We start from the raw sequence: 57,671 nt of genomic DNA on the forward strand, positions 1-57,671 counted from the left end.
AAAGGTTCAACCCGATCCCGAACTGTAGTGTTGCAACGTATCTGGAACATCTAGTTTCGCCTCTCGTTGATCGGCAAACCATCCCCCGATGGCAAGTAAGGCTGATAGCAAGACAACTATTTTTGCAAAAGGTGGCATAACAAAACTCTACAATAGAAACATTTATCAATCAAAAACGTACCTAAAATTACAAAACAAACCCTAAACCGGAAAGTCTGGTTTTCATCACCTCCAAGGGATTTTGTATTCTGATATCCCATTCCTACTTGCCGAACCGGCCGTGAATGTGCTGAGTGACCTTGCAAGGGATCATGTTCCCTGCCCTGTTCTGCTCGAGTTGGATCAAAGCGATGCCCAAAGCTCTTATCATTCTTTTCTTTGCCGTAATTGCTGAAACAATTGGCACCACTGCATTGCAGGCCAGTCAGCAATTTTCTAGGTTTTGGCCTTCTGCTCTGGTCGTCGTCGCCTATGGAGCCTCTTTCTACCTCTTGGCGTTGACGCTCAGAACGATGAATGTCGGCGTTGTCTATGCCATCTGGTCTGGCTTAGGCATCGTCCTAATCGCCATCATTGGTTTTTTTGTATTTGGACAAAAACTCGACCTACCTGCGCTGGCTGGCTTGGGGCTCATCATTGCAGGTATTTTGATCATTCAGCTTTTTTCCACCTCGGCCGGCCACTGATCAACGACTGATTTCATACCGTTTGGGGGGCTAGAATCCTTATTACCCCTTCGAGATGCGTATTTTCGCTGGTATCTTTTCCCGTGCCGCGGTATGGGCGCGGCAACTTCCCGTTCAAAGGCTGACCTCTCATGGACCTGCGTAATATCGCAATCATTGCTCACGTGGACCACGGTAAAACGACCCTGGTTGACGAGCTTCTCAAACAATCCGGTACATACCGGGAAAACCAGGCGACGACTGAGCGCGCTATGGACAGCAACGATCTGGAGCGTGAGCGCGGCATCACAATCCTTGCCAAAGCGACTTCAGTCGAATGGAAAGGCACCCGGATCAATATCGTCGACACCCCCGGCCACGCTGATTTCGGCGGTGAAGTTGAGCGGATCCTGTCTATGGTTGATGGTGTTGTTCTTTTGGTGGACGCGGCCGAAGGCCCGATGCCACAGACCAAGTTCGTGACCTCTAAGGCGCTGGCCCTGGGTTTGCGCCCCATCGTGGTTCTGAACAAAGTCGACAAGCCCGATGCCGAACCTGATCGTGCGCTGGATGAATGTTTCGATCTGTTTGCCAACCTCGGCGCCGACGACGATCAACTGGATTTCCCATCCATGTACGCGTCTGGCCGCTCTGGTTGGGCTGACATGGAGCTGGATGGCCCACGCAAAGATTTGAACGCGCTGTTTGATCTGGTCGTTGATCACGTTCCTGCTCCTAAGCAGATCGAGCAGATGGACGAACCGTTCCGCATGCTTGCGACCACGCTTGGCAGCGACCCGTTCATCGGACGCCTACTGACTGGTCGTGTCGAAAGCGGCACGCTAAAGGTTGGCGAAACGGTCAAAGCTCTGTCCCGTGACGGCACCCAGATCGAAAGCTTCCGCGCCACCAAAATCCTGGCATTCCGCGGTCTTGCTCAGACCCCGATTGACTTGGCCGAAGCGGGTGATATCGTCTCGCTGGCCGGCATGACCAAAGCAACGGTTGCGGATTCCCTCGTGGCGCCGCAGGTCGAAGAGGCCCTGCCCGCACAGCCAATCGATCCACCCACCATCACCGTAACCTTTGGCATCAACGATTCGCCGTTGGCGGGACGCGATGGCAAAAAAGTTCAGTCTCGCATCATCCGAGATCGCCTGATGAAAGAAGCGGAATCGAACGTTGCGATTCAGATTTCTGACACTCCCGGCGGTGAAGCCTTCGAAGTTGCCGGTCGTGGCGAATTGCAGATGGGCGTTCTGATCGAAAATATGCGCCGTGAAGGATTCGAACTGTCAATTTCACGTCCGCAGGTATTATTCCGTGAAGAAGACGGCAAACGGATGGAACCTGTCGAAGAAGTCACCATTGACGTTGACGACGAATACTCCGGCGCTGTGATTGAAAAAATCACTGGCGTGCGCAAAGGTGAGCTTACTGAAATGAAGCCTGCCGGTGCTGGCAAGACCCGCATCATCGCGCATGTACCTTCGCGTGGTCTGATTGGCTATCACGGCGAATTCTTGACTGACACCCGCGGTACCGGCGTTCTGAACCGTGTGTTCCACGGTTGGACCCCGCACAAAGGCACGATCCCAGGTCGTCGCGCTGGTGTTCTGATCTCGATGGAGAACGGCACTTCGGTTGCTTACGCTCTGTGGAACCTCGAAGAACGTGGCAAGATGATGATCGGCGCACAAGCCGACGTTTATCAGGGCATGATCATCGGTGAACATTCACGTGAAAACGATCTGGAAGTGAACCCGCTCAAAGGTAAGAAACTGACCAACGTGCGTGCTTCGGGAACAGACGATGCTGTCCGCCTGACAACGCCAATCACATTGTCTTTGGAAGAGGCGATTGCCTACATCGACAATGATGAGTTAGTTGAAGTAACACCAAACGCTATCCGCCTTCGGAAGCGGTATTTGGATCCGCATGAGCGCAAGCGCATGGCCAGAAGCATCGCCTAGTACTGCGGTCATTAGCTAACACAACGGGGCGCTCTGAGAGCGTCCCGTTTTTGTTTGGAAATAACCCAACATTTACGTGTGAACCTAGTCCATCCCTTGCTGGAAAAAGAAAAAGGCCCGGTCAAACCGGGCCTTTTTCTTCAGTGTCACCTCTTATTCCGAGGTTTCGATTACCATCAGTTCTCGCTCTGATGCGCCTCGTGCATGGTTCAGAGCCTCCTGATATTCTGGTGAATGATAACAAGCTACAGCCACGTCAACAGACGGAAATTTTGCAACGACATTGCGGGGCCGCTCTTTGCCCTCAAGCTGCACGAATTTACCACCTCTTGCGACAAATTCGCCTCCATGCTTGGCAATGGCAGGCCCTGCCAGTTCCGCATATTTGCTATACGCATCAACGTCTGTAACAGTCACATGCGCAATCCAAAGTGCACCCATTTTATTCTCCTATCACCTGTTCTGCGGCTTTGATGGCTGCGTCGGCATTGCTGGCATCTTTACCACCGCCCTGTGCCATATCAGGACGACCACCGCCGCCTTTGCCGCCCAATTCACTGACTGCAGCCTTGACCAGATCAACAGCAGACAGTTGCTTAACCAAATCCTCGGTAACGCCAGCCGCTACAGCAGCCTTGCCACCGGTGTCCGCAATCAACAAAACAGCACCCGACTCAATGCGGGATTTGTGTTCATCAATGAGGGCAGGCAAATCTTTTCCAGTTACGCCGCTCAAAACCTGAGCCAGAAATCTAACACCATTGATTTCCGCAGCTTCCGGATTCGACTGTGCCCCTCCGGACATCGCCAATTCACGGCGCAATTGCGCAATTTCATTATTCAGATCTTTGATTTTGGATTGATCGCCCTTGATCCGCTCCAACAAACGATCAGGAGAGGTTTTCAGCTCAGTTTGGACTGCGTTAAGAACGGTTCGCAGTTGAGCTGAATGCGCTTGCGCATCGATACCTGTTAACGCTTCAATCCGACGCACACCTGCGCTGCTGGCACTGTCGCCCAGCAGTACAAACTCACCAATGTCACCCGTCCGCTTCACATGGGTCCCACCACAAAGTTCGAGCGAATAGGTTTCGCCATCAGCCCCTTTGCCAGAGCCCGGCTGCACACCCATCGAAACAACACGCACTTCATCGCCATATTTTTCGCCAAACAAAGCCTGTGCACCCAAAGCGCGGGCATCATCAGGGGTCATGATCCGGGTTTCAACGGGTGTGTTCTGGCGAATATACTCGTTCACTTCGATTTCAACTTGTGCCAGTTCATCCTGGGTCAATGCCTTTGTATGGCTAAAATCAAACCGCAAACGGTCTTGAGCATTCAAAGAACCGCGTTGAGCGACATGATCTCCGAGGGCACGACGCAGTGCTTCGTGCAACAAGTGTGTCGCTGAATGGTTTGAGCGGATAGCTGTACGACGACCATGGTCGACCTCTAACGTTGCAGCAACCCCAGCGGAGATTACACCCTCGACAACTTCTGCGAAGTGTTGAAAGACACCGGCCGTTTTGCGTGTATCCGTTACCTGCGCCATTCCAGCATCTGTCCGGATCAGGCCACTATCGCCAACCTGACCACCTGACTCAGCATAAAACGGTGTTTGATTCAAAGCGATCTGAACCTTACCACCCAGCTTAACCGTTTCTACCTCAGCGCCGTCTTGTATCAAAGCGACGATCTGACCTTCGGCAATTTCGGTATCGTAGCCAAGGAAATCAGTTTTGCCATGGGTATCAGCGATATCATACCAGATTGTCGCATCTGCTGCTTCACCGGATCCGGACCAAGCGGCACGTGCTTTGGCTTTTTGTTCCGCCATCGCAGTTTCAAAACCTTCGGTATCTACATCCCGGCCCTTCTCGCGCAATGCATCCTGCGTCAAATCGAGAGGGAAGCCAAAAGTGTCATACAACTTAAACGCCGCCGCACCAGGCAACGGCGTCCCATCAGGCAAAGAACCCAGTTCATCATCAAGCAGCTTTAAACCCCGATCCAGAGTTTGCTTAAACCGCGTTTCTTCAAGTTTCAGCGTTTCTTCAATCAGCGACTGCGCCTGTCCTAGTTCAGGATAGGCCGCACCCATCTGTTGCACCAGCGATGGAACCAGGCGGTACATCACCGGGTCCTTAGCCCCTAGCAGATGAGCATGGCGCATTGCGCGACGCATGATCCGGCGCAGAACATACCCACGACCATCGTTCGACGGCATAACGCCGTCTGCCATCAGGAAAGAAGTTGAGCGCAGGTGATCCGCGATCACCCGATGATGAACGTTGTGATCACCATAGGGATCGATACCCGTCGAATCCGCACTTGCTTCGATCAAGGCTTTGAACAAATCTGTGTCATAGTTATCGTGGCTGCCCTGCATAAGCGCGCCAATCCGCTCAAGCCCCATGCCCGTATCAATCGATTGCATGTCCAAGGGAACCATAGATCCGTCTTCGAACTGCTCATTTTGCATGAACACGACGTTCCAGATTTCGATAAAGCGATCGCCGTCTTCGTCGGGAGATCCCGGAGGGCCGCCCCAAATGTGTTCCCCATGATCATAGAATATCTCGGTACACGGGCCACAGGGTCCGGTTGGGCCCATTTGCCAAAAGTTGTCACTGGTGGCTATGCGGATGATGCGATCTTCTGGAACGCCAACTTTTTTCCAGATTTCATAGGCTTCATCATCCGTGTGATACACGGTGGTCAATAGACGGGACTTATCTATCCCAAATTCCTTGGTGATCAGATCCCATGCAAAGGTAATAGCCTCTTCTTTGAAGTAATTCCCAAAGGAAAAGTTCCCCAACATCTCAAAAAATGTATGATGGCGCGCAGTATAGCCCACATTATCAAGATCGTTGTGCTTGCCACCAGCTCGAACACATTTCTGCGCCGTCGTCGCCCGGTTGTAATCTCGCGTTTCAAGACCAGTGAACAAGTTCTTGAACTGGACCATACCCGAGTTCACAAACATCAAAGTAGGGTCATTTCGTGGGACCAAGGGACTAGAGGACACGATTTCGTGCCCTTGCTTGGCAAAGTAGTTCAAAAAGGTGGAGCGGATATCATTCAGCGTCGGCATGAGGCTCTCTCGGCTGGCAATCTATTGGTTCCGAGCAGGTTTATCGCCCTGCCAACAGACTGTCCACAGTCCGTAGGCCCTGAAACGAAACAAGACGACCTGCTAGGCCGCCTTGTCTTGCCTAACAATAATAGGCAGTCAATATCCTTCGTTTTTCAGGCGTACCGCCCAACGCAGGCATTACCCTTCAAGGATATCATCCTCTTCCGCTGTTTCAGGTGGCATCTCAAAATCCAGCCCATGTGCTGCGCGGATTTTGTCTTCGATGTCGAAGGCCATTCGTTCGTTATCACGCAAGAACTGCTTTGCGTTTTCACGCCCCTGCCCGATCCGTTCGTCGCCATAACTGAACCACGAACCCGATTTCCCGACGACCCCCGCTTTGACACCAAGATCCAAAAGTTCACCCATTTTAGAGATTCCTTCGCCATACATGATGTCAAATTCAACCTGCTTGAATGGTGGCGCGACCTTGTTTTTAACAACTTTTACACGGGTTGCGTTACCAACAACCTCGTCACGGTCCTTGATCTGACCAATACGACGAATGTCCAAGCGTACAGAGCTATAAAACTTCAGCGCATTACCACCAGTCGTCGTTTCTGGTGAGCCAAACATAACACCGATTTTCATCCGGATTTGGTTAATGAAAATGACCATACATTTAGAGCGGCTGATAGAACCGGTCAACTTACGCATAGCTTGGCTCATCAAGCGCGCTTGAACACCAACGCTGCTGTCTCCCATATCACCTTCAAGTTCTGACTTTGGGGTGAGAGCCGCAACCGAATCCACAACAACCATGTTTACCGCACCGGACCGGACCAACGTATCAGTAATTTCCAGAGCCTGTTCGCCTGTATCTGGCTGCGAAATCAGCAGTTCATCGAGATCAACCCCCAACTTGCGGGCATATTGGGGATCCAGAGCGTGTTCCGCATCCACAAATGCACAAACACCGCCTCGTTTTTGTTGTTCAGCAACACAGTGCAACGTCAATGTTGTCTTACCAGAACTTTCTGGGCCGTAGATCTCAACAATACGCCCCATCGGCAAACCGCCAATCCCAAGCGCAATATCCAACCCCAAAGACCCGGTAGAGCTGGCTTCAATTTCCTGGATGGCATTACCATCCCCCAGCTTCATAATTGACCCTTTGCCAAACTGACGTTCGATCTGTGCCAGAGCGCTGTCTAACGCCTTTTTCTTGCCTTCGTTCTGCTTGTTGCTCATCGTCAGAAGATCCGCCATTATCTCGTTCCTCTTCCTTGTGTCACACCCGAAGTCGGGCGGCAATCCTAGGTTTGTTCCGCTAATGTTCTTGATAGGACCAAAGCAAGAACATTTCAAACAAATATTGAATTGTGCGCTATCTTTTTCACTTCGCCAGTTCTCTCCTGGTCGGATCACACGCCAATTCTTCCAAAAAGTTTAGGATACGAGGGTTAAGACTTCATAAACCTTAAACGAAGACGGCCGCAAAAGTTCTCCACCCATACTCCTCATCCGAACTTTACAAGAGTGACCCCACCGGAAATCCATTGCCTATACGACGAGCTTGGGCCAGTATTTGGAGTAGCGATATCCTAACAAGGCTCAGCAAATGCTTGTTTTCTTTAAAGAACGTTTGGTTCTTTTTTCGGTGCCTAAAACTGGCACCACTGCGCTTCAAACGGCTTTGCGGGATCGTGCAGAAATTGTCATAGCCAATCCGCCTGAACTGAAACACACCCCCCTTTACAGGTACAACCAGTTCTTCAAACCCATGTTTTCAGAAGTCAGCAGTGTTGAAATGGAGACCATGGCAGTGGTACGGGAACCCATAGATTGGCTGGGCAGTTGGTATCGTTACAGGCGACGCCAATATATGAAGGGCCGTCCCAATTCGACGCACGAGGTCAGTTTTGACGACTTTGTACTAGCCTATATGAAGGCTCCGCGCCCTGGATTCGCAAATGTTGGTAGCCAAGAACGATTCTTGCGGCCTCCTACTGGGAGCGCACCTGTAACACATTTATTCAAGTATGACTCTCTGCCTTTAGCGATACAGTATCTTGAAGGACGACTTTCCGTGAAACTAACCCTAGAACGCGAGAACCTGTCGCCCGAGATGACGTTGTATTTGTCGCCAGAGATTGAGCGCAAATTTCGTCAGCACCACGCTAGAGATTTCGAAATCTACAATTCGGCTTCGTAAAACCCACCTACAGAGCGGTGACGGGTGGCGCTTGGATGTTGTAAATTTCTTAAAGGCCTTCCTTTTGCCATTAGACAACGTCCGCAATGGCGTCCCAGCACAACTCCTTCCTGGCGCAGATACACTGCAATCTGGCGCTGAACGCACGCTCGATCTTTTTCATTCCTTCCTGCTTAACCGCATATTTTCCAACGGCGAGTAATAAAACGCTGAGCAGAACCGGCTTGCGCTGCAGGCTGTTACTAAGCTTGGGATGGTCGTGATGAACATCGACCATTTCTTTGTCGGGCTCGCCTATTGAGCCCTTCCGTCAAAAAAGCTCTCCATTGCCAACCTCCCAATCTTGTCATGAAACTCCTTAACCTTTGCCACAGTCAGGCCGTTCAGCTTCCTCCCTCAGAACCCGTCAGCCATGCAGTAGATGGCCCGCTGTTTCCACGTGCTTAACCCGTTAGGGTGAAGCTGTTTCTTCTTCGCGGCAATCTCTTGCACCGCCTTGTTGCAGCGCATCGCTCCCAACGCTACCTTGGCCTTAAACTGATCTGAAAAGTTCTGGCGTTTGGCCAAGTTCGCATCCTTTCAAAGGTATGGGACACTCCTTAGCCAACTGTTCGATCACAAGGGCTACTTCACTTGGTGTGTTTGGATCTCCAAAAAAACTTGGGTAATTGTACGCCCTATACTGTTTCAGATTAGCGGTTTCTTACTGCCAATCTTACTCGCAGTAGCCTTGTTATCGGGTATTATAGGCCTATTGAGAAAATTACCTAAACTCGAAACCACCCTATTACTCACGTGTTAGAGGGATTTTCTTTGCCAAGAAAGGATAATGGCGGACAGACAGAAAACACTACAGTTCTCGAAAATAAACGGAAATAAATCAACCTGAACAAAATTCGACCATCTTAGTTTTCAATATCTTATCTAAGGCGCTGTTCAGGTGTTCTACATCAGAGCGGGTGAAGGACGAAGCCATCGGGATGTAAGCGTTTCGCGCCCCGATGAGACCACTTACCGATCATCTGATAGCATTGCGCTGAATGACAGCAAACAGCCCAAAGCGGACATTCGGAGCTCCAGCAGCAAACGTCCGCCTGGAGCTCGTTTTCTAAGTTGCTACAGATCACGGCCTGAAGGCTCCGCACTTTGGAAACTAGATCCGCAGACAAAAAAATGATTAAGACAAAGGTGTGTTTTCAAAGTTTTGTTTGCCGGTAGAGGTCAGATAGTTCTCCTCGCAATTCTATGAGGCAAACAATGCCATCGGATGGAAACAACTTGCCCTACACTTAGACGCCTTCGTCTCCCTCATCATCTTCATCACCCTCATTTCCTTCATCTTGCTCGTCATCCTCGTCGCCTTCGTCATGTTCGTCGCCTTCGTCATGCTCGTCGCCCTCGTCGCCTTCGTTACCTTCGTTGCCATCAGCGAACCGAGACGGGTGTGCAGGCTCTTGCTGTTCGTCGCCTTCATCGCCTTCATCGTGCTCGTCGCCCTCGTTCTCTTCGTCGTCCTCATCGCCCTCGTCATCTTCGTTGCCTTCGTCACCTTCGTCGTTTTCGGCCCCTTCGTTGTTCTCGTCACCCTCGTCGCCTTCGTTGTCTAGGCCGCCTTCATCTCCCTCATTGCCTTCGTGGCCTTCATTACCCTCATTTCCCTCGTTGCCTTCGTCGGCCTCGTTGCCTTCGTTGTCTTCGTCGGCTTCGTTGCCTTCGTTGTCTTCGTTGCCCTCGTCGCCTTCGTTGTGTTCGTCACCCTCGTTATCTTCTTCGCCCTCATTGCCCTCATTGCGTTCGTTGCCCTCATCCTCCTCGTCGCCTTCGTTGCCTTCATTGCCGTCGTTCAGCGCATTGCCCACGTTGCGGTCATCATCTTCGTTGCCTTCGTCGCCTTCGTTGCCCTCGTCACCCTCGTCGGCATAGACGATTTCGTCGCCCTCATCGCCCTCATCTTCGAGAATGACATTGGCGTTCTCGTCGCCCTCGTCGTCTTCGTTACCTTCGTTGCCATCAGCGAACCGAGACGGGTGTGCAGGCTCTTGCTGTTCGTCGCCTTCATCGCCTTCATCGTGCTCGTCGCCCTCGTTCTCTTCGTCGTCCTCATCGCCCTCGTCATCTTCGTTGCCTTCGTCACCTTCGTCGTTTTCGGCCCCTTCGTTGTTCTCGTCACCCTCGTCGCCTTCGTTGTCTAGGCCGCCTTCATCTCCTTCATTGCCTTCGTGGCCTTCATTACCCTCATTTCCCTCGTTGCCTTCGTCGGCCTCGTTGCCTTCGTTGTCTTCGTCGGCTTCGTTGTCTTCGTTGCCCTCGTCGCCTTCGTTGTGTTCGTCACCCTCGTTATCTTCTTCGCCCTCATTGCCCTCATTGCGTTCGTTGCCCTCATCCTCCTCGTTGCCTTCGTCGCCTTCATTGGCAAAGCTGACAGGGCTAAACAGGTCGATATTCTGCAGCGTGGATTCCAGGAGAGTTTCGAATTCGCGTTCAGATAGATTGGGCATGAAGGTCTCCAAAATGTGTTGACTTGCAATGGGCCATTTGTCAGACACTTCCACTGAGAAGCCAAAGGAAAAAACAAGAATCTCAAACCTGACCTGGCCAGAAACGAACACTCCCGGGCCAAGTTGAAGGTAACCACACCCCCAAATGCATCTTCAAAGGGGCCGGTTCAGGATGATTTCCTAACCCAGTTCGCCTGAATTCGAACTATAGTGATGACAGACTACTGCGTAGCTAGGCGATTGATTACAGAAAATTTGCAAAGGTCGCTAACTGCGTAAAGCAGCTTTACGCAGCGACACCTTCAAGACCACGATAAGGCCCGTCAAAGGCTCTAGGAAAGCCGCACCTTCTGGATAGTTCAGCACCACCCCCAGCGAAGCCCGCGCTCACGTCAACCTTACCCTTGAGGCAACGCCAGTGCTACGCGGGGAAGAGATCCGCAACGTCTACGAAGCGCTTGGCGTGTCTCGCGAAGAATTCGCTACGGTCCTTGGCTATGGCGGCAACAGCAACACCCTGCACAAGCAGATTATTAAAATTGAGAATGAATCCACAGACAAGAAAAGCGGCAAACTGCGCATCATGAACGCATCCGCGACCTTGCCTTTGCGTTCCCTGATGGCTGAACACGGGTTGCTTGGTGAAAAAATAGAGTCAGTCTAGGTCATCATGACCCTTGCCGCCCAGCAACCGATCATCACCGGCTTCACCATTCAAGTGATCTTGACCGATCCCCCCAAGCGCGAAATCATCACCTACACCCGCGTAAAGTGTGTCGTTGCCTTTACCGCCCGATAGCAAGTCATTCGCATCACCAGTGCGCGGTGCATCTTGGCCTTCACGCCCATGCAGCGTCGCAGAAGTTGTGTCATATTCAGGCGTGAGAGTGTCATTGCCACCGCCGCCAACTGCCCGTTCAAAGCCATTTTTATAAAGATTAAAGCTCAGTCCCGTGGTGTCCGTGTATATGGCTGTATCGATGCCTGCACCGCCAGAGATATGTGCATTGATACTGTTAATGTCGGCATGGTCAAAAAAGACGACGTCGTTTCAAGCTCCGCCTGAAATCTGGTCGAAGCCTGCGTCACCCGTCAAATAGTCATTTAACCGTCCACCTACCAGTGTATCGTTTCCGGCTCCGCCTGCCATCACTACAGAACGAGTGTGCCCCGAAGCGGTCAAGGTGTTAGCCTATTCCCACTTGCGCCATCAAGCCACCCAGCAACCAGATCGGGCATGGCAGAAACTGACCCACCCAAAACTGCATACTGTTGAACTGCGCCGCTCTCAAACTCGATACTATAACCGATGGCGGTCGGTGTCCGTCTCCACCCGAGGGTGTTGTAAGACAACGTCATATCTCCAACACCGCCAGACACGGCCTCTCCGTTCCGAACATACGAACTCAGGCCATGAAGTGTATTGCCAAAGACAACGATGTCATTACTGGTATCAGCATACATCGCAGCGGTGTCAGCATCGGTTGTGGGACTTTCACCATCATAGTTCAGATTGATCTGAGTGATTCCCCACTGAGAAAGCGTTTTTAACTCGCCTTCATCCGTTTCACCGTCCTGATCCAGATCTTGCCAGATCTTTAACTCGGACCAGACCGCATCCAGAGCATTGAGAATGTTGTCATTATTGTCATCAAAGGCCCGCGCCAAAGCCTGAAGATCAGTATCGCCCTCATTGCCCCATAATGAAAATGCCAACTCCCGCGCCTGGTCAATCTTTCCATCGCCAGAACCGCGTGTTCCGTCTGTATTCAAGTCAAGAACAAGGAAGCCGTCGTCAGGAGTAACCCAGGATGTTTTCTCTCGAAACCCATCGGCATCCCAATCAAAGTAGGTGGGGTTGTCATAAGTTATTTCAATGCCATTGCCCTCGAGATCAATTACTATCGGATAATATGATGCCTCCGCGTCCAGTGCTTCAGGGTCGAATGAATCTATAGACTCAACTTCGCCTGAAAATTCATTACTCCAAGAATCATCGTGACCATCATTATCAGTATCAATTGTCTCGAAGTATGAGTAAGCATCAAGGTCCAAGCTTAAGACACTGTCGGATCGAACAAGAGTACCATGACTAGTAAGCGAATAAGAAACCCCGTTTATGCTAAGACTCGATGTCGCGGTTAAAGAAGCAAGTGCGAAATCCACATTTCCGGGCGTTACAGGTTGATTAATCTCAGCTAAGAACGAGCCAACTTGCACAGCCAACTCGACAGCTTCACTAGCGCTAAAGTTAGCGTCATTGGAATAGTCGCCAATCGTTGTTACACCTGACTTAGATATTTTACCTAAAAGGTCACCTAAAAGGTCAGTTTGATTATACACATCAGTCCAAGTATCAATATTATCCTTAAGTGTATTTAGTCGATTTTCCAGTTGAGAGCTTGTTGGATTTTCCTTAAAATCCCTCAATGCTTCATTGTATTCCTTGGCTAATTCATCAGCAAATATTCGGCTAGTGGCAGCTTTCATTTCATCTTCTACATGGTCGGTGACCGCCTTACCTATATCTCTTATCGCTTCACCAGGGGTAATAGAAAACTCTGGCTGAGAAATAGATATACTAACCTCGCCGGTCTTTGAAAAACTGGTATTCGTACCCATAGCGATTTACCCCTTCAACTCAATACAATCCAAATATACTTTCGTATTCTTTATATCCCTAATTTTTTTGTCTGGGAAACCTGCCAAAATAAAGCACTCAAGCTCTTGGGTGCTCTTCAAACCAGCCCTCCCAATAGCGTCCTTGAACGCCTTATCAATCCAAAATCCAGAAATGCCGTTTTGAGTTTCCTTCGCCGTCCAGTACTCTGACAAAATATATGAAAGATAAAAACCCTTTTTTTCATCATCCAGCTGATCAAGAAAGGGGATTGACGATAACAATAATCCAAAATCATTATCAAAATCTTCGCTTTGTATTCGGTTAATGCGAAACAAAAACATCCTGACAGGGAGATAGTACCCATGACTCTCCAACTTTCCCGGCACAGACACAACCTCGAAGCCCAGCCAAACACCTAGCCCCCTTAGATACAACTCAACCAAAATATCACACGGCAGGACTTGCTCCATGCTGGTAACATTCATACTTGAAACCGCATCAAAATCAGAGCACTTAGTATCTGCTTTAAGTTCCCCGGAAAGAACAAACACCACGAAAGACACTAACAGCGCTTTCATTAAAAAATACATTCGCAAATATTCAAAAATAGCCATTTCAAAAAACCTAAAGTTGTGGGTTCAAAAAATACTCTCCAACTCTATTTTGTAAACTAGCGAATGAGCACTGGCCAACGTTTTATTTTTTTGGAACTTGCAAATTAACTATATCATGTTGACACAATAGAAAACCGAGGCAAAAGACGATACATTAGAGGAAATTTTCGGGATCCCGGCGTAACTGCAGGCAACCCAAGGAACCTTCTTGATATTTGGATTGCGAGAGCAACACTAGGTATCTGTGAAGCTACGTCACAACCGCCTTAGGAAGAATTTATATCACACTGACACTTCAAAAACGTAGCCCCAGTTTCATTGTGATGGGGCTACGTTAGCAGCGGGCCAAATCGGCAACTTATCCGATAGCTTTGGTCGCCTTCACACGCCCATAGACAACCAGCAAGCCACCCGCCGCCGTGATGATTGCATTCACATGCTGCGCGGCCTCTGCGGCATCGGCCCCGGTCATGTTCAAGCCCCAAAAAAACCCAAGGCAGTTGGCGCAACGGCGATCACCGCGCCCCAGATGGTTTTCGACGCCAGAAAGCTTTTCACTTCGTTCATTGGTTTTCCTTTCGTGGAAATTTGGACCGCTAGTTCTTGGTCCGTGGGTTGAGAATTTGAGGGGGTTGGCTCCAACGCCTTGCCGGGTGTCACTACGACGGGTGCCGGGATGGTCCCGGCATCGCGGGCCAATCGCATGGCGCGGTCAATCACACCGATATCGCGGATCTGGACGCCGGGGTGATCGCCCATGACACGACGGGTCCATCCCCCCTGAAGGTGTCCAAATGGTGCAGGCCGCGCATGCGGCGCTGACACAGGCGCTGGAACACATCGGCGGTGTCTGTCTTTGCGACTGCGGCCAAAGCCTGAACCCCTGAACCCCTGAACTCAATCACTGCCGAAGACATGGCACGGGAAGGGTTTCCAAGCATGATACCCTCGGAACTCATCAAAATGCTGGTTAGCAAAGATTCCAGCGAAACGACTAACCGGATCGAGTTCCGGTATCTGAACGAACCAGAGCGACGGGAGGACTAGTAGAGACACTTCAATTCCCCCCACGCCTCATGCAAGTAAAGGCCGCTGCACACTATTTAGGGGTGTCTGCGTCCAAGCTACGCTCTCTGGACGTGCCTTGCTAACGGGACGGTGGAAACGTTCTATATGATGGAGCAGATCTTAGCGCCCACGCCGATCAAATATCTTATCAGTTAGAACGCATCGAAGGAAACGACGTAAAAAGCAGCGAAGCGGGCGCAGCGTTCGGACCAGCCCGAATCCAAAACGATCAGCACCCCCGAGAACTGGACCCGTTGAGCATTCTTGGTGGAAATTCACGCAATTAGACAATTTCTAAGACTTGTCTAAAGGTTATCGCGCCAGAATGTCGGCTCATGGCGACGAAATAGTTGCCGTTGGCGGCAAGGTGCCAATAGCCTAGTTGCGCACTTATTACATAGAAAACGATATTGCTGATCTCGCTCGAAATGCGGCGCGCGCACGTTTGCAAACTTGGCGGAAATTTCTGGACTGGCGCAACCTCGAATGATCGAAAAGAACTGGGCGCTGCACGTCGAAATGCCAAAACCCCAAACGGGGCAACGCCATCAAAGATGGGGTGACGAACACATTCAAGTGTTTCGTAAGCAGTGGGCCACAGACAAGCCCCAACGCTTAACGATGGAACTGATGTTGTTTACGGGTATGAGAATTTGTGACGCAGTTCGATGCGGCCCCAGATGGGTTGAGTGCGACGGTTGGATAAAGTTCAAGCAAAAGAAAACCAAAGGTGATGTTCTGTTCTCATTCAATCGAGATCTAGCAGAATTCGTCGACAACGAAGCGCACGAATTCCTTGAGTAGCGCATTAACAAAATCTTTGAACGACAGTTAACATGGCTGGCAACAACTCAAGGGAAACAACGGTTTGAAAAAAGCAGCCAGTAACTGGTTTAGTGAAGCCTGACGGGATGCAGAACTATCGGGGGAAGACCCGCGCACAGTTCATGGACTGCGCGACACATGCTGCGCGAAGATGGCCGAACGCGGCGCAACCTCAAATCAATTAATGGCGTGGTCTGGACATGAAACACTTGCCGAAGCTGAGCGATACGCGAAAGAAGCAGAGAAGCAGAGAAGCAGAGAAGCAGAGAAGCAGAGAAGCAGAGAAGCAGAGAAGCAGAGAAGCAGAGAAGCAGAGAAGCAGAGAAGCAGAGAAGCAGAGAAGCAGAGAAGCAGAGAAGCAACTCATTCTCTCTGTAGTCAATACCAGAACAAAAATTGTTCAGGTCGGAAAAACCTGCACAAAACAGACCCGAAGCGCATTGATTAAAGTGTAAACAAAATGAAATGGCGGACAGACAGGGATTCGAACCCTGGAGACGGTCTCCCGCCTACACACTTTCCAGGCGTGCGCCTTCGACCACTCGGCCACCTGTCCACTGCGGCGTTATTTGAAGTATCCTGCGCCGGTTTGCAAGAGGCTTTTTTGTACTTTTATGCTTCAAGATGCAGGTAAATGCGACGGTTTACTTTTCCCTTTTTCTCAACCTTGCCCAAACGGATTTTTCCAATCTCTCCGGTACGAGTAACGTGGGTTCCGCCACACGGTTGAAGGTCGACCTGAGCACCTCCTTCTCCAATGCGGATCAAACGAATGTGTCCTGTTCCGCGTGGTGGAGAGACGGACATAGTTTTGACTAACCCTGGGTTAGCTTCCAATTCTTCGTTAGTGATAGAATCTGCTAAAACAGGCAGGTCTTGGTCGATCAATGACTGCAGTTGTGCCTGTAAAACCGCCTTGTCCTCAGGGGCGTCGGGCATATTGAAATCTAACCGCCCTTTTTCAGCACCTATAGACCCACCGGATACAGGCGAGGGGATCACAACAGACAACAAATGCAAAGCGGTATGCACACGCATGTGCCCATGACGTTTGCTCCAATCCAACTCCATGCTGACTTCTGTTCCAACAGGCGGCAGGCTCTGCCCATCGACGGGGACTAACGCAATCGCTCCACGATCAACCTTGATAGTAGTGGCTACGACCATTTCGCTATTATCCCAGCAAAGAGTTCCACTGTCCCCTGGCTGACCACCGCTGGTGGCATAGAACAGGCTTTTGTCCAGGACAACACCGCCTTCGGATGTATGGGCAATTACAGTTGCCAGTCCCGTCTTTTGATATGCATCTTTAAGAAATAACAACTCAGTGCTCATCCGTGGCCTCCACGCTCAGGTCTGCTTCGGTCATCTCAATCGGCTCACCGACCTGATTTGTCGTTTCGGTCTTTTCTGATGGCACACCGCCGCCAGCCAACGCTTCGGGATTTCGCAACCAGATATCACGTTGCGCAAAGGGAATTTCCAACCCAGCCTCAGTAAACCGCTTAGCAATTTCATGGTTCATGTCAGACTTAACTGAGAGAACCCAATTCACATCTCGCAGAATGGCGCGAATTTCGAAGTCCAGAGAATCTGCGCCAAACCCTTGGAACACAACGCTAGGCGCTGGATTTGCGAGCACCATAGGATGCGAATTGGCAACTTCACCAAGGATTTTCTCAACCAAACGAGTGTCCGTTCCGTAGGCAACACCAACTGGTACGATTGCACGACCGACAGTATTCCCGCGCGTGTAGTTCACAACTGACCCACTAATCAGGTCCGAATTGGGAACAATGACATCGGTCCGATCAAAGGTTTCGATCCGGGTCGCACGCACCGAGATATCACGCACATACCCCATTCTACCACCGACATCGATCCAGTCCCCTTTGGAAATTGGGCGCTCGACAAGGAGAATAATTCCCGAGACAAAATTCGAGACAATCGTTTGCAAACCAAAACCGATACCAACAGAGAGAGCACCTGCAACGATGGCCAGAGAAGATAAATCAAGCCCTGCGCCAGTCACAGCCACTAAGGCAGCAAGAAAAATGCCGACGTAGCCGGTTCCGGCAACAATGGCATTTTGCCCCCCCGGATCGATGCTCGTTTTTGGCAACAACGAATTTCGCAAACCGCCCTGCAATAAGCGAGTCAGGGTATAGCCAAACATGAAAAGCGCTGCGAAGGTCAAAAAGATTGTTGGAGAAATCCGAGTTCCACCAATCTGGAACCCCTCAAGCAATTTGCTCCAGAGTTCGGTCATGACCTCACCTCTTGCCCCCCAAAGGAGCGCAAGAATTGGTAAAGAAAGAAGCGCTAAGGCAAAACCAATTAGTACCGTAAACAGTGAATCACGCGCAGTGTCTCCGCTGCGGGAAATCCAAACATAAAGATTTACCAAAAAGCGTTGTAAGATGATCATGATTGCGATCAGTGCTAACGACGTGACAGCCGGATAAATCAGAGCTTCGGCACCGTGGACATAACCTGCCGCCGCCAAAATGGGTGCAATTAGGCCCAGTAAATAAAGTGCGCGGCGAATAAGTTCGATGAGACGCGAAAACCCTTGCGGGCTTTTATCTCTGCCGCCCGTGAGTGCGTCTTGTCCTGCATCCGAAGACCGCAGGCGTTGCATCCGCAATAAGATCAAAGCAGTCACACAAACCACAGGAAACCCGATGACCGCACGCGTCGCCTCTGATATATTCTCAACAGTGCCAAGTAATTGAACCAAACCATGCAGAATGAGCATTGTTGACAGAAGATCGATCAACAACCTCAATTCGGCGATACGCATCGACGCAAGGACCTGTAGTTCTTCTTGTCGGCGCAGCAGAAAAATTTGCCGCCCAATCCAGTTAAAGACGAGAAAAATGGCGGCCCAGGCTGGAATCCCTTGTAAAACAAGTTGCCCACGCAGTCCCAAAAAACCAGCCAACGAAACCGCCTGCACCAATAGCATTGCTCCAATGAAGGGCAGAAGGATACGGGTCAGCGATACGACAAAGCTCCAAACTCCGGTTCCTGCCCCTCCAAAGCTGCGCAAATAATCCCCGAACCGTTCAGACCATTTGCGTCCTCTGAAAATCAATACAACGCCAGCGAACAGCAACCCCAAAATCATAGGCAACTGATCTTCAATTTTTTGACGCACAACATCGGACCGCAAATTGTTCGCCGTTTCATTGATCAAACCCGAACTGGCTCTTTCGAGGCTTGTCCATGCATCTGGCCAATATGTGGGGTTTAACGGTGATGGGCCACGTGAAAGCAATTTCGCAGCCTCACGCTCGCGAATGATGCGATCAACTTCTGTGATCAAACCATTTGCGCGGCTATAGGCTTCTTCTGATACGATCCGCGGAACTCTCAGCACATCTAACTGTTCAGTCAGTATTTTTCGGAGATGAGCAATATCCGAGGGCTCTTCACCGGTTTCGGGCTTGGGGCCAAGAGCTTCCAGCTGAGACTCAAGCGTATGAATACGCTCTGAGTTTTTAGTTCGCGCAACCGCAAAAATCTCTCGATATTCGGAAATTTCACTGCGCAATTTGCCAAACGCGGCACTTGAGGCTCTGGAGTTATCTACAGCTTCTTCAGCACGCGCCGCTGTCTTTAACCAGGCCTTGTAATAGTCGCGGCTGGTTTCAGAAAGCTGGGCCTCTGCGATACCGCTCAGGCCCAGCATAAATACGGCAAGCGCCGCGACGACTATGCGGCGCATCAAGATCACCTCAAACGTCCTCGAACACACCAGGAATACTAGACGGAGCTTTTGTCATCCAGTCTGGAACCGGCAGATCTTTTTCGCGCAGGAAATCGGGATTGAAGAGCTTCGACTGATATCTCGTCCCATAATCGCACAACACAGTCACGATTGTATGGCCCGGTCCCAGATCCTTTGCCAAGTGGACCGCACCTGCGATATTGATCGCAGAAGAGCCACCCAAGACCAACCCTTCTTCATGGAGTAGATCAAATACGTAAGGCAACGCCTCGGCATCGGGTATCTGATAAGAAAAATCAGGCTTGAACCCTTCAAGGTTCTTTGTGATGCGAACTTGCCCGATGCCTTCGGCAATCGACCCACCTTCCATGGCTAGCTCACCTGTCGTGTAGTAACTGAACAGCCCTGCCCCCATCGGATCCGCAAGTCCAATCTTGACCCCTTTGGGCTGTAGGACATCTGCGATACCGGCCAAGGTTCCCCCCGATCCAACCGCACACACAAACCCATCAACGTTACCTTCGGTTTGTTCCCAAATCTCCGGTCCGGTAGTTTCGATATGCGCCTGACGGTTCGCAACATTGTCAAACTGGTTTGCCCAGATGGCGCCGTTTGGTTCCGTTTTGTTAAGCTCGCGCGCCAGACGCTCGGAGTAACGAACAAAATTGTTGGGATTGCGATATGGGGCTGCGGGAACCTGCACCAATTGAGCACCAGCCAACCGCAGCATATCTTTTTTCTCTTCGGATTGCGTTTCAGGGATCACAATCACGGTCTTGAACCCCATCGAGGCCCCAACAAGCGCCAGACCAATCCCGGTGTTCCCGGCAGTCCCCTCAACGATTGTACCGCCCGGTTTCAACTCTCCACGCGCAATGGCATCCCGGATGATGTACAAAGCGGCCCGGTCTTTGACTGATTGGCCCGGGTTCAGGAACTCGGCTTTCCCAAGGATCTCGCATCCGGTTTCTTCGCTAACCCGACGGAGCCGGATCAAAGGTGTCTTTCCGACTGCGTCTGCCAGATCGCTCGCAATGCGCATGATGACCTCACTTATGATATTCGTAGCTCAGGTGTACTCTTGCTCCGATGTGACCTCAAGCTGAGATCATCCGAAACTGTTCAGCAAATCGCGGCCCGTAGGCGTGATCGATGTCGGTCCAGCCATTGTGCAACTGCCAAAAGGTGCAAACTTTTTATCTGTTGAGCATCGACCATAGCCATCAATCCATCGAATGAAATGATTTGACTTCGGATGTCCTCGCCCTCGGCATCAATCCCCGCGCCACTTACCGTAGCACTAATATCTGCCAAACCGACAAACAGATGGCAAAACTCCCCAGAAGACCCTGTGCTAGAATAGACCTGACCAGCTTCCTCTAACCCAGACAGTTCCAAGTGTGCCTCTTCGATGGTTTCTCGTTTGGCTGTTTCTTCAGGTGTTTCGCCTGGATCAACCAGCCCGGCCACAGCTTCCCAAACCCAAGGTGCCGGATCACCAGCAATAAACGCTGGGGCGCGAAACTGCTGTATCAAAAGAACCGTGTCGCGCACAGGATCATACGGCAGAACAACAACAGCCCGTCCCACCAATAAAGCGCTGCGATTGACAACCGGACTCAGACTGCCGTCAAACTGGCGAAATTGAAGATCCATTTCATCTATCGCAAAAAAATTCAGAAAAGGGCGTTCATGCTTGTGTACAACAACGTCCTTATGCACGTCCCATTCAGCGTCTTTCGCCCTCGCCTGTGCGGCGACACGCGCTGCAGCCCTAATACGGATGGAAGGAAACCGTTCGGCAATTTCTTCTGCAGACTTTTTCCCATAATGGCACATAACTTCTTGCGCGGCGGCCAGCGACATCGCCCCCCATTTGTCTATCCAGCCCTTTAATGACCATGGCTCGCCAGCTTTCCACAGTCCGGGAGCCGGGAAAAAGACTTCTCCTGCTGCAGTGTCTCCCGTTTCGGTCATGAGGCTGTGTTGGCTCAGATCATAATCAAACCCGCCCTCGTAATATACCAGTCGCGCTATATCATCGTCGCTTAACCCACGTACCAAAACCCCCTGAGCCTTGACGTTTGACATATGCAGGATCATTGGAAAGGCCTGATCGACGACAGCGTGCACCGCATGATCTGGCAGATGCGCTTCTATCATATCTATCTCGGAAGCCTCTCGGCCCAAAACAGTTTCAAGCAGCGGAGTGTACCGCAGCGAACCATAAAAAAAGAGATCAGTCACAGGATCGGCTCACCTAGATCAATTATTCAAAATTTACGTTTGTATTCAACGCCATTGGCGCCAAGCTTGTTCAGTCGCCAACCCAGCCAATACACTGCCGACCAAAACAGTAGCAATAATATTGGGAACAAAAATTGTTGTTCCATACTCAAACCCAATCTCAAAGATCGAAAGCAACGCTTCAAAGGGGCCATCATACCGGTTTTTCATAGCTCGACGGACCATTTCATACGTTCCCTGAACGAAAAGCCCCCAAAAAATCAACGCGGCCCCGCCAGTTAAACCGTTATTGATTGCCCCCGTAAGCCCATGTCCAGCGCGCTTGCCCATCACAATCCAACCACAAAGCACCCCCAAAACGACGTTAACCCAAGTGAAATATCCAAAGTCCATCCCCTCAGGCATCAAAGGGATGACCATACCCGACACAATAAAGGCAATCAGCGCAAGGCAAACTGCGGCGACAAGACGAGCGGCTGTGGGCATTTTGAGTGGTCCTGAATTATTCTGGTCTTACGATTGTAATCTGTGTCACATCGCAGTTCCCCGTGTCAAAGGCTGCGCCGCAGGATGTCAGGTAGAAATTCCAGAGCCGCCGAAACCGGTCATCAAATCCCAACTCGGCAATTTGGTCCCATTTTCCGTTGAAGGCATCATACCAACGGCGCAGCGTTTGATCGTAGCTCTGCCCAAATTCACGAGATCGAACCACTCTCAAACCGGCTTGTTCGATCTGTCCCTTCAAAATCTTAGGGGATGGCAACATCCCTCCCGGGAAGATGTACTTCTGGATGAAATCCACGCCGTTTTTGTAAACCTCCCAACGTCGGTCCGCGACCGTAATGATCTGCAAGGTTGCCTGCGCACCGGGCTTCAACCTTTTGTTTACAGTGTCAAAATAGATTGGCCAGTACTTTTGCCCAACAGCTTCGAACATTTCTATCGAAGCGATCCCGTCGTACCGACCTGTTTCATCGCGATAGTCCTGCAACTTGAAAGAAACTTGGTCAGAAAGTCCTGCATTTTCAATTCTCTGCTGCGCAAAGTTAAACTGCTCCTGACTAATTGTAAGCCCGGTCACTCGTAACCCACGTTCTTTTGCTGCATATTCAGCAAATCCGCCCCAACCGCAGCCAATCTCCAAAATGTGGTCACCAGGCTGAACACCCATCTCGTTGATCAAGCTTTCATATTTCGCAATCTGCGCATTTTCCAAGCTTTCCTGTCCAGTTTCAAAAATAGCGCTGGAATAAGTCATCGTATCATCCAGCCACAGGCTGTAGAACTCGTTTCCTAAATCGTAGTGATGCGAGATGTTCTTTTTCGCCTGTTCTTTATGATTGCGCTGTAACCAGAACCTCATCCGTTCATAAGCCCGAACCAACCCCATACCCGGAAAGTAATCATAGACCGTATCTGTCCCCAGATGCATCAGATCCATAAACGCTCTCAAATCGGGCGTGCTCCACCACTCTTCTAGGTATGCTTCTGAAAAACCAAGATCGCCTTCACGTATCAACCGGGTGAACAAATCAGACTTGTGTACTTTGATCATTGCAACGGGGCCGGGCTCCGTCCCTTGAACAGCAAAAACGCGCCCATCAGGCAATTCAATTTCCAGCTTACCGTACTGCAGGTTTTGCAGCATTTGCATGACACGGGCGAAATACCGTGGGAGGTTTTCCTGCCCTTCCGTTGACGTCAGGATCATCCGCTTCCCCTTGAAAGTTCAGTAAGAAGCTAGGACGAGATCCACTTTCTGGCAAGTTTTGTGTGATTATGGGCAGTTTTCCGCTATTGCCAGAAACCCCATTATCACTTGCGCAAGGCCACCCCTTAGGGGCAGCCTTATTTTGCACGGTTACAGCACTTTATCCAAGGCAGTGATCAACTGGTCAACCTCTGCTTTTGACGTATAATGCGTAAAACTAAGGCGCAACACGCCTTGCGTCGGATCAACCCCCATGGATTGCAAAGCCCGCACGGCATAGAAATCGCCGCCACCGGCCATAATGCCCTCTTCGGCCAGTTGAGCCGCCACAGGTTCTGCCGCTTGTGTCAAAGACAGAGAAACAGTTGGCGCGCGTTTTTCAGCCTGATCAGGACCCAACAATCGTACTGAGTTACGATCCCTCACCGCGTCGAGCAAAGGTTGAAGCAATTCAACCTCATGCGCCCGCATCAGGTCATGTACGAACTCGGCCCGACTTGTGAGATCCCCTTCTGGCGCACCATGGTGGGTCGCCAACAGCTCAATATAGTCTGCCATACCCGCGCTCGCCGCGATCTGTGCATGATCCGGTCCAGCTGGCGTAAACCGCTTGTAGAGGGTGTCGGCGTTAAAGAAGTGCCCTTGATTGGGCAATAATTCCGCCAAAGCCCGCCGGATCACCATACACCCTTGGTGCGGACCGTAGGTTTTATAGGTCGAGAATAGATAAATATCGGGGCCCAGATCACTAACATTCGCAAAACCATGCGGTGCATAAGAAACCCCATCTACACAAACAAAAGCCCCTGCCGCATGCGCAATAGCAGTGATTTCTGTGACGGGATTAATCTCTCCAACAACATTTGAACAGTGAGGGAAACAGACCAGACGGACAGTTTCATCCAACAATGGATCAAGATCTTCTGGGTTAAGATGCCCGGTTTTGGGGTCAATCTGCCATTCACGAATTTCGATACCTTCGTCGGCCAAGCGGCGCCAAGATCCGGTATTTGCCTCGTGATCCTGATTTGTCACAATGATAGCATCACCCGGTTTCATCCACTGCCGGAAAGCCTGGGCCAGGACATAAGTGTTTTGGGTTGTTGATGGGCCAAAGCTCAGCTCATCGACTTCAACACCCAATATCGCCGCCATGCGCTCACGGGCTTCGTCCATCTCAGCCCCTGCTAAGCGGCTTGCCTCGTACGGGGCATAGGGTTGAACCTTGCGTTGCGAATAATACCGCATCAGCCGGTCTATTACAGGCTTGCAGGTATACGACCCACCTGCGTTTTCAAAGAAGGCCTGCCCTTGCAAGGACGGCTCGGAGAACGCCGGGAATTGCGCCCGAACAAAATCAATATCCAGTGTCATGCGCACAGTCTTTGCTTCGTTTCGCGCCTTCGTCAAGCAGCCTTCACAAAGCGTGCAAGGTATTGTGACACGGGTCAGAACCGGGATCGGCAGTATTTTCAAAGGACGTGGTCGGAATGGCGAATGACACCACCCGACCTCCGTTCGGTTAAAAGCTCAATCGAGCATCTGCAGCCAACAATGCGCCGGCCATCTCACCCGGTTTTGCAACACCGATACCGTCTAGCAATACATCTGCCTTAGCAGCTTTTCCGGGCAGATATAGCGCACAAACTTCAATCTTGGCGCCCGGTTGCTTCAATATCCCCATCATCAGTTTTTGCGGGCTGACGTCCATCGGCGGTTGCCCAGCAGTCACGGTGTCAGGGGCCGATTTCAACGCAATGTCCCCAGCTGGACCACACAGCAACACATGCGGAGTTGCGCCTTGTTTGGCTGCCTGCATTGTCAAAACCATCGCCATCAACTGCGTTTGAGGTTCAGCAGTAGTTACAACCGTGACCAGTGATTTAGACTCATCTGAAAGAGCAGCAGACGCAACAAGGCTGCCTGCAACAACGGTCATCGCCAGCAATCGTTTCATAACTCAAGTTCCTTTCGAACGAATTTCAATTGTGCTGCCTCAAATTCATCCATCTGAGATACAGCTTTGAACGTCCTATTCGGATCTTACTGAGCGAGATTTGATTTAGATCATTAATATTCCAAACTTAGAATTCATTTGCAGAAAAGTTACGCGAGATCTCGCCCGCGCAACTTATGGCAATCAAAAAGCATTCAGGCGTTTACATCGACGACAACACGCCCTTTGACTTGACCTAGCAGAATATCGGCGCCCAATTGAGGCAGATCGCTCAAGACAGCTGGGTGAACCATGGCTTCCAATTTATCCATTGGCAGATCGGTTGCGATCCGTTGCCACGCACGCAGACGATTGTCAAAGGGTTGCATCACACTGTCGATCCCCAACAGATTCACACCGCGCAACAAAAACGGGATAACCGTTGCAGGCAAACCGGCACCGCCGGCCAGACCAACCGAAGCAACAGAAGCCCCGTATTTCATCTGTCCCAGGACACGGGCCAGCATTGGGCCGCCGACCGCATCAATACACCCGGACCAAGTTTCGCTCTCCAACGGGCGCTTAACAGTTTCATTCAACTCTTCGCGTGCAACGATCGAAGTTGCACCCAGAGATTTCAGGTAATCCCCTGTCTCAGGCCGTCCAGTAACACCGGCCACTTCATACCCCAAATGCGCCAAAATCGCCGTGGCAACCGAGCCTACGCCGCCAGCTGCACCTGTTACCAACACTGGACCATGCCCGGGCTGCAGCCCATGATCCTCAAGCGCCATAACTGACAGCATCGCCGTGAATCCAGCGGTTCCAACAGCCATTGCCTGACGTGCATCGAGCCCCTCTGGCAACGGAACCAACCAATCAGCGCGCACGTTCGCTTTTTGAGAGTAACCGCCCCAATGCGCCTCACCCACGCGCCAACCGGTCAGGACGACCTTGTCGCCGGTTTTATAGCGATCATCTTTGGACGCCTCGACTGTACCTGCAAAATCGATACCGGGAACATGTGGGTATTTGCGAACCAGCCCGCCGCCGTTTGAACTTAGGCACAATCCATCTTTGTAGTTCACTGTTGAATAGTCGACCGCAACGGTAACTTCGCCTTCTGGCAGATCTTCTAGTCCGATCTGCTTTATCGAAGCGCTTGCTTTACCGCTGTCTTCATCTTTGCTCATTACCAAAGCTTTGAACATCATATTCTCCTTTTCTTACAAGGCACAAAGCCCATAAGTTAAATAAAAAAATACAGACTTACATCTACCGATACAAGCCACTTAAATCATCGCCAAAATCGATCCTGAACTTCAGCCAAACGCATGCCGTGTTCTGTTTCGATTTCGATCCGTGTGCCTGGGTTCCAGTGAGTGCGATCCACCATGCCAATCGCCACGTTTACCTCAAACTCGGGTGAATAAACCGCAGATGCAACTTGGCCAACTTGCTGCCCATTTGCCAACAAGGACCAAGATCCCGTGCAGGCCCCGATTTCACCATCGATCACCAATGGACGTATCTGCCGTTTCGGTCCGTTTTCAGCCTGCTCTCTCAAAGCTTGCTTGCCAATGTAGTCGTCTGGAGAATTACAGAATTTCCCCAAACCGCATTCATACGGCGTGTTATCTCGGCGCATGTCTGATCCAAAGCTTAGCAGCCCGCTTTCGATCCGCTCGATGTTATTCGGGCAACCGGCGCGAACATTCAAATCTTCACCCGCCGCAAAAAGCGCGTCCCATAGAGGCATACCATATTCGCTGCCCTCAACGTAGATTTCAAAGCCACCTTGCTTTGACCACCCCGAGCGTGCCACAATAAACTCCTGCCCCTGAAACGGAAGACGTTTATATCGGAAGAACTTGATTTCACGCACAATTTCACCAAATACCCGTGCCATCAGTTCATCTGCCTTTGGGCCTTGTACAGCCAACGGTGAGACATCTGGCTCATCGATTTCAACGTCCAGTCCGCGCCCCACCGCAATGCCAAGTGCATATTGCCACAGATCACCGTCAGCGACCGACAACCAATAGTGATCGTCTGCCAACTTGATCGACACGGGGTCATTCAACATGCCACCCGCTTGATCCACTGCCGGGACGTAATAACATTGATCCGCGGCCATTTTATCCATGTCACGCGGGCTGATAAGCTTCATCAACTTCAACGCGTCTGGACCCTTGATCTGCACTTGGCGTTCACAAGATACATCCCACACCTGAACATGCTTTTTCAAATGCTCGGCATCATCGGCAACTCCCTTGAAAAAAGTCGGCAACAACATGTGATTGTACACAGTGTACCCTTGAACACCGGCGGCTTCGACGCCCTGCGAAAACGGAGTCTTGCGCACGCGGCGCGATGGAAAAATTACGGCCATTTTCGTATCTCCTCTCGGATCAAACCTGTACCTTCAAAGAACGGTACAGAAAGAAAATATATCAACCCATTGAAGATTAACGCTTCAATAGGATCTTACCCTAAGACCCACGACCTTTAGGCGGCAGCGTCCCTTAGACTGCACAATAGATTTCGTGGGGTAACCCAGCTAGACAAGATGCGACTCAAGTCTCTGGGTGAAAATGTCAGACTTTTAATTGTCTGACAATTAAAAAGGACTGAAACCGAATGAAAATTGACCCAAAGAGTTCAGCCGACTTATCAGCACAGATTGCACAGGCCATCCGGGATGCAATCGTCGCAGGTGAGCTTATCGTAGATGAACGCCTGCCGTCCGAAACAGAATTAAGCGAACAGTTTCAAGTCTCGCGCTCAACAGTACGTGAAGCGTTAAAGCGTTTAGCGGCGCAATCCCTGATCCGAACACAGCGCGGGGCTACCGGTGGCGCGTTTGTCAACAGGCTCAGCTTTGAAGATGCCTATACCCAACAGATAACCACATCGACGCTGCTGCTCAGTATGAATGCCGTCAGTTTTGACACCGCTTGCGAGGCTAGGTTTGCGCTAGAGCGCGCGTGCGCGCCTTTGTCTGCCATTCGACGCACAGCGGATCAATTGGCCACTATGCGCGCAGAAATCTTTCGTCAGGGTCAACCGGGGTTAACTGACGAAGCATTCTGCGCTTCGGATGTTGCTTTTCACCGGGCACTTGTTGACGGGGCGGCCAACCCTATCTTGTCTTATCAATTGGCAGGCGCAGTTGAGGCAATGCAGCCGCTGATGAATATGATCACCTTTACCGCACGATCCCGCGAAGAAATAGTTACGCTGCACACGCGGATCACCGATGCCATCGAAAACAAAGACAGTATGGTCGCAGACGCAGCTTTGGCTGAACTTATGACGTATACCATTGCCCTCAAGGACAATGTTATGGCCGCGCGTCGCAGCAAAGCAGATCTTTCTTCGGGCTGACCTTGCATCTGTTAGACAAACAGGCTTTGTCGCCCAAGCAAATTGAAAAGAGGAAATGAACTTTGCGCGCGACCGATCACCTTTGTCAGCTTGCCGCGGCGGACTGGAAAGCAGCAACGACCCACCCATTTACCACAGAATTGGCTGCGGGCACCCTGCCCTTAAGCAAGATGCGCTGGTATCTTGCGCAGGATTATCAGTTCATCGATGGTTTTGTACGCCTATTGGCCAGCGCCATAGCGCACGCGCCCAGTCTCGCGGATTCAGTTCCAGCGGCACAATTTTTGGCTGTGATTACGGGACCTGAGAACACCTATTTCCTACGGTCATTTGATGCGCTGGATATGGATGAGGCAACACGCAATGTGCCCCCAGTAGCCACCACCCGAGATTTTCAAGACCTAATGGCCGAAGCCGCTGCATCAGGTCGGTATGAGCTGATGCTGGCGGTGCTGGTTGTGGCGGAATGGACCTATCTCAGTTGGGCTACGCGGGTAAACCCGCCGCGAAATGATTTGCCGTTTTGGTTTGCTGAATGGATCACGCTGCATGCGGGTGAAGGGTTCGAGGGTGTTGTCGAGTACCTACGCGCCCAACTGGATCAGGTCTGGCCAACTCTTTCCGCACCCGCGCAACAAGAGGTAGAGACGCTGTTCATCCGTGCCGTTGCTCTGGAGTGTGCATTTTTCGATGCCTCCTACGCCGCCTGCCCTCAAAGTTAAAAATTTTCAGAACCGAGGTCTGCAACCCTTTGCATCCCCCGGCCCGGTCACCTATATAGAAGATGTCCTTCGGGACTATGGACATAAATGCGCTCGTAATAAACGGATCGGACCCGGGGGCGGTACCCGGCGACTCCACCAAACATGCTTCATTTGGGCATCATGGGGTCGAAACAGGATCGACGGACGTCTAAAGGGGTTAGCTTTGTCTCGGCTGTCTGCCACCGTTATCGGCGAAAACTGTACAATTGCAAATGACAATCGTGCTCCGGTAGCAGTCGCTGCGTAAGCAGTGCCTAACACCGAAAATTAAGTCCTAGTGCTTTGCAGCGCTAGGCGGGGTTCGCAGGTACCTGGCAACAGAAACCTGCACTTCCACAAAAACGTGATCTATCGTTCAGGAATTGTTCACGATTGTGTCTCATTTTGGGCCTTGCAACCCAGGAGGGACAACATGAAAAAATCCCAGTTGTTAAAAGAATGGTATGACCAGGTTTGGGTCCACGGCGATCTTGATGCGATCGACAAGTTTTTTGATCCGAGTGCGATGGCAGAAGGGATTATTCCCGAAATGCAGGTCGGGCCGGATGATTTCCGAGAACTCGTTATGGCTTTCCGCCATCATGTCGGCGAGATCAAGGTCACGCTGCCGAAAACAATCGAAGATGATGAATGGGTCTCAGCCATTTTACATGTTCACACGTCGCGTGCTGACAACGGCGCCCCGATAGAAGTAACCGGCCAGGTCATGGCCAGGTTTTCCGGGGACAAACTGGTGGAAGCGTACAATCAGTTTGATTTCATTTCGCTTTTTGAGCAGTTAGGACAATTGCCCGAAGATTCACTGCCCATCTGTATGACCGGTCAAAAGCTAGAGTGGGCATAATCCGGCACTGGTTCCGGTCACTAGATCGGATCTTGCCCCCATTTACGCCACTTTCGGTTACCCATGGCGTTGGGGGCAAGGCATTCCCAGCACACTAATTTCCACCTTCACTCGATTTCCTCAAAACAATCTCTGTACGTGATGATCTATTCAGCCCCATGTACGCGTGCGGGGCATCACCTTCGGCTCTTTTAACACCGACGCTCAGAACGAGAGTCGCTTTCCGAACGTGGCGGAGCACCGGGATTCTTAGTCTTGTTCTTCATTTCAATTTTCGACATAGATCAATGAGAACCCCACTTATTAAGAGGCGGGGCACTTAGCCGTGACCTGTGCAGATCGGACCAATGCCACGACTGACCCCGAGGGCACTGACGTGACCCCCAGCTATCTTGAAATGACACAAATATTTGGCCGCATCGGCCTGATGTCTTTTGGAGGTCCAGCTGCTCAGATCGCCTTGATGCACCGTGAACTGGTGGAAGAACGTCCCTGGTTAGACGAAGACACGTTTCTACGCGCGCTCTCATTGTGCATGTTGTTGCCGGGTCCTGAGGCGATGCAGCTTGCAACATATGCTGGCTGGCGTCTGCGTGGAACCATCGGGGGATTGATTGCTGGCCTTCTTTTTGTGGTACCTGGTGCGTTTGTCATCGCTTCGCTTGTTGGCCTCTACGCGGCCTATGGTGAGCTTTCTCTAGTGCAGTCGGTGTTTCTGGGTATCAAAGCCGCGGTTATTGTTATCGTTCTTCAGGCACTAAAGGGTCTCTCGAAACGTGCCCTTACATCCCGACAAGCATGGGTCATCGCAGGCCTTGGGTTTCTTGCAATTTTTGCATTTGATCTTCCATTTCCAATCATCATCGGAGGTGCGGCATTGTGGGGATACTTTACTGTGCCCTCGGCTCCCCCCAGTCCTGCAGTTTCCATTCGAAATGGCCATCCAATAAGAACCGCCATATTTTGGCTTAGTCTGTGGCTACTGCCTTTGGTTGCCATAACAGTGAGTGGTCCTGTTCTGCTGGCAGACATTGGCTGGTTTTTTGCACAGTTGGCGGTTGTCACTTTTGGCGGAGCCTATGCAGTCCTCGCCTATATGACGCAAACAGTTGTCGATCAGTTTAATTGGATTTCAACGGCTCAAATGATTGATGCGCTTGGATTGGCCGAAACCACGCCAGGGCCTCTGATTCTAGTCACCCAATTTGTGGCCATGCTAACTGGACAACTAAACGGTGGCCCTCAATTGGCTCTCGCCGCTGGGGCTGTTGCGCTTTGGGCTACGTTTGTCCCTTGTTTCTTATGGATTTTTCTTGCTGCACCCTATCTCGATCACATTGCAGCACGCCCACGTCTGGCAGCTGCGCTAAGGGCAATTACCGCGGCAGTAGTTGGTGTTATCCTCAACCTTTCGGTTTGGTTTGCCCTCCATGTGCTGTTTGATCAGGTGTCACCATGGAATGCGGGTCCTATATCAATCCCTCTGCCAAACTGGGAAAGCCTAAACCTGCTTGCCTTACTCCTCAGCTTCTTGGCGGTCATGCTCATGGTGTTGACTAAGCATCGCCTTGCACTGGTGCTTGGGCTCATGGCAGGAGCCGGTGCATTGGCGCACCTCCTGTAGGTGAAATATGTGAGGGTGGCCTTTTGTTTCCGCTAGAATCCACTATGCTAGGGCCAAGTATTTTTTGGGGAATTACAATGTCGCAAGACATCGACTACGGAAACCTGATGCACAGTGCGATGCGCGGTTTGATCAAGACCGTGCTAACGGATGTGGCTGAAACAGGCCTGCCCGGAGCACACCATTTTTTCATCACGTTCGATACAGGGCATCCTGATGTAGAAATAGCCGATTGGCTGTCAGATCGCTACCCAGGCGAGATGACTATTGTAATGCAACATTGGTTTGAGAACCTAGTGGTGACGGATATTGGTTTTGCCATAACGTTGAACTTCGGCGATGCCCCGGAACCCCTTTATGTTCCTTATGATTCTATCAAAACCTTTGTTGATCCTTCGGTTGAATTTGGTTTGCGGTTTGAAACTGCCGAAGATGACGATGACGTAGAAGATACATCAATCGAGCAGCTCGAAGAAATCGCAGCCGAACCGATTGAAAAAGGTGATGCGGAAATCGTATCTTTGGATAGTTTCCGTAAATCCTAAGGAACCTTGACCGTCTGCAAGAAAGCTTAGGCCTGCTACGTTGCGGGCCTTACTCTTTCTCCAGAAACGTCTGAACTGATTTCGCTTTTTCGCCGTTGCTAAGCCGTGAAAATTCCAAAACCAGCCCATTTTCAGCGAGCGTTCGGTCAAATTGCTGCATCTCATATCCTCCATTTGCATCCACAAAGAGTGAAAAGACAGTCAACGTATCACCGATGATCCGTCCCCAAACAAAGGGCTCACCCTTCATTGGGTCCAATTGAACAGCGTGACCAAATACGTTGCGCTTCATCGCTGCAGAAAAAATGCCATCTCGGCTTGTTGGCAGAAAATCGACTGAGTATGCGCTTTCTTTGACGCGTCCGTCGGTTTTATAGCTGATCGTTCTCCAGCTGACGTTAAATCCATCTCCTGTTTCCACAATTTCAACGCTCATATCTCGCGGAGATTTGGAACCATCTGCGTTCACGACTTCGGCAGATCCATGGTAGGTGCCGATAAAGGGATCGATCCCAGAGGCGGTTGAAGCCGTTGCCGTGAGCAGAAAGACAACCAGCCCCAATATGCACGACCATGTTAGGCCACGCAGGTTTGATACGGTCAATGTATGCATAGTCGCCTCCAGATTTTCATTCCTGTCATCTTACAGCTGCAAGTACCATGAACAATGATGCAGTTCTAAAAATTGGGAAAAATGACCCACTTGCCCGTCTATACCTTCACTTCGGTTCAACCTATGCTGCGCGCAACTGGCCAATTGCGTGATTGTCGCAGGATGGTTAAACGGCATACAACAGCATACCAGACGGAGTGACGAGATGTCCGCAACCCGCACCGAAACCGACAGCTTTGGTCCCTTGGAAGTCCCCTCAGACAAGTATTGGGGCGCTCAGACGCAGCGTTCAATCATGAATTTCCCTATTGGCTGGGAAAAACAGCCCATCGCTATTGTCCGGGCGCTCGGCGTGATCAAAAAAGCCTGTGCGCAAGCAAACAAAGCAAACGGTAAGATGGACACGACCATCGCGGATGCTGTCATCCAAGCCGCAGGTGAAGTGATCGAAGGAAAATTCGACGACAACTTCCCATTGGTTGTTTGGCAAACTGGGTCTGGCACTCAATCCAACATGAACTCAAACGAGGTCATCGCGAACCGCGCCATCGAAATTCTGGGTGGCGTGGTTGGCTCCAAGGATCCGGTTCACCCTAACGATCACTGCAACATGGGTCAGTCCTCGAACGATACATTCCCAACAGCGATGCATATCGCCACAGCTATGTCTGTCCGGGATGTGTTGTTGCCCGGTTTGGAAAAGTTAGCGTCCGGTCTTGAACAAAAATCAGAACAGTTCAAAGACATTATCAAAATCGGTCGGACTCACACACAAGATGCAACGCCTTTGACGTTGGGCCAAGAATTCGGCGGTTACGCGCATCAGGTTCGGCAGGGTATCTCCCGCGTACATGCGGCAATGCCCGGCATTTATGAGCTCGCGCAAGGTGGCACAGCCGTTGGAACCGGCTTAAACACACAAAATGGCTGGGGTGAAACTGTTGCCGCGAATATGGCTGAAATTACCGACCTGCCGTTTGTGACCGCGCCAAACAAATTCGAATCCTTGGCCGCACACGATGCTATGGTCTTTTTGTCAGGCGCTTTGGCAACCATCGCCGGTAGTTGCTACAAAATTGCAAATGACATTCGTTTCCTCGGTTCAGGCCCTCGGTCCGGTTTGGGGGAATTGATTTTGCCCGAAAACGAGCCCGGTTCGTCCATCATGCCTGGTAAAGTGAACCCCACGCAGGCTGAAGCACTGACCCAAGTTGCGGCACACGTAATGGGCAACAACGCGGCGATGACCTTTGCAGGATCGCAGGGCCACTTCGAGTTGAACGTCTACAATCCGATGATGTCGTACAACCTGCTGCAATCCATCCAGTTGCTAGGCGACGCAACCGCCAGTTTTACTGAGCGCATGCTGATGGGCATTCAGGCCAACGAGCCTCGTATCGAAAAACTGATGAAAGAGTCACTCATGCTAGTGACTGCATTGGCGCCTACTATCGGCTACGACAACGCAACCAAGGTCGCGAAAACGGCACATAAAAATGGCACGACACTCAAAGAAGAAGCGATTGCCTTGGGGTTCGTTGATGAAGCGACTTTTGACGCCGTCGTTCGCCCCGAAGATATGATTGGTCCCAAAGACTGATGACGCAACCGGTCAATCTGAACCGGTTTCGCAAGGATAAGGCACGGGCCGACAATAAGGCTCGTGCCGACAAAAACGCTGTAAAATTTGGGCAAACCAAAACCCAAAAGGCGGCAAACAAAACCAAACTGAAAAGGGCCCGCCAAAATTTGGACAGGCACAAGGTTGAAGAATGAGCGGGCCACCGGCCAAACGTTCGTTGACACTTAAAGGGCACCGTACTTCGGTGTCTCTTGAAGATGATTTTTGGAACGCGTTTCGCGATATATCAAAGAAAAAAAACATACCAATCAACGTGCTAGCTTACGAAATAGATGTAAATCGTGATCCCGGAACTGGATTAGCTTCAGCGATACGCGTATATGTTTTAAATTGGTATAGAACGCATTCCAAAGCTTGATCTCGGATCCGAATTCCAGCTTGGCAAAAGGAACAAAAAGGGATCAAAAATGAGCAAGGTTACCCTAGGCCCGGATGGTCTAAATCGGTGTAATTGGAGCAATTCTGCACCCGAGTTTCTTGATTACCACGACAGCGAATGGGGTTATCCCGTCGATGACGATCAGCGCCTGTTCGAAAAATTGTGTCTAGAGAGCTTTCAGTCCGGGTTGAGTTGGCGGACAATTCTGAACAAACGCGACAATTTTCGTTCTGCGTTTGCTGAATTCGATTTCAACCGTGTCGCACAATTCACCGAAGACGATGTACATCGCCTTCTACACGATGCGGGTATAATCCGCCACCGAGGGAAGATTCAAGCCGTCATAAACAATGCAAAACGTGCACAAGAAATGGTCCGATCTGAAGGTTCGATAGCAGCCTATGTTTGGCGTTTTGAACCCAAACCTGAAAACTGTCTCGAACCGCAAACCGCCTCGACCTCAGCTGAATCTATTGCAATGTCTAAAGATCTCAAAAAGCGCGGATGGAAATTCGTTGGACCGACCACGGTTTTTGCCTTTATGCAGGCGATGGGTTTGATTAACGACCACGCTCATGGCTGTTGCTGCCGAGTCAGAGCCACCGAGCAAAGGCGCCAGTTTGTTCCACCCAGTTGATAGGCCCTGCTTTCATTATAAATCAGATAAAACCAGCAGTATTTTCATCAACGCTTCAACTTAATGAAAGCTACACTTCTCGGCGTCGTTTTTTCTGTCGCTTAATGATCGCAACCGTCCGCCGGCTTACAAAGATCGTATCAATCCAAGCAACCATATGCTTCTCTTCATCGCTTAGCTCAGGCCCATGACGTTGTGCGCAAGCTAAGGCAGCCTGCAAGCGATTAATATAGCTCCAAAGGGACTCAGAATAGTCGGCATACTGCGACCCCTCTTCATTCGATAGGAAACTCGTATGGATATCTTCGATGATATAGATGCCGCCAGCCGGTAGCTTGGAGAACAAGGTTTGCAACCCAATGATCTGATGCGACCAGAAATGGCTGGCATCATCCAAAATGATGGACGGCTGCCAATTTCGCGCGACCCGTTTTAAAAACCGAGGTCTGGAGGCGTCCCCAATTTCTACAGCAATACGGTCTTCTTCAAAGTTCTTAGAAACCTTTTTTATATCGACCCCAACGATCTGTGCTTTAGGGAAAAAGGCCTTCCACGTCCTCAAAGACGGGGCTTTTCGACTTGGAATTCCGACACCCAACTCAAGAAATGTGAACGCTTTGTCACGATATGGCGTCAAGAGATATTCATAAAACCGCATATAATCATGCCGTTTAGAACTCTTATCTGTACCCGCGGCAAGCGCCAATCCATCCAGTTCACCCAAAGGAAGGAGTGGCACAATTTCATGATCGTTCTGGACCTCACCAACTTGGGTATCCGTCACAAAGTCTGTGCGATCCCTCAAATCGGAACTATCCGATGAACTGTCCAGTACTTTAATGGCATCCATTGTGTTTACTCGCCTGCTACTACTATCGACCGTCTATTATTAAGGAGATGCGGCCCTCAAAACAAAGGATAAGCGATCAAACAGCATTGGTCTATCACCTATGTTTCGAAGGAACCGTTGGTGAGGTAAACGCGCAAGCTCTGTCTTACACTCTGAATTGCTAATGCAATTGCTGATGTACTGTTTCAGTCAGTTGGCTCAAGGAAAACGGTTTGGGAAGGAACACAGAATTTGGAATCTTTTGACTGGATTCATCAAAGGCACCTTCTGCATAACCTGAAACAAAAACAACTCTGACTTGCGGCCGGTCTTTGAGAGCTTGCCGCACCCAAGTTGGTCCATCTAAACCAGGCATAACAACATCCGTGACAAAAACGTCCACGAGCAGATTTGCATCCTCAAGTGTTTTCAAGGCTTCCTCTGCGGATTCAGCTTCTAGTACGGTATAGCCACGCAAACGTAACGCTCGTGACGCAAAAGCTCGCACAGGCGCTTCGTCCTCAACTAACAAAACCACCCCTTCTGCTTTTTCCGTAAAATTGGTCTCACGCACAATCTTAGAGGTCACTTCAGTAGACGTTTTGACTTCATGAGTTGGGAAAAACAGATTAAATTCAGTACCTTTACCCAGGATACTGTCCACAAAAATAAACCCACCGGTTTGTTTGATAATCCCATAAGCAGTCGAAAGTCCGAGTCCGGTGCCCTCGCCAGTCCGTTTTGTTGTGTAAAACGGCTCAAAAATCTTTTGCAGCTTATCGGGTTCAATCCCAACGCCTTCGTCGAGCACTTTGACATTTACATATTCGCCGGCCGCCAACACTGCGCGATCTCGTTCGAGAGGCTCATCAAGGATAACGACCTCGGTTTCGATTCGAATTTCACCACCTTGAGGCATCGCATCTCGTGCATTAACAACGAGGTTCATCAAGACCTGTTCCAACTGCCGTTTATCTGCGCGAATTGATTTCAATATCGGGTCGTGACTGAGTGTTAACGTGATCTTTTCGCCGACCAAACGGTTGAGCAAGTGAGTCAGATCAGACAAAGTGTCCCTTAAATCCAACGTCTCTAAGCGCAGGGTCTGTTTTCTGGAAAAGGCAAGCAGCTGGCTCACCAAAGCAGCGGCGCGATTGGCATTTTGGTTGATTTGAACCAGATCCCCAAAATCTTGGTCACCTTGATCATGTCGCAACAACAAGAGATCACAATGCCCTGAAATTGCAGTCAAAAGGTTGTTGAAATCGTGAGCAACCCCACCAGCCAATTGGCCAATGGCTTGCATTTTTTGACTTTGAACAAATTGCGCTTCAAGTGTTTTCAGCTCGGTTGCATCATTCAAAACAGCGATTAACTCACCGTCTGTTACGCGGCTAAGTGTCACTTGCGCGAACACTTCTTTGTCTTTTCGCGTCAGACGCAAAAACTCCGAAGACTGTCCCTTTCGACCAAATGCAACGTCACCCAGCCAATCCGCAATGGGACGACCCAATCCCTGCATAACGACTCCAAGCTCCATGCCAGTCTCCGCTCTATGACCTAGAAACTCAGCCGCCATTTGATTAATTTCGAGGATCTTCCCAGAAGGGGCAATCTTGATCATAGCAACCGGTAAAGTGCTAAAGTCGGCTCCAAGATCAGGTGCATTTATTTCAACTTCAACTGAAGTTTTTACATTTTCGACTGGAAACATGTAGTATTCACGCCGAACACTCGATGTTGCGCCGAGCACCACGGTGACTTGGATTGGACCTTGTTCTGTCGTCAAAGTTTGTAGGGATCCGGTTTCCAAATCTTTTGTAAAAAAAAGCCGGTCCAGAGATTTAACACGTCGTCCAACAAGCTTTAGCGCTGCTTCATTCATAAACAGCACAGCTCCTGAACGCCCGACGGTCAGCATTGGAACAGGAAGCGTATCCAGATTTCGACCAGATCCGTTTCTTTCCGTCAGTGCTTCCAAACGCCAAAGATATTTTTTGTCTTCAAGAACGTGCACTGAAATCCGCGATTGCCCAACCTTGGTGACGACGTCCTCTCGCGCATTTCCATCGATCTTTGCTTTGCATTGCAGCCGAAAAAGAACCGCAGAAGGATTCGCAAAAATTGACCGCATCGCTGTGGCCAGCGTTTCATCCTCTTTGGGTTCAAACCCAACAGATGCGGCAGAGTTTTTCGCCAAAATGACGCCTTCATCATCCACAACAAAGCACGGTACCCCATCCTTTTCGATATAGGATGCTACGGCCTCACCACCGCTGCTCGGGTACCACCTTAGGAAGGTCATCCCCAACACAACGGCGAACATGACAGCCCCTGTCCCCAAAAGCGCGTATTGAGTCGCCCCATCGACCAGCCCCGCAACAGAGGCGCCCACGAACCCCGTTCCCAGAAACAGGAATAAGACTTTCAGTTGGCGCTCTAACCCTTCGCTTCTCAAAGGTGTTGTTTGGGTGGTGATATGAGACAAGTCGACAAGGCTCCGTCAAAGTAGCTGCTGGAGTATTTCGCGTCCAAAGGGTTAAGTCCTGCTTAATGAACACAAAATATCCCGCATAAGTTGCTACCTCGCGGCGAGTTATCGCGTCAAGTGTGCTGTGTAGAACCCATCCCCATCTTCGAGGGGAGTCCAGGCTTTCGAAAACGTGCAGGTCCATGTCGGGTGAGCTGATACAAACTTCTCAACTTGCTGAGTATTTTCAACGTCCAACAGCGAGCAGGTAGCAAAAGCCAGCACACCTTCGAGAGAGGTCAATTCCGCACACTGGGACAATATCTGTGACTGAATTGCTACCAATTCATCCAGACGTGCCTGTGAGAGCTCCCATTTTCCAGCAGGTGCACGACGCCATGCGCCGCTCCCCGAACACGGGGCATCCACAAGCACGATGTCAAATGGCCCCATCTCACCCAGATCGGCGGTAGAGACACATTGAATTTCGACGCCTGCCCGGGCGGCCCGCTTGGGGATGTCCTTCATCCGTTGTGGCGCAATGTCATGTGCCACTACCGTCACTCCATCATGAGCAGAGAGCGCAAGAGCCTTACCACCCCCACCTGCGCAATAATCCAGGACACGCATGCCAGGCTTGAGAGACAAGGCCTCTACAACAGCTTGACTGGACGCATCCTGAAGCTCGATCAACCCCTCTTGGAAACAGGCTGAATTGTTGATTTTTCGTGCACCTTCAAGAACATTCAAAGCGGTTTTTACCGTTGCATGTTTAACGGTTTCGATACCTTCATCCTGCAATTTTTTCTGGACGTTCCCACGGTCAGATTTGCCGATGTTGACGCGTAATTGAACTGGGGCGCGGTTTTGTAAAGCCAAGGCGACATCATCTGCCTTTGCCCCTAGGTCTGCCTGAAAGGCGGGCCACAACCAAGTCGGAATATCGAGCCGATCTGTGGCATCGCGAGCCTCTGCTCCCGCCTCTTGTTCACTGGGATCAAGGGGGGATGGGCCATAACTACCGCCGGAAAACGCCTCATCAAGCGAGACACCATTTGCACGGCAAGACCCAATCATAAGTTGGCGTCCTGTGTTGCCGCCTCCCAGTGCAGCAAAGGAGGAGCGGCGGCGCAAAACGTCAAACACATGGTCCCGGATTGCTGCGCGATCTTTGGATCCCGCAAACCTGCTGCGCCGCGCCCAAGCGGTCAAAGCTTGTTCTGCGGGTTGCCCTCCCAAGATCGTATCGAGAATTTCAATTGCCGTTTGAATGCGTGCTGCAGGTGTCATGGATCCGACCTTTAAGATGAGCCACCGGAACATAATATCCGGCAGGTTGAGCTTGAACACGCCGGGCAGCAACCATTCAGAAGACCCAAGAACCCTGAGCCGATCTAAATTATCTCGCGAAACGTGATTTGGGCGATCTATACCTCACCATAGGCGATTGAAACCACAATTTCAGGGTGCATCTGACAGATAATCAAGAATAGATAACGTGCGAGCCGCTTGTCCGTTGCAGGCTATCCTGTACGTTTTCCACACGTTTGCCCACTGAACCTGGTTGCCGCACCAATACTCTTGAGGCTATTTCCGTCTTACGACCTCTTTCCCACCAACAGTCGAGATTTTCAAACATGCATACGTTGGACGCATCCGAACGCAAAAAACTGGAAGGGCGGTCATTGGTGATCGGCATGTGGGGGAACTTGTTCATGGGGGGTGCTGGTGTGATGGCCGCCATCCTGTCAAATTCGAATGCGATCCTTGTGGATGGCCTATTTTCACTAATTGGCTTCACCGCTGCACTGCTAGGTCGGAACGTGAGCCGAAATGTAGACGCCGGTCCCGATCGTCTGCGGCCCATCGGATACGCAGCAGACGAAGCAATATTCACCACATTCCGGGCTCTTTCTCTTTTGGGGCTGTTGCTGTTTGCGATGTGTAGCGCAGTAATGAATATCTATAACTACGCAACAGGCCACCCGCCGGAACCATTGATTTTTGAACCCCTTATTGTCTATTTTATAGTGATCGGGCTGACGTGTTTTTTGTTGTGGTGGGTACATCACCGTTCTTGGTCAAAGACAGGCCGAAACAGTGATGTCTTGAGGCTCGAAGCCAAAGCAGCTGCCTTTGACGGGGTTATTACCGCGGCGGCGGGACTAGGGATTTTGGGCATACTGTTATTGCAGGATACAGCACTGGGCGTCATCACCCCAGTCGGGGATTCCATTATCGTTCTGCTCTTATGCCTGACCGCTGTCACACAATATTACAAGGACTTCATGTCAGGTCTGGGGGAGTTGGCCGGGGTCACCGCAGGCCCCGAACACATTGCAAAGGCACGTCGCGCCATTCGGAAAATTCTGGCCAAAGATGGGGGGCGACTGGTGGATCTGTCTATCCTCAAATTGGGGCGTAGTTTTCACGTTTCAATCTATTACGACCCGATGCGTGCGCTGGGTGCGCAAGAATTTGATAAGCTGACACTTGACTTCGAGCATGAGCTTGTAACGGTTATGCCGCTGGTCGAGGTCGTTGTCTTGCCGACCCAATACGGCCGCCGATGGCCCGATGATGTGAATCCACGGAAAAACCCACGAACACACCAGTGAACCTATACCGGGCAACTGAATGATGTACCACTCGGTTGCCCTACTGATTTAGGTTTTGCAAAATCTAGGCTTTGACCCTCTGATTTTCAGGATCATAAGGCCCGGTTGCAATAACCGTTGCTGGGACATTCATACCAATTACCTCCACGTCTAACGCAGCTCCGACAAGGGCGTGTTCAGGGGATACATAGGCCATAGCCAAGTTCAAACCTGTGCGATGCCCCCAATCCCCGGACGTGACAGTACCCACCACCTGCCCCGCATTTGTAACAGACGCTCCTCCATGGGCTGGCGCCTCACGCGTTTCTAAACTCAGCGTCACCAAATGCTTTTGCACGCCCGAAGCCTGCCGTTCGATCAGCGCTGCCTTTCCAACGAAGTCCTTGTCCATTTTTACGAAACGCCGCAATCCGGTTTCAAAGGGATCGAATTCAGTTTGAATTTCTGCCTTCCAATGGAGGTACCCCTTCTCAAGCCGCATAGATTCAACAGCACGGCTACCAAACAAGCGCAGATCATAATCTTCACCTGCGCTACGCAAAGCTAGATAGGCTCCATACAGTTGATTATTCGGTACGTGGATTTCATAGGCCAACTCGCCAGAAAAGCTGACCGCCATGACAACCGCTGGGGCGATACCAATAAAGGCCTCGCGGACGGACAACCATGGGAACGCCTGGGCGGACCAATCCCCGCGTGAGACGGTGGACAAGACGTCACGTGCTTTGGGACCGGCCAAAACGAGGATCGTGTGTTCGTTCGTTAGCGACCTGATTTGAACATTCTCATCATCCTCCAGATGGGCCTCTAACCAATCCATATCATGCCACTCCGACGCGGCTGCAGATCCATACCAGACGCGCCCATCAGGCAAATTTGCAATCGTCGCCTCGGATTTAACCATACCATGATGATTGAGCATATAACCCAAACCAACGCGACCTGCCTTTTTGGTCACGCGCCCGCAAAACATGCGGTCCAGAAAACTGTGCACATCGGTCCCAGTCATCTCAAACCGATTGAACCCGCTCACTTCAGTCAAACCAACGCTGTTTTGTACAGCGCGCACTTCTTCAGCAATGACATCGAACGTTTCATTAAAACGAAACCCATGTGTTTCGGTAAAGTCTCTGCTGGGATTGATGTAATCCATCCGCTCCCAGCCATTGACGACTCCAAACTCAGCCCCTTCGGCAGCCAAGATCGGGGTCAGCGGCGTGGTCTTCATCGGGCGCCCCGCTGGGCGATGTTCATGTGGAAAGTGAAAACGAAATTCATTCTGGTAGTCTTCGATCGCCTTGAGAGCGGTCAGTTCTACATTACAATGGCCCGTGAACCGGCGGGGATCTATGCACCAAGTATCATAGCAAGACTCGCCGTGAACGATTTGCTGTGCCAACAACCACCCATGTCCACCACCTTCTCCAAGGCCAGCGCGTAAACCAATGATACAAAACGCATTTCTCTTTCCAGGAATGGACCCAACCAAAGGTGCGCCATCAATTGTATAGGTGATTGGGCCATTCACGACTGTATGAATGCCTACCTCGGCGAGCGCGGGCATGCGTTCCATGGCCCCCTCTAACACATCTGTTACGCGTTCCAGATCATCGGGACACAAAGCATTGACAAAGTTTGGATCGATCCCATCCATCCCCCAAGTTTTGCAGTCCTGCTCATAGAACCCTACAAGCAAGCCATTCTTTTCCTGACGGGAATAGTAATCACTGATCGGGCACCGGATTAATGGCATGCGATGCCCTGCTTCTTTAATCGCCGGGATCTCTTCGGTCAGAAAATATTGATGTTCCATCGAAGCCACTGGATGATGGACACCCATCATAGCACCAACTTCATTTACCCTGTATCCACAAGCGTTTACAATAATCTCTGCATGTACATCACCTTTTGGTGTTGAGACTATCCAGCTGTCGTCAGCCTGTTGTTTCAGTGCGGTGACTGGCGTGTTTCTATGCACTTCGGCGCCAGCTTTACGCGCACGTCGTGCTAAGGCCTGACATAACTGAGCCGGATCGATGTCGCCGTCCATTGGATCCCAAAGTCCACCAACCAAATTATCTGTTGCAAGCAAGGGATGCCGCCGTGCGCATTCTTTGGCATCAATGACTTCAAACTCTACGTCCATGCCCCGCGCCATTGACGCAAAATGACGGTACCCATCCATTTGAGCTTGGGTGTTCGCCAGCCGAATGCCGCCATCGGCATGGTGGTAATTGATTGGATACTCCGGGTCCTCTGACAACTCTTTATAGAGTTTTATGGAATGGCTCTTCAGGCCAACCATCGTCTGGTTCATTCCGAAATTTGTCACCTGTGCGGCAGAGTGCCAGGTCGTCCCTGAAGTTAGCTCATTGCGCTCCAGCAACATGACATCTGTCCATCCTTCTTGCGTAAGATGATAAAGGGCAGAACACCCCGCTATACCGCCACCAATAACTACCACTCGAGCTGTTGAACGCATTTGATCCTCCGTTTGTTGCACCGAAGAAACGCTCAGATACAACTCAGGTCAACGACACGGTGACTGGTTTTCAAACACCTCATGTTGATTTCGTTTTTTGAAATCTAGCTCGACCTCCGCAACCTCAAACTTACATTCAAATCAATTCTGAACACATTGACATTTAACAACAATACCGAAAAATACCCTCAATTGGGCTTGTGCACTACGAAAGGCAATCCAAATTGCTACAGAGCTACGTTAAACTTGGCTCCATTTTCCATTGCAAGCTAATCAAAAAAGGCCGGGCTTTCACCCGGCCTTTTCGTAGAATTAAATTCCAGGATCAAGCGCGACGACGGCGACCACCAGCGCGACCACCACGACCGCGGCCTTCTTCGCCTTCTTTAGCCGGGGCTTTGTTGAACTTAATCCATTCACCGCCATGCGGATCGTTGTTGGTTAAGAAATTTGCAGCACGAATGGCTTCCATTTCTTTACCCGCACGCGCTTTGGTCGAACCCAAACCGAACATCTGGCAAAATGCTTCGTCGTCCATATCCGCCGGCAAAACGATCCCTGTCGCTTCGACTTCGGCGCGCTTTTCCGCGATTTTCTTCGGCCCAACGGGCAGTGCAACCGGGTTCATAATCGCAGAAGTCATGCCTGCACCCATCGCCATTGGCAGGAACGCATTGTTGATGCCGTGACGGTTTGGCAAACCAAACGAGATGTTTGACGCGCCGCAAGTTGTGTTCACACCCAGTTCTTCGCGCAAGCGACGCACCAGAGCGAATACCTGCAAACCAGCAGTTCCCATTGCGCCGACAGGCATTACCAGCGGGTCGACTACGATGTCATGAGCGGGAATGCCAAAATCTGCGGCGCGTTCAACGATCTTCTTTGCAACCGCAAAACGTACATCGGGATCTTCGGAAATGCCAGTGTCGTCATTGGAAATTGCCACAACCGGAATGTTGTACTTTTTAACCAGCGGCAGGATTTCCTCAAGACGCTCTTCTTCACCCGTAACCGAGTTCAGCAAGGGACGACCTTCAGCAACTTCCAGACCTGCCTCTAGTGCGCCGGGAACCGACGAGTCGATGCACAAAGGCACATCAACCAAGCCCTGAACCAGCTCAACGATCTTACGCATCAGCGGCGGCTCGGTCTCGTTCGGGTTGGGGTTGGAGTTGTAAACAACGCCAGCATTGATATCGAGCACTGTTGCACCGGCCAGAACCTGTGCAACAGCATCTCTTTCAACAGTCGAAAAGTCGCCTGCTTCCAACTCAGCCGCCAGCTTTTTACGGCCAGTGGGGTTGATCCGCTCGCCGATCACGCAGAACGGCTGGTCAAATCCGATGATTGCTGTCTTGGATTTGCTTTCAACGATGGTGCGGGTCATGTCAGGCCTTTCAGGACGGGTTTACGGGGCGAGCATTTTCGCCGCCTTTGTTTATTGCCCAATTAGCATTGGTCTTAATACCGCCAAGTGGGAAGAAATGAACGGATTCAATGTTGAAATCCGGGTTTGCAGCTTTGTGTGCCGCCAGTTCAGTCAGAACGTCAGTGGGTTCGTAAGGCAGCAGCAACTTGGTCACATCCATAGCGCGTTTTTGCAAAACCTTAAGCGAAGGACCAACGCCACAAGCAATGGCGAATTTGATCAGGGTTTGCAGTTTTGCAGGACCCGCAATGCCGATATGGATCGGGATATCAACGCCAGCAGCTTTGACCGCATTCGCCCATTCGATGATTGGACCCGCTTCAAACGCAAACTGAGTGGCCAATGCCATCTGCGCATCGGTGCGTTCTGAAAACTTCTGTTTCCATTGTAGCGCTTCATCAACCAGCTTGGTCGATCCATCGGGATCGATGTCTTTGTTGCCTTCGGGGTGACCAGCGACGTGCAAACGCTTGAAACCAGCCTTGTCGAACAGGCCAGTTTCCAACAGTTGCATGGAGCTGTGGAAATCACCGTGGGGCTTATCAACACCACCCGCCAACAACAGCGCTTGGTCAACACCAGCTTCACCCTGGTACCGTGCGATCCAGTCCGCCAGGGTCGCTTCGTCATTGATGATGCGTGCTGGGAAGTGTGGCATCACAGGATAGCCTTCGTCATTCAGACGCTTGGCTGTGGCGACCATCTCATCAATGGGCGTTCCTTCGATGTGTGCGATGTAAACGCGGGTACCTTCGGGCAACAGCGCGCGGAAATCATCGACCTTTGACGCCGTGCGCGGCATCACCTCAATCGAATAATTCTTGAGAAAAGCTTCAACGGTCGGGTTCACCGGGCCTTTGTCAGCCGATTCACGTTTCTTGAAATTCAACAAAGCCATTGCGGCCTCCCATAGTGCATTCAGGCTCATGCCCAACCGTCATTGCCGATCAAAACCTTCAGACGATCTTGGTCGTACTCAGTTTCAAGACGCACCGCTTCGGCCTCGGCAACTTCGGAGGGGTCTCCGTCGATGGTGTAAGGGTCTGCTTTGCGCCACTCAGCCAGATAGGCATCCGCATCCTTGGCGTTCACCTTCATGGCTGCGCGATCGATGGCTTGCTCGAATCGCTCTTCGAGCGGTCGTTTTGATCCGCGTCGGCCTTTGCCAACGATGACCTGAGCAGGGATGTCGCGCCAGTAAACGATGGTGACGTCGGGCATTGGGATGATTCCTCTTAACCTGGTTGAATCGGTTCTAAACGCGTATTTATTGCTGGGTCGGTCGAATTTCGACACCTGTAAGCTGTGCAGCGACCTTTCTGTTCTTAGTCCACTCGCACACCCTTCAAGGGGGTCTACACTGAAACTAATCTCTAGGCTGCCCCGAAATCTTCAGGACAATCATGAAATCGCTGCATATTTTAACGCGAAAAGCCCGAGGTCATTACCCCGGGCCTTGCTATGTCTTAATCCGTTACGGACCCAGGATTGGAAAGGATTGTCTTAGCCGACCAAACCACCATCGTCGCGAGTTACAGCGATAATTGCAGAACGAGGCACCGTGTTGCCACCATCCGGCCAATTGCTGTTGCCCCTCTCGCCTGGGTGCTGAATGCCGACAAACATTGTCTTACGATCGCCTGACCAACACAAACCGGTTACTTCGGCTTCTCTCGGGCCGACCAAGAAGCGACGGATCTCGCCCGTAACGGGGTCCCCCGCAAGCATTTGGTTGTTGCCCTGCCCTTCAAAGTCACCTTCGTTGGAATATTTACCATCTGTTTGGATCCACAGCAGTCCAGTGCTATCAAAAGCCAAACCATCCGGTGAATTGAACATATTGCCAAGGTTCACATTCTCGGACCCGGCTTTGTCATCCGAATGTACCTTTGGATTGCCCGCCAACACATAGAGGTCCCATTTGAACTCAGCACTCGTGTGGTCGTCGTTCATGGGTGTCCAGCGCACGATCTGACCGTATTTGTTCTTCTCGCGCGGATTTGGCCCACCTACGGGAGTTTCATCCCCGCCCTTGTTCGTTTTCAAACCACGGTTCTTGTTATTTGTAAGGGCGCAGTACATTTCGCTCGAATTTGGGTTCGCAGTTACCCATTCGGGGCGATCCATAGTTGTCGCACCAACTTTGGAGGCCGCGATCCGTGTATGGACACAGATTTCTGCTTGCGTCATGCCCGTTGTTTCTGGCGTCAGCACCAACCACTCGCCTGCGCCTGTGTCGTGAAATTTGGCAGCAAAGATAGTACCGTTTTCCATGAGTGCATCAGTATCTACGCCAGCCGCGTACACCCCGTCCGACACATATCGGTACAGGAATTCACCGCGCTCATCATCACCCATGTAGATAACGAGGCGGCCATCGTTGTTCACCACACATTCCGCATTCTCGTGTTTAAACCTGCCAAGTGCTGTCCGTTTTTTCGGAGTGGAGTTAGCGTCGCGCGGATCGATCTCTACAACATAGCCCGCCCGGTTGGGTTCATTCGGATTTTTCGCCACATCAAAGCGATCATCGATTTTGGCCCAGCTATATCCCCAATCGCTTGCGGAAACTCCATAACGTTTCAGTTCTGCGGATACCTCGTGGTTCTCATCTTCGGCTGAGAAGTAGCCATTAAAGTTCTCTTCACATGCCAAATACGTGCCCCAAGGGGTTTTACCTGATCCGCAGTTATTCCAAGTCCCCAAGGTCGTTGTACCTGCCGGATCAGCGTCAGTCTTTACCAGTGCGTGACCCGCGGCCGGTCCGGTCAAGGTCATCTCGGTGTTCGGTGTGATGCGACGGTTGAACGGGCTATCAATCACGACTCCCCAGCGGTCCCCATCATGGCCTATTTCAACCACGGTCACGCCATGTGCCAGCAAACCTTTTTCGATGTCATCGTCGTTTTCAGGCTTAGCATCAGTGCGATTGCCCCAGATGATAGACCGGTTTGTATATTCGTTGTTGATCGTCAACAGCGTGCGGCCTTCGTGCATGAAAACCTCCATGCCGTCGGTGTTATCGCCAAATGTCCGGGCTTGTGTCGTTGCCGTGCCGCGGGTGCCCTGATCAAAAGCAACACTGTCTGACCACATAGGATCGGCCCAACGAACGACAACTTCGGACTTATATCCAGCAGGTACACTGATGGAATCAGACGTCGAAACCGGCACAGCATCAAATGCGAAACGGTTTACTGCGGCTTTCACACCAGTGGGTAATACGGCCCCACCCAATGTGGCAAACCCACCCACCACCAGAACACCGCCTAAAAAGCCACGACGCGAGAGTGCCTGTTCAACAACAGTGTCAAATTCACAATGTTCCGAACGTGGGTTCACTGTCTCGTCAAATTCATCAAACGACAGGGTGTGATCGTCTTTCATGGCGTGCTCCGACTTGGCTAGCATTCAATATGGGAATCCCGAAATGGGAATTCGAGGATCACGTCGCATTTTTGTGTGAAGCCGATGTGACAAGAAGGATCAACACGTCATTGAATTCTCTTGCGCGTTTGTCAACGCGCGCATAGTTTCAAAGCAACTCGAAATCGGAGGGCGTGAAGTCATGGCGCCCAAGCGTCCCAAAGGTGCGGGCGTGTTCCCGAAAGCGGTCGAAAGCCCCGCGCCTCACCGGCCTGATCCTGATGCGCTGTATGCGGCGCTGGATCTGGGTACAAATAGCTGCCGGATGCTGATTGCCCAACCAAAGGGTAGCGGCTTTCATGTGGTGGATAGTTTTTCCAAGTCCGTGCAATTGGGTGCGGGTTTGGAGCGGACCGGGCGTTTGTCACGGTCTTCGATGGCGCGAACCGTGCAGGCACTACGAATCTGTCAGCAAAAACTGAAGCGCAATAAAGTTCAACAAATGCGCTTGGTCACAACCGAAGCGTGTCGTAGGGCAAAAAACGCGCGTGAATTCATTCGACAAGTTAAGCGCGAGACAGGCCTGACACTTGAGGTTATCCAACCCGAGGAAGAGGCTCGGCTGGCCGTTATTTCATGCGCCCCTCTTGTTTCTACGAATACGGAACAATTGCTTGTTGTTGATATTGGCGGCGGCTCAACTGAATTGGTTTGGATAGATATCTCATCTGTCCCTCGTCGTGATCGCCCTGCTGCAATCATGCGCCTGCATGCTGGATTTCATCCACCGGAAAGCCCTTTTCCGGCAGCAAAAGTGGTTGATTGGATCAGTGTCCCGCTAGGGGTTGCAACCCTACGCGATCAATTCAGTGACGTCGAAGATGACTCCGCTCGTTTTGCCTTGATGAGCTGGTTCTTTGAAGAAAACCTCGCGGATTTTGCGCCTTACAAAAACATCCAATCTCGCGAGGGGTTTCAGATTGTCGGAACCTCGGGAACGGTCACAACCGTTGCGGCCAGCCACCTTGGCCTGAAGCGGTATGACCGCACCAAGGTGGACGGATTGCGTATGACTTCCGATCAGATTGATCGTGTTATTCGTGGCTATCTGGATCTTGGGCCAATTGGTAGACGGCGGGATCCTCGCATAGGCGAAGATAGGCAAGCCCTGATCATGTCAGGATCCGCTATTTTACAGGCGCTTTTGCGCTGTTGGCCCACGGATAGATTGTCAGTTGCGGATCGCGGTCTGCGCGAAGGTCTGTTATACGCGCAGATGAGCGCAAACGGCGTATTAGAAGACGGACCATTCTGATGGCAAAAATACCAACTGGAAAAAACACCTCGGGACGCGGGCAACGCGATCTAAAGGTCAAAGTCAAAAGCGCTCGTGGGCGAACAACAAGTTCGACGCGCTGGTTACAGCGACAACTTAACGACCCCTATGTCAAACGGGCACAGGTCGAAGGCTATCGTGGTCGCGCAGCCTTTAAAATCATGGAGCTGGATGACAAGTTCAGATTTCTGGTTCCCGGTGCACGTATCGTCGATCTGGGCTGTGCCCCAGGTGGGTGGCTGCAGGTCGCAGTTAAACGCGTCAATGCGCTGGGCGAAAAGTCAGGAAAGTCTGTTGGAACCGTTCTGGGGGTCGATCTTCAAGAAGTTGAAGCCGTCGCGGGTGCAGAGGTCCACCAATTGGATTTCATGGACGACGGCGCCGATGACGTAGTGAAGGGCTGGCTTGGCGGTAAAGCCGACGTCGTCATGTCAGACATGGCGGCCTCTTCTTCGGGCCACAAGCAAACCGACCACCTGCGGATCATTTCATTGTGCGAAGCCGCAGCTTATTTCTCTTTTGATGTGCTGGAAGAAGGCGGCACTTTTGTCGCCAAAGTTCTGGCAGGCGGTGCAGAAGGGGAGCTTCAGAAGCTCCTGAAGCAAAAATTCACAAAGGTTGCGAACGCTAAACCACCATCATCGCGATCAGACAGTTCTGAAAAGTTCGTCATTGCTACGGGGTTTCGCGCTTAGCGTGTGACCCTGTCCCAATTGGCGGTGTCTGGGCCCGAAAGGATGCTACGGCTTGGCTTTGGATCAAAAGAGCATCAGCATGGCTGATCGCCTTTTCTGACAGCGTAGAAACCCGGTCAGCCCCACTATTGTTAAGTTCTTGATGCCTCAAAAGGTCAAAGAGCTGCGCGTGCTGCGGTAAATGTGTGTCTCGGGGCATTATCACCTCATGAATGTAGAGCCAGAGGCTCCTCCCTACAGTAAACACACAGAAATTGATCACAGGTTTGGCAGCTTTCAGGCCATCATATGGCGGTGCCCCTAGCGAAGCTCTTGTTGCAGTCTCAACAATTCAGGGTGGCCCGGCACAACGCTCAGGCCGCGCTCTAACACAACGCGCGCGGCGTCGGGTCCCCGATTGATGTGTGCCAAACGCACCAGCATTGGCCAAGCTTCAGCGCGTTGAGGATCCATGTCCACGACCTCTGAAAAGGCTTGTTCAGCGGCTTGGGCATTTCGCATCGTCAACGCCATACCGCCGAACACAAGATGGGTTTCCGGAAAATCCAACCTTGTGCGCAACGACTGCTGCCAATCCTGCATGCCTTCGTCAATACCGGCCTGCTGACTGCGCGAAAGAGTTCCCGTATCCGCCCCTAAAAATTGCTTGGCCGCAGCGATGCGAACCGAACGCATAGGATCCTGCAAAACAGGTAACAAACGCTCCACTCGCGTCTTCAAAGGGGCACCCCGTTGCAAACTTGCGGCCCCCGCGCGTAAGAGTGGATCTGGATCGCTTAACAAAGGCGCTACGGTCGCTGCGAGCGGTTCACTGGCAGACGGTTCCAACATCGAAAGGGCCGTAGCGCGCACGATACCAGCTTGGTTAACGTCAAGCGCGATATCGCGCAATTTCGGCGCTTCTATGCCCGGGTTCAACCGTGCACGGGCAAAAACTTGACCAAAGTGAGGCTGCCGGTTCTTAGGATTAGGAAACCAATTGGCAATTTTATCAGCCGCCCAGTCTTGCCCTTGGTCTTGATGACAATCCGTACAAGCATCTGGTCCGCCCGTTTCCGCGCCAAGATCCGGACGCGGAACCCGAAAACTGTGATCACGCCTACCGTCAACGCCCATATAGGTGCGTTCAATCATATGGCAGGATTTGCACTGTGCGCCTTCGCTGTCTTCAGAATGTCGGTGATGATCTGGTGTATCATAGTCGTATAGCGGCAAACTGGAAAAACCCGGATTTCCGGCCTCGGAATGACATTGCGTACAAACCGCATTCCCTTCAGCCTTGAGCCCAGCACCGTGAGGTTCATGGCAGTTTGTGCATCCGACGCCTTTTGAGTACATTTTGGACTGCAAGAACGATCCATACACATACACTTCGTCCAGGATCTGACCGTCAGCATGGTAAAGACCGGGCCGCAACAAAGCCAAAGCATAGCTGTCTGCATAGGGTGTGCCTGGGATTGGATTTCCATCCAACTGCGCCTCGCGGCGTGAATGGCAGCCAGCACATTGTTGAATTTCTGTTTCGGCATTGCCCCCACTAAAGGACATATTAAATCCGAACGGGTCCAAATTTTCAGCAGGTACTTTGCCAAGGGTCCATTCTATATGAGAGGATCCCGGACCATGGCACGACTCGCACCCTACTCCGGTCTCAAGTTGGGTGCTGGAATAACTCTTGCTGCGTGGCCCGTAATTTCTCTTATAATTCGTTGCATGACATTCCGCACAACGCGCATTCCAGTTCTTATATGGCCCCGTCCAATGCAACCCATCCTCGGGCGGCAGGTCTTGATCCGGATAGAGATGAAACCATTCTTCTTTTTCCGTGTCCCACACCACATCAGCGCTTTGCAATCGACCCTTTTCGGTCTCAAACAGGTATTGTTGCAAAGGTTCAACGCCAACAACCGAATGTAACTTGCGGTCCGTCTTCACCCCATCGGCTTCTGTTGTCTTAGCAAAATATCCTTGGGCATCCTGACGAAACTCCGTAACGACACCTTTGTGTTCAAAGCGCGTTCCATCGAAATCAGCAAGGACTGTTGCCTGATCAGGGGCATTCCAAGCCAACGCATGATGGGATGTGGCCCAATTTTCGGCTACATCCTCATGACACGCAATGCATTCCTTAGACCCGACATATTCCGGTGTCTGCGCCAGAACTGGGGCCGAAATAAGGGCAAATACAATACTAAGGCATCGAAACATAGTGGCCAAGATCCTCGAAGAGCACGTTCTTAAGAACGGAAAATGGAAAGAAAAAGAATATCTTACCTAATCGTCACAGGTCAGAGATTATGGGAGTTAGTTTCGATCATTTAGGGCTGGCGTCAAGTCAGGAAACCTTTTCCGCATTATCGCCCCCGCCCGCTGTTGATCTTAGCTCGATCAACGCACCATTGAACTCAGCTCCCCAAATCAAAATCGCCGAGTTCAAATACAGGAAAATCAAAGCCGCCATCGCCCCGGCCAAGCCTGCATAGGTCGCGCTATAGCTGGCAAACCGACCAATATAGACGGAAAATGCCCAACCTGCTGCGGTCCATAATACCAGGGTCAACACCACGCCTGGAAGGATTTGAAGCAAGCTATGCCGCTTTGCAGGTAGGATAGCATGACAGGTCAACACAGCCCCAGCGGGCATCGCAACTATGAAAATCCAGCTAAGGCGTTCGAGCGATAGCCATTCAGGTGTCTCTCCTGGCAAGACTTCACCAACCAAATGCGCATAAAGCGGCAAGATGACCTCGAACGCAGCAGTCGCCAACACGATTGCACCTCCTGCAATAACAATTGCAAGGCATAGCAAGCGCGTTTTCCAGAACGGCCGTTCGTCAATGTCGTGATACGCCCGTGTCATTGCTTCGCGAACAGCATCAACACCGTTGGAGGCAAAATAGATCGCAACAACGCCACCCAAAGTCATGACTTGTTTGTTTGCACCCGCAAGTACCGCTTTAAGTTCAGCAATAATTGGGTTTGCAACAGCTTCTGGCCAAGTCCCAAAAATGAGCTCGATCAGGTCATCATTCACCAAATCCTGTGACAGGCTCCCCGCCAGGGCAACCACAAACAAGATAAACGGAAACAGGGCCATCATCATGGACATCGCCACATGACTGCTCATGACAAAGCCACTTTTTTCTATAAACCTGTTCACAGCAAGCCAAAGCGCGCGCGGGAACAATGCAATTACTGACGTGTCTGAGTATTTCATCATTCATTTCTATCGCGACCATTCGAAAGACCCAAGAGTTAACACCGCTTGCAGTTGTACAAACACGAGGCTCGGTGCACACTCGCCTCCAAATGCTCTTAACGTGATCAATGCACAGCAAAGAGCGCGCGCGTGCATGCGCGACATCTCAAGATTTGACTTACCCGCGAGCGGGCGACGTCGTGTTACGAAAGGATCTTTTTATGCTACAAACCGAGCTCAAACAGTCCGGTCGGATCCGCCCAACATTGTCAGCCTGCCGAGACGTTTCGGTCATCGCGACCCTTGGTGTTTATGGACTCTACGCGGGATCCGGTTTTCTTATCCCCCTGAGTTTAGCCTTACTCGTTTATGTGTTGATCATCGCAGTGAGTGATCGGGTAACAAACATCCTGCCCTTGCCCGTTTGGGCAGCCAACATCATCGGGGTCGCCGTTGTGTTAGTTGGCTTGTTCATGGTGATGTTTGTATTGGGAAATCAGGCAACCCATTTCGCGCGCGCCATTGGCACATATGAGACCCAATTTGACAATGCGTTGTCACGGGTCGTTGCGTTGATTGGCAATGATGTAGCAATCTTTATTCGCGACAATTTGGTTAACATAGATATGTCATTGGTCGCACGATCTGCCTTTGGTGGCGCGACCTCCTTTTTGAACACATTCCTTCTCATCAGCTTGTATGTTGCATTCATGATGGCGGAACGCACCATCTTTCGCAAAAAGATACAGCTGGCCGCCAATGACCAGGAATTGGGGCGAGATCTTACATCAATGATGGTTGCGATCTCAGGCAGTCTACAAAGCTATGTAGGTGTCAAAAGCTTTGTCAGTGCTTTGACCGCGTTGATCAGCTACACTGTCTTTCGACTTTTAGAACTAGAATACGCGGAAACCTGGGCGGTGTTAACGTTCGCGCTGAATTTTATTCCATCGATTGGATCAATTGTCGCAGTCATTTTCCCTGCCTTGGTTTCCTTGGTTCAGTTCGACACAATGACCCCTTTTCTGGTCATCGTGCTGTTCTGCGGAACAATTCAATTCCTGATCGGAAACGTCCTTGACCCCGCCCTGTTGGGAAAATCACTGAATATGTCAACATTCATGGTCATTCTTGCGCTAACCTTTTGGAGCGCGGTATGGGGCTTGACTGGCGCATTTCTAAGTGTCCCGCTGACCGTCTGTATCCTGATTGTATTCAGCCATATCCCAGCCCTGCGTCCCATAGCGATTTTGATGTCTAAGGATGGCGAGTTGATGTCGACAGAGCCGCCAAAGGAAGAAAATCGAACAGCAAGTTAACCAGCCTCAACATACAAACCGCTTCCGGTCTGGTTACCGCAATGATGCAAAGCCCCTGCCGAAACAACTTGGTGACGCGATTATAGCCACATTCCGCTCAGTCACTATTGATTGATAAAATCAATTTGGTGAGAATGAAAGAACGACCTAAGGTTAGTGAAATTTTAGAATAACTTCACGAACTTACGGGGAATTTTGGTATAGATCTCCGCTAAACGTAACGCGCAACACTTGATACCTAGGCATTATCCGAACGAAAAGAGATTGATATGACAGCCCACGCTCAGATTTTAGACCTGAAATCCCGCATGGCCCAATCCATTATCGGTCAAACAGATGTGATCGATAGGCTTTTGATCGGACTGCTCGCCAATGGAAACCTATTGGTCGAAGGGCTGCCGGGTTTGGCCAAAACGCGCGCGATCAAAGCAATGGCAAAAAATCTGGCTGCGGACTTTAGTCGCATTCAGTTTACTCCTGACCTGCTTCCCTCTGACGTCACAGGAACCGAGATTTACACTCAAACAGAACAAGGTGGAATCTTTAAGTTTTCGCCGGGACCTATCTTTGCCAACATCGTGTTGGCAGATGAAATCAACCGCGCCCCGGCCAAAGTGCAAGCAGCACTGCTGGAGGCCATGGAAGAACGACAGGTGACTGTGTCCGGGACCACTCATACAATGGAACCCCTATTCATTGTTATGGCAACGCAGAACCCCGTTGAACAAGAAGGCACATATCCATTGCCCGAGGCACAGATGGACCGCTTTCTGATGCACGTGAATATCACCTATCCCCCGGTTGAGGATGAGGTTGAGGTGATCCGTTTGGTTCGCGCAGAAGAAATCGCGGCTCTCCAAGATCGAACCAAAACCGAAAAAGCAGAAAAACCCGATGCAATCCCGCAAGATGCCATTTTTCAGGCTCGCGCAGAGATCGGGCGCATCCATGTTTCGGATTTGATGGAACGTTATATGGCGGATCTGGTCTATGCGACGCGCGAACCCGAAAAGCTCAGCCCAGATCTGGCACGTTGGATAGACATCGGTGCCAGTCCGCGCGCTTCGCTTGCGCTAGACAAGTGCGGGCGAGCACATGCTTGGCTCGCGGGCCGAGATTATGTTGATCCGTTGGATGTTAGAGCTGTTCTTCCAGACGTCTTCCGTCATCGCCTCACCCTCAGCTTCGAAGCCCAAGGCGACGACAAACACGCAGATGACGTAACCGACGAAATCGTCAAACTGGTCGCATTGCCCTGAGCCGGAGGTCCCAATGGCACAGCCAGATCCCCGAAAAGACAGAGACCCGCGGATCCACGTGACCGTTGATCAATTGCGCCGGCTCGCTCATGGAGCACGCGCTCTTAGTCTGTTGCCGCGTCAACCTGCGAGCTCGATTCTGAACGGCCGCCATGGCTCGCGTCTGCGGGGACGCGGTTTGAATTTCGAAGAATTGCGCGGCTATCTGCCTGGAGATGATATTCGCACCATCGACTGGAAAGTCACTGCCCGCACCGGCGAACCTCATGTGCGGGTTTATACCGAAGAACGCGATCGCCCTGCACTTCTCGTCATTGACCAACGCATGTCCATGTTTTTTGGCAGCCAAGTTTACATGAAATCCGTTGTGGCCGCCGAAGCCGCAGCCATCGTTGCCCATCGCATACTGGACCAAGGGGATCGGATTGGCGGACTGGTGTTTGGGGAAACCATCATAGCCGAGCATCCACCACAGCGACGCGCATTGGCTTTGAATCAATTGGTGAACTCCATAGCTCAAGCTAATAATCTGCTTCATCCAACCCAAGCTGTGCCAGCTAAGCCGATACACCTCAACACGCTGCTACAACGCACTGTCCGGAACGTTAAAACCAATACGCTTGTAGCGTTGTTTTCAGATTTCGAAGGGTTGAACGACGAATCTGAAAAATACTTGCGCAAGCTTGCCCTTGCCAATGATCTGATTGTTTTCAATGTGTTTGACCCAGCATCCCGAGGTTTGCCTGCATCTTTGAGGCTGGCCATTTCCGATGGCACGCAACAGGCTGACCTAGACGCCTCTGATCCCGCTGTGCGTGCACGCATAAATACCGCACTCGTGAACAGATTGGATATACTGCACGCGTGGTCGCGGAAATATGGCTTTCCGGTTGTCCCACTTGAAACCGATAAACCGGCGCTTGATCAAATGCTGGCTCTGTTTGGACACAGGGGGCGTAAATGACTGAAGAGTATTCTGGCAAATCGCTTACCGAATTGCTTGACATGTTGGTCCCCATCACCGAGCCGCCCGCTATTTCGATGATG

At 51.1% G+C, this 57,671-nt stretch carries 52 protein-coding genes, 1 tRNA gene and 1 other RNA gene (1 of these 54 cut by a window edge); 21 read left to right on the top strand and 33 right to left on the bottom strand.

All coding sequences use genetic code 11. The features are described 5' to 3' along the window. The first annotated feature begins 350 nt into the window (after nucleotides 1-350). A complete protein-coding gene (locus ABWV33_RS12355; protein WP_113824294.1) occupies nucleotides 351-686 on the top strand; it encodes a DMT family transporter in 336 nt (111 codons plus the stop codon). Between the two features lie 131 nt (nucleotides 687-817). Beyond that, complete coding sequence (gene typA / locus ABWV33_RS12360; protein WP_121997401.1) at nucleotides 818-2,638, top strand: translational GTPase TypA; 1,821 nt, start codon at nucleotides 818-820, stop codon at nucleotides 2,636-2,638. Nucleotides 2,639-2,791: 153 nt separating this feature from the next. Here typA and ABWV33_RS12365 read toward each other — a convergent pair whose 3' ends face one another. From ABWV33_RS12365 to recA, 3 genes are all read right to left on the bottom strand, one after another. Then, the gene (locus ABWV33_RS12365; protein ID WP_353331084.1) at nucleotides 2,792-3,079 is read right to left on the bottom strand and encodes a DUF1330 domain-containing protein; all 288 of its coding nucleotides are present in this window, start codon (nucleotides 3,077-3,079) and stop codon (nucleotides 2,792-2,794) included. A gap of 1 nt (nucleotide 3,080) precedes the next feature. After that, nucleotides 3,081-5,735 carry an alanine--tRNA ligase gene (alaS, locus tag ABWV33_RS12370; RefSeq protein WP_353331086.1) on the bottom strand — a complete coding sequence of 885 codons (2,655 nt, stop codon included), beginning with the start codon at nucleotides 5,733-5,735 and terminating at the stop codon, nucleotides 3,081-3,083. Nucleotides 5,736-5,915: 180 nt separating this feature from the next. Further along, complete coding sequence (gene recA, locus ABWV33_RS12375; protein WP_121997398.1) at nucleotides 5,916-6,986, bottom strand: recombinase RecA; 1,071 nt, start codon at nucleotides 6,984-6,986, stop codon at nucleotides 5,916-5,918. Between the two features lie 352 nt (nucleotides 6,987-7,338). Between recA and ABWV33_RS12380 the strand changes: the two genes are divergently transcribed. After that, nucleotides 7,339-7,932 (top strand): sulfotransferase family 2 domain-containing protein, encoded by a 594-nt coding sequence (locus ABWV33_RS12380; protein WP_113824286.1) that lies wholly within the window; start codon nucleotides 7,339-7,341, stop codon nucleotides 7,930-7,932. 70 nt (nucleotides 7,933-8,002) lie between these two features. On the opposite strand, the gene ABWV33_RS12385 is transcribed toward ABWV33_RS12380, so the two are convergent. The 3 genes from ABWV33_RS12385 to ABWV33_RS12395 all read right to left on the bottom strand — a co-directional run bounded on the left by ABWV33_RS12385 (nucleotide 8,003) and on the right by ABWV33_RS12395 (nucleotide 10,430). Next, nucleotides 8,003-8,209 carry a hypothetical protein gene (locus tag ABWV33_RS12385; protein ID WP_353331088.1) on the bottom strand — a complete coding sequence of 69 codons (207 nt, stop codon included), beginning with the start codon at nucleotides 8,207-8,209 and terminating at the stop codon, nucleotides 8,003-8,005. A 119-nt stretch (nucleotides 8,210-8,328) separates the two neighbouring features. Then, complete coding sequence (locus tag ABWV33_RS12390; RefSeq protein WP_353331090.1) at nucleotides 8,329-8,499, bottom strand: transposase; 171 nt, start codon at nucleotides 8,497-8,499, stop codon at nucleotides 8,329-8,331. 722 nt (nucleotides 8,500-9,221) lie between these two features. Beyond that, nucleotides 9,222-10,430, bottom strand: coding sequence for a putative sodium/potassium/calcium exchanger (locus tag ABWV33_RS12395; RefSeq protein ID WP_353331092.1), 1,209 nt, complete (start codon nucleotides 10,428-10,430; stop codon nucleotides 9,222-9,224). A 418-nt stretch (nucleotides 10,431-10,848) separates the two neighbouring features. Between ABWV33_RS12395 and ABWV33_RS12400 the strand changes: the two genes are divergently transcribed. After that, on the top strand, nucleotides 10,849-11,094 hold the full coding sequence (locus ABWV33_RS12400) for a hypothetical protein (RefSeq protein ID WP_353331094.1): 246 nt from the start codon (nucleotides 10,849-10,851) through the stop codon (nucleotides 11,092-11,094). Here ABWV33_RS12400 and ABWV33_RS12405 read toward each other — a convergent pair. The 16 genes from ABWV33_RS12405 to ABWV33_RS12480 form a co-directional block, all read right to left on the bottom strand. Then, nucleotides 11,086-11,232 carry a calcium-binding protein gene (locus ABWV33_RS12405; RefSeq protein ID WP_353331096.1) on the bottom strand — a complete coding sequence of 49 codons (147 nt, stop codon included), beginning with the start codon at nucleotides 11,230-11,232 and terminating at the stop codon, nucleotides 11,086-11,088. The genes ABWV33_RS12400 and ABWV33_RS12405 overlap by 9 nt on opposite strands. A gap of 249 nt (nucleotides 11,233-11,481) precedes the next feature. Continuing rightward, nucleotides 11,482-11,580 carry a hypothetical protein gene (locus ABWV33_RS12410; protein WP_353331499.1) on the bottom strand — a complete coding sequence of 33 codons (99 nt, stop codon included), beginning with the start codon at nucleotides 11,578-11,580 and terminating at the stop codon, nucleotides 11,482-11,484. A 29-nt stretch (nucleotides 11,581-11,609) separates the two neighbouring features. Further along, complete coding sequence (locus ABWV33_RS12415) at nucleotides 11,610-13,052, bottom strand: SPM autocatalytic domain-containing protein (protein WP_353331098.1); 1,443 nt, start codon at nucleotides 13,050-13,052, stop codon at nucleotides 11,610-11,612. Nucleotides 13,053-13,058: 6 nt separating this feature from the next. After that, on the bottom strand, nucleotides 13,059-13,667 hold the full coding sequence (locus tag ABWV33_RS12420; RefSeq protein WP_353331100.1) for a hypothetical protein: 609 nt from the start codon (nucleotides 13,665-13,667) through the stop codon (nucleotides 13,059-13,061). A 474-nt stretch (nucleotides 13,668-14,141) separates the two neighbouring features. Continuing rightward, nucleotides 14,142-14,426: a hypothetical protein gene (locus ABWV33_RS12425; RefSeq protein WP_353331102.1), complete on the bottom strand. Its 285-nt coding sequence runs from the start codon at nucleotides 14,424-14,426 to the stop codon at nucleotides 14,142-14,144. Between the two features lie 1,600 nt (nucleotides 14,427-16,026). Next, nucleotides 16,027-16,116 (bottom strand) — tRNA-Ser (locus tag ABWV33_RS12430). A gap of 56 nt (nucleotides 16,117-16,172) precedes the next feature. Next, entirely contained in the window at nucleotides 16,173-16,895 is a 723-nt protein-coding gene (locus ABWV33_RS12435; protein ID WP_353331104.1) for an alanyl-tRNA editing protein, read from the bottom strand. Next, on the bottom strand, nucleotides 16,885-19,290 hold the full coding sequence (locus ABWV33_RS12440) for a DUF3772 domain-containing protein (RefSeq protein ID WP_353331106.1): 2,406 nt from the start codon (nucleotides 19,288-19,290) through the stop codon (nucleotides 16,885-16,887). The genes ABWV33_RS12435 and ABWV33_RS12440 overlap by 11 nt, the downstream gene beginning before the upstream one ends. Before the next feature lie 10 nt (nucleotides 19,291-19,300). After that, the gene (locus tag ABWV33_RS12445; RefSeq protein ID WP_353331108.1) at nucleotides 19,301-20,335 is read right to left on the bottom strand and encodes a cysteine synthase A; all 1,035 of its coding nucleotides are present in this window, start codon (nucleotides 20,333-20,335) and stop codon (nucleotides 19,301-19,303) included. A gap of 80 nt (nucleotides 20,336-20,415) precedes the next feature. Continuing rightward, nucleotides 20,416-21,540 carry an NUDIX domain-containing protein gene (locus tag ABWV33_RS12450; RefSeq protein WP_353331110.1) on the bottom strand — a complete coding sequence of 375 codons (1,125 nt, stop codon included), beginning with the start codon at nucleotides 21,538-21,540 and terminating at the stop codon, nucleotides 20,416-20,418. Nucleotides 21,541-21,585: 45 nt separating this feature from the next. Then, nucleotides 21,586-22,026: a TrgA family protein gene (locus ABWV33_RS12455; RefSeq protein ID WP_353331112.1), complete on the bottom strand. Its 441-nt coding sequence runs from the start codon at nucleotides 22,024-22,026 to the stop codon at nucleotides 21,586-21,588. Between the two features lie 16 nt (nucleotides 22,027-22,042). After that, entirely contained in the window at nucleotides 22,043-23,251 is a 1,209-nt protein-coding gene (locus tag ABWV33_RS12460) for a class I SAM-dependent methyltransferase (RefSeq protein WP_353331114.1), read from the bottom strand. A 150-nt stretch (nucleotides 23,252-23,401) separates the two neighbouring features. Beyond that, a complete protein-coding gene (locus ABWV33_RS12465) occupies nucleotides 23,402-24,625 on the bottom strand; it encodes an aminotransferase class V-fold PLP-dependent enzyme (RefSeq protein WP_353331116.1) in 1,224 nt (407 codons plus the stop codon). A 148-nt stretch (nucleotides 24,626-24,773) separates the two neighbouring features. Continuing rightward, on the bottom strand, nucleotides 24,774-25,208 hold the full coding sequence (locus tag ABWV33_RS12470) for a DsrE family protein (protein WP_353331118.1): 435 nt from the start codon (nucleotides 25,206-25,208) through the stop codon (nucleotides 24,774-24,776). A gap of 194 nt (nucleotides 25,209-25,402) precedes the next feature. Next, the gene (acuI, locus tag ABWV33_RS12475; RefSeq protein ID WP_353331120.1) at nucleotides 25,403-26,398 is read right to left on the bottom strand and encodes an acryloyl-CoA reductase; all 996 of its coding nucleotides are present in this window, start codon (nucleotides 26,396-26,398) and stop codon (nucleotides 25,403-25,405) included. An 86-nt stretch (nucleotides 26,399-26,484) separates the two neighbouring features. Continuing rightward, nucleotides 26,485-27,579 carry a dimethylsulfoniopropionate demethylase gene (locus ABWV33_RS12480; protein ID WP_353331121.1) on the bottom strand — a complete coding sequence of 365 codons (1,095 nt, stop codon included), beginning with the start codon at nucleotides 27,577-27,579 and terminating at the stop codon, nucleotides 26,485-26,487. Nucleotides 27,580-27,827: 248 nt separating this feature from the next. Here ABWV33_RS12480 and ABWV33_RS12485 point away from each other — a divergent pair, with 248 nt between their 5' ends. The 6 genes from ABWV33_RS12485 (at nucleotide 27,828) to ABWV33_RS12510 (ending at nucleotide 32,351) form a co-directional block, all read left to right on the top strand. Beyond that, entirely contained in the window at nucleotides 27,828-28,574 is a 747-nt protein-coding gene (locus ABWV33_RS12485) for a FadR/GntR family transcriptional regulator (protein ID WP_353331123.1), read from the top strand. Nucleotides 28,575-28,636: 62 nt separating this feature from the next. After that, the gene (locus ABWV33_RS12490) at nucleotides 28,637-29,296 is read left to right on the top strand and encodes a TenA family protein (RefSeq protein ID WP_353331125.1); all 660 of its coding nucleotides are present in this window, start codon (nucleotides 28,637-28,639) and stop codon (nucleotides 29,294-29,296) included. Between the two features lie 25 nt (nucleotides 29,297-29,321). Next, nucleotides 29,322-29,670: a transfer-messenger RNA gene (gene ssrA, locus ABWV33_RS12495) on the top strand. A gap of 80 nt (nucleotides 29,671-29,750) precedes the next feature. Continuing rightward, entirely contained in the window at nucleotides 29,751-30,182 is a 432-nt protein-coding gene (locus ABWV33_RS12500) for an ester cyclase (RefSeq protein WP_121997369.1), read from the top strand. A gap of 397 nt (nucleotides 30,183-30,579) precedes the next feature. Further along, nucleotides 30,580-31,806, top strand: coding sequence for a chromate efflux transporter (chrA, locus tag ABWV33_RS12505; RefSeq protein WP_353331501.1), 1,227 nt, complete (start codon nucleotides 30,580-30,582; stop codon nucleotides 31,804-31,806). A 77-nt stretch (nucleotides 31,807-31,883) separates the two neighbouring features. Further along, the gene (locus ABWV33_RS12510; protein WP_121997367.1) at nucleotides 31,884-32,351 is read left to right on the top strand and encodes an SspB family protein; all 468 of its coding nucleotides are present in this window, start codon (nucleotides 31,884-31,886) and stop codon (nucleotides 32,349-32,351) included. A 49-nt stretch (nucleotides 32,352-32,400) separates the two neighbouring features. Here ABWV33_RS12510 and ABWV33_RS12515 read toward each other — a convergent pair whose 3' ends face one another. Next, nucleotides 32,401-32,964 (bottom strand): hypothetical protein, encoded by a 564-nt coding sequence (locus ABWV33_RS12515; protein WP_113824779.1) that lies wholly within the window; start codon nucleotides 32,962-32,964, stop codon nucleotides 32,401-32,403. Between the two features lie 205 nt (nucleotides 32,965-33,169). On the opposite strand from ABWV33_RS12515, the gene fumC reads away from it, so the two are divergent. The 4 genes from fumC to ABWV33_RS12535 are packed head-to-tail and all read left to right on the top strand — an operon-like array spanning nucleotide 33,170 to nucleotide 35,622. Continuing rightward, nucleotides 33,170-34,564, top strand: a complete 1,395-nt coding sequence (fumC, locus tag ABWV33_RS12520; RefSeq protein ID WP_353331128.1) for a class II fumarate hydratase — start codon at nucleotides 33,170-33,172, stop codon at nucleotides 34,562-34,564. Beyond that, a complete protein-coding gene (locus tag ABWV33_RS12525; protein ID WP_353331130.1) occupies nucleotides 34,564-34,740 on the top strand; it encodes a DUF4169 family protein in 177 nt (58 codons plus the stop codon). The genes fumC and ABWV33_RS12525 overlap by 1 nt, the downstream gene beginning before the upstream one ends. Continuing rightward, nucleotides 34,737-34,964 carry a ribbon-helix-helix domain-containing protein gene (locus ABWV33_RS12530; protein ID WP_353331132.1) on the top strand — a complete coding sequence of 76 codons (228 nt, stop codon included), beginning with the start codon at nucleotides 34,737-34,739 and terminating at the stop codon, nucleotides 34,962-34,964. Before ABWV33_RS12525 ends, ABWV33_RS12530 begins: the two co-directional genes overlap by 4 nt. A 49-nt stretch (nucleotides 34,965-35,013) precedes the next feature. Beyond that, a complete protein-coding gene (locus tag ABWV33_RS12535) occupies nucleotides 35,014-35,622 on the top strand; it encodes a DNA-3-methyladenine glycosylase I (protein WP_353331134.1) in 609 nt (202 codons plus the stop codon). 70 nt (nucleotides 35,623-35,692) lie between these two features. On the opposite strand, the gene ABWV33_RS12540 is transcribed toward ABWV33_RS12535, so the two are convergent. The 3 genes from ABWV33_RS12540 to ABWV33_RS12550 form a co-directional block, all read right to left on the bottom strand. Next, complete coding sequence (locus ABWV33_RS12540) at nucleotides 35,693-36,472, bottom strand: hypothetical protein (RefSeq protein ID WP_353331136.1); 780 nt, start codon at nucleotides 36,470-36,472, stop codon at nucleotides 35,693-35,695. 160 nt (nucleotides 36,473-36,632) lie between these two features. Beyond that, nucleotides 36,633-38,777, bottom strand: coding sequence for an ATP-binding protein (locus tag ABWV33_RS12545; RefSeq protein WP_502930914.1), 2,145 nt, complete (start codon nucleotides 38,775-38,777; stop codon nucleotides 36,633-36,635). Nucleotides 38,778-39,047: 270 nt separating this feature from the next. Continuing rightward, nucleotides 39,048-40,211, bottom strand: coding sequence for an RsmB/NOP family class I SAM-dependent RNA methyltransferase (locus ABWV33_RS12550; protein WP_353331138.1), 1,164 nt, complete (start codon nucleotides 40,209-40,211; stop codon nucleotides 39,048-39,050). Nucleotides 40,212-40,558: 347 nt separating this feature from the next. On the opposite strand from ABWV33_RS12550, the gene ABWV33_RS12555 reads away from it, so the two are divergent. Then, entirely contained in the window at nucleotides 40,559-41,539 is a 981-nt protein-coding gene (locus ABWV33_RS12555) for a cation efflux transmembrane domain-containing protein (protein WP_353331140.1), read from the top strand. A 64-nt stretch (nucleotides 41,540-41,603) separates the two neighbouring features. On the opposite strand, the gene ABWV33_RS12560 is transcribed toward ABWV33_RS12555, so the two are convergent. From ABWV33_RS12560 to ABWV33_RS12580, 5 genes are all read right to left on the bottom strand, one after another. Beyond that, nucleotides 41,604-44,021 carry a GcvT family protein gene (locus ABWV33_RS12560; RefSeq protein ID WP_353331142.1) on the bottom strand — a complete coding sequence of 806 codons (2,418 nt, stop codon included), beginning with the start codon at nucleotides 44,019-44,021 and terminating at the stop codon, nucleotides 41,604-41,606. Between the two features lie 325 nt (nucleotides 44,022-44,346). Beyond that, nucleotides 44,347-45,408 (bottom strand): methyltetrahydrofolate cobalamin methyltransferase, encoded by a 1,062-nt coding sequence (locus ABWV33_RS12565; RefSeq protein WP_353331144.1) that lies wholly within the window; start codon nucleotides 45,406-45,408, stop codon nucleotides 44,347-44,349. A 10-nt stretch (nucleotides 45,409-45,418) separates the two neighbouring features. Continuing rightward, a complete protein-coding gene (locus tag ABWV33_RS12570; RefSeq protein ID WP_353331505.1) occupies nucleotides 45,419-46,348 on the bottom strand; it encodes a methylenetetrahydrofolate reductase in 930 nt (309 codons plus the stop codon). A 26-nt stretch (nucleotides 46,349-46,374) separates the two neighbouring features. Continuing rightward, nucleotides 46,375-46,671 (bottom strand): virulence factor, encoded by a 297-nt coding sequence (locus tag ABWV33_RS12575; protein WP_113824768.1) that lies wholly within the window; start codon nucleotides 46,669-46,671, stop codon nucleotides 46,375-46,377. Nucleotides 46,672-46,953: 282 nt separating this feature from the next. Continuing rightward, nucleotides 46,954-48,837 (bottom strand): PhoX family protein, encoded by a 1,884-nt coding sequence (locus ABWV33_RS12580; RefSeq protein WP_353331146.1) that lies wholly within the window; start codon nucleotides 48,835-48,837, stop codon nucleotides 46,954-46,956. 181 nt (nucleotides 48,838-49,018) lie between these two features. Here ABWV33_RS12580 and ABWV33_RS12585 point away from each other — a divergent pair, with 181 nt between their 5' ends. Continuing rightward, nucleotides 49,019-50,131: a Ppx/GppA phosphatase family protein gene (locus tag ABWV33_RS12585; protein WP_113824766.1), complete on the top strand. Its 1,113-nt coding sequence runs from the start codon at nucleotides 49,019-49,021 to the stop codon at nucleotides 50,129-50,131. Then, a complete protein-coding gene (locus ABWV33_RS12590) occupies nucleotides 50,131-50,847 on the top strand; it encodes an RlmE family RNA methyltransferase (protein ID WP_353331148.1) in 717 nt (238 codons plus the stop codon). Before ABWV33_RS12585 ends, ABWV33_RS12590 begins: the two co-directional genes overlap by 1 nt. Nucleotides 50,848-51,147: 300 nt before the next feature. On the opposite strand, the gene ABWV33_RS12595 is transcribed toward ABWV33_RS12590, so the two are convergent. Continuing rightward, entirely contained in the window at nucleotides 51,148-53,055 is a 1,908-nt protein-coding gene (locus tag ABWV33_RS12595) for a multiheme c-type cytochrome (protein WP_353331150.1), read from the bottom strand. Nucleotides 53,056-53,182: 127 nt separating this feature from the next. Continuing rightward, complete coding sequence (locus ABWV33_RS12600) at nucleotides 53,183-54,064, bottom strand: YihY/virulence factor BrkB family protein (RefSeq protein ID WP_353331152.1); 882 nt, start codon at nucleotides 54,062-54,064, stop codon at nucleotides 53,183-53,185. A gap of 203 nt (nucleotides 54,065-54,267) precedes the next feature. On the opposite strand from ABWV33_RS12600, the gene ABWV33_RS12605 reads away from it, so the two are divergent. The 4 genes from ABWV33_RS12605 to ABWV33_RS12620 all read left to right on the top strand — a co-directional run. Then, nucleotides 54,268-55,365: an AI-2E family transporter gene (locus ABWV33_RS12605; RefSeq protein ID WP_353331154.1), complete on the top strand. Its 1,098-nt coding sequence runs from the start codon at nucleotides 54,268-54,270 to the stop codon at nucleotides 55,363-55,365. A 269-nt stretch (nucleotides 55,366-55,634) separates the two neighbouring features. Beyond that, nucleotides 55,635-56,624: an AAA family ATPase gene (locus tag ABWV33_RS12610; RefSeq protein WP_353331156.1), complete on the top strand. Its 990-nt coding sequence runs from the start codon at nucleotides 55,635-55,637 to the stop codon at nucleotides 56,622-56,624. A gap of 13 nt (nucleotides 56,625-56,637) precedes the next feature. Beyond that, complete coding sequence (locus ABWV33_RS12615) at nucleotides 56,638-57,588, top strand: DUF58 domain-containing protein (protein WP_353331158.1); 951 nt, start codon at nucleotides 56,638-56,640, stop codon at nucleotides 57,586-57,588. Then, nucleotides 57,585-57,671, top strand: the beginning of a protein-coding gene (locus ABWV33_RS12620; RefSeq protein WP_215193651.1) for a DUF4381 domain-containing protein. Its footprint extends 387 nt past the window's final position; the window shows 87 of its 474 coding nt (coding positions 1-87); its start codon is at nucleotides 57,585-57,587; its stop codon lies beyond the right edge, outside the window. The genes ABWV33_RS12615 and ABWV33_RS12620 overlap by 4 nt, the downstream gene beginning before the upstream one ends.

The sequence above is a fragment of the Phaeobacter sp. NW0010-22 genome, from assembly GCF_040365955.1.
Classification (GTDB): domain Bacteria; phylum Pseudomonadota; class Alphaproteobacteria; order Rhodobacterales; family Rhodobacteraceae; genus OMPR01.

Excerpts from the sequence above, each read along its gene's own strand:
- ABWV33_RS12355 (WP_113824294.1), top strand. The coding sequence starts at position 351 with ATGCCCAAAGCTCTTATCATTCTTTTCTTTGCCGTAATTGCTGAAACA.
- typA (WP_121997401.1), top strand. The coding sequence starts at position 818 with ATGGACCTGCGTAATATCGCAATCATTGCTCACGTGGACCACGGTAAA.
- ABWV33_RS12365 (WP_353331084.1), bottom strand. The coding sequence starts at position 3,079 with ATGGGTGCACTTTGGATTGCGCATGTGACTGTTACAGACGTTGATGCG.
- alaS (WP_353331086.1), bottom strand. The coding sequence starts at position 5,735 with ATGCCGACGCTGAATGATATCCGCTCCACCTTTTTGAACTACTTTGCC.
- recA (WP_121997398.1), bottom strand. The coding sequence starts at position 6,986 with ATGGCGGATCTTCTGACGATGAGCAACAAGCAGAACGAAGGCAAGAAA.
- ABWV33_RS12380 (WP_113824286.1), top strand. The coding sequence starts at position 7,339 with ATGCTTGTTTTCTTTAAAGAACGTTTGGTTCTTTTTTCGGTGCCTAAA.
- ABWV33_RS12385 (WP_353331088.1), bottom strand. The coding sequence starts at position 8,209 with ATGGTCGATGTTCATCACGACCATCCCAAGCTTAGTAACAGCCTGCAG.
- ABWV33_RS12395 (WP_353331092.1), bottom strand. The coding sequence starts at position 10,430 with ATGCCCAATCTATCTGAACGCGAATTCGAAACTCTCCTGGAATCCACG.
- ABWV33_RS12410 (WP_353331499.1), bottom strand. The coding sequence starts at position 11,580 with ATGGCAGGCGGAGCCGGAAACGATACACTGGTAGGTGGACGGTTAAAT.
- ABWV33_RS12415 (WP_353331098.1), bottom strand. The coding sequence starts at position 13,052 with ATGGGTACGAATACCAGTTTTTCAAAGACCGGCGAGGTTAGTATATCT.
- ABWV33_RS12420 (WP_353331100.1), bottom strand. The coding sequence starts at position 13,667 with ATGGCTATTTTTGAATATTTGCGAATGTATTTTTTAATGAAAGCGCTG.
- ABWV33_RS12425 (WP_353331102.1), bottom strand. The coding sequence starts at position 14,426 with ATGGGCGATCACCCCGGCGTCCAGATCCGCGATATCGGTGTGATTGAC.
- ABWV33_RS12435 (WP_353331104.1), bottom strand. The coding sequence starts at position 16,895 with ATGAGCACTGAGTTGTTATTTCTTAAAGATGCATATCAAAAGACGGGA.
- ABWV33_RS12440 (WP_353331106.1), bottom strand. The coding sequence starts at position 19,290 with ATGCGCCGCATAGTCGTCGCGGCGCTTGCCGTATTTATGCTGGGCCTG.
- ABWV33_RS12445 (WP_353331108.1), bottom strand. The coding sequence starts at position 20,335 with ATGCGCATTGCGAGCGATCTGGCAGACGCAGTCGGAAAGACACCTTTG.
- ABWV33_RS12455 (WP_353331112.1), bottom strand. The coding sequence starts at position 22,026 with ATGCCCACAGCCGCTCGTCTTGTCGCCGCAGTTTGCCTTGCGCTGATT.
- ABWV33_RS12460 (WP_353331114.1), bottom strand. The coding sequence starts at position 23,251 with ATGATCCTGACGTCAACGGAAGGGCAGGAAAACCTCCCACGGTATTTC.
- ABWV33_RS12465 (WP_353331116.1), bottom strand. The coding sequence starts at position 24,625 with ATGACACTGGATATTGATTTTGTTCGGGCGCAATTCCCGGCGTTCTCC.
- ABWV33_RS12470 (WP_353331118.1), bottom strand. The coding sequence starts at position 25,208 with ATGAAACGATTGCTGGCGATGACCGTTGTTGCAGGCAGCCTTGTTGCG.
- acuI (WP_353331120.1), bottom strand. The coding sequence starts at position 26,398 with ATGTTCAAAGCTTTGGTAATGAGCAAAGATGAAGACAGCGGTAAAGCA.
- ABWV33_RS12480 (WP_353331121.1), bottom strand. The coding sequence starts at position 27,579 with ATGGCCGTAATTTTTCCATCGCGCCGCGTGCGCAAGACTCCGTTTTCG.
- ABWV33_RS12485 (WP_353331123.1), top strand. The coding sequence starts at position 27,828 with ATGAAAATTGACCCAAAGAGTTCAGCCGACTTATCAGCACAGATTGCA.
- ABWV33_RS12500 (WP_121997369.1), top strand. The coding sequence starts at position 29,751 with ATGAAAAAATCCCAGTTGTTAAAAGAATGGTATGACCAGGTTTGGGTC.
- chrA (WP_353331501.1), top strand. The coding sequence starts at position 30,580 with ATGACACAAATATTTGGCCGCATCGGCCTGATGTCTTTTGGAGGTCCA.
- ABWV33_RS12510 (WP_121997367.1), top strand. The coding sequence starts at position 31,884 with ATGTCGCAAGACATCGACTACGGAAACCTGATGCACAGTGCGATGCGC.
- ABWV33_RS12515 (WP_113824779.1), bottom strand. The coding sequence starts at position 32,964 with ATGCATACATTGACCGTATCAAACCTGCGTGGCCTAACATGGTCGTGC.
- fumC (WP_353331128.1), top strand. The coding sequence starts at position 33,170 with ATGTCCGCAACCCGCACCGAAACCGACAGCTTTGGTCCCTTGGAAGTC.
- ABWV33_RS12525 (WP_353331130.1), top strand. The coding sequence starts at position 34,564 with ATGACGCAACCGGTCAATCTGAACCGGTTTCGCAAGGATAAGGCACGG.
- ABWV33_RS12530 (WP_353331132.1), top strand. The coding sequence starts at position 34,737 with ATGAGCGGGCCACCGGCCAAACGTTCGTTGACACTTAAAGGGCACCGT.
- ABWV33_RS12535 (WP_353331134.1), top strand. The coding sequence starts at position 35,014 with ATGAGCAAGGTTACCCTAGGCCCGGATGGTCTAAATCGGTGTAATTGG.
- ABWV33_RS12540 (WP_353331136.1), bottom strand. The coding sequence starts at position 36,472 with ATGGATGCCATTAAAGTACTGGACAGTTCATCGGATAGTTCCGATTTG.
- ABWV33_RS12545 (WP_502930914.1), bottom strand. The coding sequence starts at position 38,777 with ATGTTCGCCGTTGTGTTGGGGATGACCTTCCTAAGGTGGTACCCGAGC.
- ABWV33_RS12550 (WP_353331138.1), bottom strand. The coding sequence starts at position 40,211 with ATGACACCTGCAGCACGCATTCAAACGGCAATTGAAATTCTCGATACG.
- ABWV33_RS12555 (WP_353331140.1), top strand. The coding sequence starts at position 40,559 with ATGCATACGTTGGACGCATCCGAACGCAAAAAACTGGAAGGGCGGTCA.
- ABWV33_RS12560 (WP_353331142.1), bottom strand. The coding sequence starts at position 44,021 with ATGCGTTCAACAGCTCGAGTGGTAGTTATTGGTGGCGGTATAGCGGGG.
- ABWV33_RS12565 (WP_353331144.1), bottom strand. The coding sequence starts at position 45,408 with ATGACCCGCACCATCGTTGAAAGCAAATCCAAGACAGCAATCATCGGA.
- ABWV33_RS12570 (WP_353331505.1), bottom strand. The coding sequence starts at position 46,348 with ATGGCTTTGTTGAATTTCAAGAAACGTGAATCGGCTGACAAAGGCCCG.
- ABWV33_RS12575 (WP_113824768.1), bottom strand. The coding sequence starts at position 46,671 with ATGCCCGACGTCACCATCGTTTACTGGCGCGACATCCCTGCTCAGGTC.
- ABWV33_RS12580 (WP_353331146.1), bottom strand. The coding sequence starts at position 48,837 with ATGAAAGACGATCACACCCTGTCGTTTGATGAATTTGACGAGACAGTG.
- ABWV33_RS12585 (WP_113824766.1), top strand. The coding sequence starts at position 49,019 with ATGGCGCCCAAGCGTCCCAAAGGTGCGGGCGTGTTCCCGAAAGCGGTC.
- ABWV33_RS12590 (WP_353331148.1), top strand. The coding sequence starts at position 50,131 with ATGGCAAAAATACCAACTGGAAAAAACACCTCGGGACGCGGGCAACGC.
- ABWV33_RS12595 (WP_353331150.1), bottom strand. The coding sequence starts at position 53,055 with ATGTTTCGATGCCTTAGTATTGTATTTGCCCTTATTTCGGCCCCAGTT.
- ABWV33_RS12600 (WP_353331152.1), bottom strand. The coding sequence starts at position 54,064 with ATGAAATACTCAGACACGTCAGTAATTGCATTGTTCCCGCGCGCGCTT.
- ABWV33_RS12605 (WP_353331154.1), top strand. The coding sequence starts at position 54,268 with ATGCTACAAACCGAGCTCAAACAGTCCGGTCGGATCCGCCCAACATTG.
- ABWV33_RS12610 (WP_353331156.1), top strand. The coding sequence starts at position 55,635 with ATGACAGCCCACGCTCAGATTTTAGACCTGAAATCCCGCATGGCCCAA.
- ABWV33_RS12615 (WP_353331158.1), top strand. The coding sequence starts at position 56,638 with ATGGCACAGCCAGATCCCCGAAAAGACAGAGACCCGCGGATCCACGTG.